Below are 51,917 nucleotides of genomic sequence, written 5' to 3' on the forward strand. Positions count from 1 at the left end.
TATCTGTAGTTCGTCAATTCTTGGATGACCTCTTTCAAATGATCGGAAATGAAAATGTTTGGCCTACCGTTGTCACTCTTCACTTTGAACAGAGTGGAGACAGCCCGTATGCCTTCTTTCAAGTGCTTCTGAGCTGCTTTAGCTGGCAAACCATTGGTCAGGTATGTCTTGATGTTGCTGGCGTTCTCTGAGTCACACCAGAATCGGCTGATTCTCCATTTCTTCATGAGCTCCTTGTCTTGAGCCACCCAGCAATCTGAACTGCCGGGAACAAGAATCTCCATCTGAGCCTTATAGATCGCATCCACGATCCACAACTCGCCATTGGCAGTCATTGCCCCGACGAGAGTAACACCGGGGTTTGTAAAGCCCCAGTCCTTGCCTGCCTCAATGTGAACAAAATGTCCGTCTTTGAACTTCTGCTCGCAAAGCGCGCGCGGTACGACATGAATCGAACGATTAAACTCTTCATAAACCTGCCCAAAAAATACATCGAACCGGGCGAAAATCTCCCGGTCCACATATCGTTTGGGCATGGTTTCAATCATGCGCTGAATATTCTTTTGCAACTCTGGTAATGGATTGTCCTTACTCGTCCAGTAAAAATTGCACCATTCAGGGTCATTACGATATTCGTCCAGTTGACCGCCTGCCTGCGTGTGCTGCCCGTTCAATACGATGTCATGATAAAACCAGTTCATTCCCTCAGGCGTAGTCGTCCAAACGCTCCAGCCGCCTTTATCAGCAAGAGCATAAGAGAGATATCCGCTCCAAGTCTGCTCCTTCATCTTGGAAGCCTCATCAAGCCATACGCCGTCCAGTCCTTTACCGACTAGCGTCTTCGGGTTGTCGGCAGATTTAAACTGAATGAGAATGTACCCTTTCAGCCACACCCGATTCTTAGATAAATCCCAACTCTCGATCATTTCCTCTGGAATGACCGCTCCCAGCTCTTCCTGCTGAATCTCTGACATGGAATATGTCGGAGACACACACCAATATTCAAGCCTTGGCTTGGGCTTCTTCATCACTTTTAGGTTTCGAGGGGGCTTGTATGGCAAACCTTTGTCTGCCTCAATATCTGATAGGACTTTATCGAAAAACTTCCGCGCTCCCACGTTCGTTTTCCCACCGCGACGACCGCAGTTCATGACTACGTTTCGGGCATCGCATTCCATGACTTCAATTTGTTTTTCATGAGGTGTCCAATCCGCGAATGGATCGAGGTCAAGTTCCAGACTTGTCACGCGACCACCTCCGGACGGTGATCTGCTTTTCAGGACCGCCGCCGTTGCTCAACAACTGTGCTTTGAGCTGTATTGCCTTCAATTTTTTGTCTTGGACTCTGGTCAGTGCTTCCTCAAGCGACAGGATATCTTCAATCGCTCGATACTCTGTCTCTTCAATTTCCGTAGTGACCAATTCGTCCCGAGTAATCACCATCATCTTTTGTTTCCCAGATTTATCGTCATGAACCTGCACTGGTTCCTTTGTGGTGACTCTTTGTTGAAGAACACGCCGCTGCTTTTCTGTTAGCCCATCCTTCAAGTCACGAATGCGGAGCATCATTTCGCGCTCACGCCATGTAAACAAACGGATTTCTTCATCCGCCTGCTGCACTGGATCGAGGTTGATCCTATCAAGCACCTCTGCTTGCTCTGGAGTCAAGGCGTCCATCCAAATCGATTGGAATTCGCCCGTCTTGACTGCATTGGTATTACGCTCTGGTGCGCCGCCTCCAGCACCGTGGAAACGGCAGACGTCCCAGCCGGGCTTAGCCCAGTTTTTGCATTGCTCGTCGCGCTGCTTACTCCTTGCTTTGCATCTTTTCTTTTCAGGATTCCTCGCCATCTACATGACCACCACCTCACCACTTCATGGGGTTGTTTTCAAAAAACAGAAAAAAAGTCTACCGGGGTCACCTCTTTATGAAGGGAGGTGATCCGTTTGATTAAATTTATCGTTATCCTCAGTGTGCTAATATTGCTTGGCTGCTACATTGAAGAACATCCGGTAGAGACTTTAATTGCATTGGGCATAATCATTTACATTTGGCTAAAAGGAGACTAAATTTCATCCTTTTGCAGCTCAATGTCTAACTCTATCAGCTTTTTCAGGTCATCTACTGTCTTGATCTCGATATGGCCTGATTGGAAATCCTTAACCCACTTTGCAATGGCTGCTTTCACAACTTTCCTGTATTGATCCTTCGATTCCATGATGCCTTCCATTACTTCGATTTGATATTGCAATAGAAGGTCAATAGATTCAGGAGAAGACTGTTCTGTAGTTGTTTTCATTGTGGCACCCTCGGCTTTCCTGTAAAATGGAAAATGAGATAGTGGCTATGAGGTTCCGTGGCCACGGGTTTCCACTATCTCAGCCGGGGTGACCTGGTTGCATGGGGGGACGTTCGCGCGTCTCCCTTTTGCTTATATTTAGAAAGGAAGTGCCTGCTATGACGCCTTACACATATGATCAATTCGTTGAAGATATAAGATCAGGTCGTGACATCGAGTTTATTTATAATAGCAACAGATACTCAATAACAAACACTCCGTTTGGTTATTCATTCACACGTTACTATGACGAGGATAGTGTCATTACTACAAAACAGCCAGATGAGTTGCTCTCTCTTGTTAAGTTAAATGGGCTGCCACTAAAAGAAGCGTGGCCCGATATCGAAATCGATATTATTTTCTAGCGCTTTGTCTCGTTAGCAACACAGGTTCAATGCCCGTCACTTCATAGTAACGTCGCTTGGTGACATCACAGAATTTCGGATCAAGCTCCATTGTTCTACAGATACGCCCCATCTGTTCACAGGTCATCAGTGTTGATCCACTGCCTCCGAAAAAGTCAGCCACCACGTCATCCTTCTTGCTGCTGTTTCCTATTGGAATGGCCAACAGTTCCAATGGCTTTTGAGTTGGATGGACGTACTTGCTTACATCCCCTCGCGATACCTCCCAGACTGTCTCCGGTTCTTCAATGAGTGAAGGTAATCCTGATTTCCAAACTGTGGTCTGCTTATAGTCTCCGTACCATGCTGGAGCCTGCCCTTTAAGATGAGCATAGAACACTGGCTCATGCTTGAACTTATATTGAGCAAATGACAAAGAAAAAGCGTTCTTAACCCAAATACACTGGGTGCGTGATACTATTCCGGCCTCGTTCATCTTGTTCTCAAATTCTCGCTGATAGCTAGAAGGATGGAAAACATAGATTGCTGCTTTCGGGTCCATGATTGATGCATAATTTGCAAACACAGCTTGAAGGAAGTCCTCAAATTGCTCCATGGGCATGTCATCATTCATGATGCTTTCTCTGCCGTCTGAAGCAAGTTCTGCTGAATCGCTCTTGAACGCAACGTTATAAGGAGGGTCCGTCACTACCAGAGCTGCCCGCTGACCATCCATCAGCCGTTTCACATCCTGCTGACTTGTGGCGTCTCCGCACATCAGAATGTGCCGCCCGAGTCTCCAGATATCCCCTAGCTTCGTCTCCGGTTCAATGATATCGTTTAATGCTTTCTCAACATCGAAATCATCTTCCTTGACTGGCTCATCTATCTCAATAGTAACGTACTCATTGATCAAGTCTGTAGCTTCCTCCAGGTCAAAACCTGTTAGCTCTACGTCCAAATCGCTCTCTTGCAGCTCCGCCAACACCTGGGCGAGCATCTCCTCATCCCAAGCACCGCTGATCTTGTTTAGAGCAATGTTGAGGGCTTTCTCTCGGATGTCATCCAAGTCCACAACAGAAACATTAACTTCCGTGGATCCCAATTCATTAACAAGTATCTTGAATCCTTGATGTCCACCGACGAGGTTCCCCGATCGCTCGTTCCAGACGAGCAGTTGCACGTATCCAAACTCTTGAATGGATCGTTTCAGCTTCTCATATTCGGGGTCTCCCGGCTGCAAATCTAATCGCGGATTATAAGGTGCCGGGTTAATTTTAGAGACTGATATTTTCCGTATGTCCATGCTGTTCAGCTCCTTCGTGGCAATAAAGTAAGAATAAAGAATATTGCCAGCTCTAAAATTGCTGTATGCTTTGATGCAGTTGGGCTGGTGCCGTGTTTTGCAGGTGTAATCAAATGACTACTATTCCAGCAGAAAAGTATATGTTTTGTTTCACCGCAAAAAATGGGGTTAAGACTTAGAGCCTCAAAGCTTGGCTGGCTATTGGCTTCTGGCGACCCCCTAGTCCAAATTAGGGTCTTCTCCTGCCTCCGTGATCTCCTGGCTAAATAGGTGCAGGAGCCACGCTTCTGCTGTCTTCCCGTTGAGAGAATACAGGGGATTGATTGCTAATGCTGACCGTCCTTCCAAGTCGGTTCGGCGCATGACGTGGAGCTCCATGAATTTCTTCACGATCTTGCGTGCTGTAGGATAGGAGCAGTTTGCAATGCGGGCAAGTTCTTTGACGGTAAGTGGCGTCCCCTTTTGTCCGCGCTCATTGTCGCCTTGCAGGAGGTTAGTTCCCTCGCTGGCATAAGGTGCGATCTTCAACAAAAAACCAGCCTCAGCGAGTGACAGCTTTCTGAGCCGTCGCTTTGCCTTTTGGCTGGCTTTGATCTTTACGAATTTTGAGCTGCGACCAACTGGACGAAATACTTTTACAATCTCGTCCGACCGGCGCAGCACTTCCTCCGTGTAGTATATTTCTCCTGTTACTGAGTCGACATACTGGCGCACTACATTTCACCCACCTCCAAAAGAAAAAGCACCACATGGGTGCTTTCGAAAATTACATAGGGAGTTTTCCATACTTCTTTAGAGCTTTGAAAATATTGCTCATCCCACTACCATTTCCACTGAAAAATACTCGGTTTCTGTTCTCATCATATTTACCACCAAATTCAACCCAAATATTAGATTGGTGTCTCCAATCAATACTACCCAGTCCAGCAATATAATCAGTTACATTTACTATGTTCTCTTTATTAAGAATGTAATAAATATACTTTCCTATTGCTTGAAAGGCCCCAGAATAACCAAGTATATATTTGCTTCTATCGTTACAATCAGTAGGAATAGCGCTGAAAACTTCATTTAAAATCTCATTGACAACTTCCTTTGTCGAATCGTAATTTTCTTCATTAAGTATTTGATCAGTATCATTAACAGCCCCACAGACAATATAACTTACTGCCTCTCTCAAAGTTGAAAGGAGTATGAATTTTTTATTTCTACCTTTTAATGTTGCCTTCTCGCTCTCTACCCCAATACTTCTTAGATGATCATTTTCTGACGCGAGTTCTCTAGCCATGCGATTGTAAAGATCAATTTTATCAAACTTTAAAGAAACTGATTTATTTGGCTTTGTACTTAGCAAATTAAGGTCGTGGAAGAGTTGTTGTTCACTTTCTATTGTCATATCAGAATAAATGACGACAGGAACTGTCATTTGTCTAAAGTAGTTCAACTTTTCTGTAAGCCGCTTCTTTTCTTCTCCAGTTGCAGCATCTACCTCTTTACTCAACAGTTTCAGAGCTAGTTTAATTCCTTCGAGTCGATGTTGCCCATCGTTCACAGATAAAGACGAATCAATATCAATAATTACTTGCTTTGATGTTTCATCATATCCTATTTCCCCTCGACAAGAAACTGTAAGTGCACTAAAGAACGAATAACTATCACCAGACAAGCCCTTTAATATATAATCTGCAATGCTCTTAACCCTTTTATGATTGATACTTCTTTGTACCTCTGGGAAAACATTGAAAAATCTATCGAGGGACCTAAACGGTACCATCGTAACATATGTTTTTCTCCCAAACTGATTTCCTTTTGCACCAGTAAAATTAAGATTAATTGCATCAGACATTTTTATTATGTTCCCTTCTTAGTTGTTAGTACGTAGCAATAGTTATATTAAAATACGAACAGTGTTATTCCAATATCAAAATTATTACCAACTCTATTCAAATTTTAACGAACTAATTCTTATTAATCTCACCAGCCCGCACAATCCGCTAGCAATGCAACTTATTATGCTGCACACCTAGCCTATCTACGCTCGTTGCAATTATGATCATTAGGATGCCTGACAGGAGCTACTTATAGCATAGTAGCTCCTCAACCCCATCACTCCATAGAAAAAGCCACCTGGTCAATTGCTCCAAGTGGCTCATTCACAATATTTTATGCTCTCATAATAACAGTGGTGAAGCCTAGTTTTGGTACAAGAAAGGTTCAGGTTTTGTACGAAAAATGCCCAATAGAAAAGACGGCTCAGATAATGGTAGCCGCCTTGAGGATGAATGTCACCCTATCAATTGCTCTGTTCTTGTGAAAGTCATAGGTGCTCTTTGGCAAGCGTAGCTCAAACTCATAGATTTGCTTATCCCGTTTTTGTTCGAAGAAGCATTTCCGAATGATCTCCCGTCCTTCTATCTGAAGTGCCCCTACTGCTCTTTCAATTGCCATGCACTTTTGCTCATAGTTGCGGATCATCAACGGACGTTCTTCCCTGAGAATGATTGTGTTGCCTACAACGTCATGTAGAGTACCACGCCCATCAATATCCCCTCTCGTGCCATTTCCCTCGATATTTGCCATATCTATATCCGTGAAGTCGTACTGCTCAGGGAAATACTTCTCAACAGTGTAAATCTCCACGGCAGCTTTCATCGATGGGTAGGCTTTTAATAGCGCACGCGCTCTCTCTTTGTCTTCAGCATTAACGAACAAATCTAATTGTGCGCTCATCTTTCCAATTCCCCCTCGTGACAGCCCATGCTATAATGTTTTTGCCGAACATATATACGGGCTCCCTACTGGGGGCTATTTTTTTGAAATATTATGTTGATTCCTAATCTTGTTCATCTGCTTCTTAGACAATGCCAGTGCGTTAGATTATTTTTCGGGAAGAGAGTTTACGTAACCGAATCGATTTCGCCAGAACCCGACTTCCCGACATTAGATATCTGTCTCCGGCGGTCCATGTGTGACTCTTTTTGTTTTTTCTACGAACCGCAATGTAATTACGAGGAGCAGAAGCGTAAATTTTATAGCCTCTTGCTCGGCTGGCTCTTATAAATCTTCCATCTTCCCCTAGTGAAACGTTAGCAAAACGTACACGTTTGAATACACGTTTTCTAAATAATATGGTTCCCCCTGCAAGCGCCCCTACGAACTTATTCTGCTGTTTAGGGAAACGTAAAATTAGTAGCTTTCTTGCTTCGAGATAAGCCATATATGCCCGCTTCCCAACAATGTCAGCTCCTGTACGATGAAGATCATTCATTTGCTGTTTTAAATAATATGGTGAGTAGTAATCGTCATCATCGAACTTTGCGATAAATTGGTATTTCGTTTTGCTGACCGCATAATTTAAGCATCTGCCCAAAGAGACCCTTTCTGGAACTTTGTAGATAGAAATGTTCTTATATCCCCGCACTTTTTTTCGGCATTTTTCCAAGCTCATGCTATCTTTATTAATCACAATTACCAACTCTTTTACCCGAAACAACTGGGTCTTATAATTAGCGATGATATTATTAAAAAAATGTGGTCGATTCGTGCAAGTAATAATGGAAACTCCGCCACGAATGCTGTTTTTATTTTTCCTCATCGCTCATCCCCCTTTTTGAAAGTTTGTATATACTTTATGCAAACTCCTATAAGAGGGAAAGGTACAACTCTACATGGAGAACATACAATTTTCTCTTTTGTTATGAACCTTATAGGAGCTCAGGGTTATCGTAGATGTTACCCATGACTTCGCACTTATTTAGGTAAATCTGGGTGAATAAAAGATATCCGTCATTACCCAATACAGTCTTTCCCTTCAACGCATACTGGCAATCGCCTGTGAACATGACATAGCCGTTCCAGACCTTCCTGTTCGTGTGTATGGAGGCGTCCACGAACTTTTTGGTAGTCATGGACGCCGTTATCCAGAGTAGCCTTATTTCTTCCCATTCCAGGGCGGCAATGCTCCGCCTATTTTCCAGTTGTTCACCTGTGGATTAACGATGGACTGCTTGATATATTCGTTTTCCTGACTTGTCGCTATAAATTTTCGTCTCCAAGGATGGTTTGGCGCTGGTTTAACGGCTGTCATATGATCCCGCCTTTCTAGGTGAGAGGAGCGGCTTTACGCTGCCCCCGGTTCCTCACCGTTTTGCTTCGCCATATGTTCAGTAACGAGTTTCTTGTATTTCGCCCAGGCCGCTTGTAGTTTGGAAGAAGAGGTGCCGATCGAAGATGCAATCTTAATCCAGGTTTCGCCATTTTGTTTTCGTGCAAGCAATGCGGGGAAGTCATACTCCGTTTCTTCAAACGCTGGGGCTTGTCCGCTCAAGATGAATGCCACCAGTTTATCCTTGTCGATTGCGGTAACAGCATCATCTTGTTTGTTTTCCTCCTGATCGCCTTCACTCGTTTTGTCATCGGTTTCTTCTTGGCTTTGCTGCTCTGGATCAGGTGTGTTATTATCCGAGTCTTCCCTTTGAATCGAGGTGTTTTCAGATCCTTCCTCGTTTTCAGAGGATTCGTCGCCTTCCTTCTCCAGGTCACCAGTATCTTTGTTGTCTTCCTCGCTGTTTCCGCTAACTTGAGTTACCACTCCATACTGATCGGTTGTGACGGATAAACCGCGAAGTTCTTCTCTTTCATTCTCGTCAAACTCCATAGCCATTTGTGGATTGCCAAGATTTACAGTCACTTTGTCCCCGATCATATCTACTAATTTCACTAGTGAAGTTGGCTCAATGTTACCGACTAGCTCCAAACTCAAAACCATTTTTTTATCATCCGTTGCCATTTTCTTTACCATTGCCGTAAATTGTGCTTGATTGCTCATTTTCCACACTCTCCCTTGGATTAGAATTCAATGGCCATCTGATTTTCTGATGGCTCGTTTTTTTGTGCTGACGTGTCTCTTAGGATCAGACCACCAACTATCGGCTCTATTTCGATACGTGGGTTACCCCGATCAATTTGAAAATCCATATACTGAATTAATGCCTGACTGTCGTTTCTGTAGAGGATGCCTTCAAAAGCATCTGCCCAAGCTTTATCAGTGTTATGGCAGTCTTTCTCTCTGGCATCATTCCAGAAAATCCATGTGCGAAGAATTACCTTTCTGGTCTCAATCATCACCCAATCGTTATCCATGGCCCATTCAAGAGCAGCCTCAGCAACAAGCTGTTTGTAAATCCCTCCCCACTTCCCGAGAGTTGGCTTATTCTTGACGATGGTGTACAAATGGTTCCAAGAAGGAACGACCCAGACATTCTCCATTTTCTTCGTCTTCTTATTGCGTCGTCTCTTCTCCATCAGCAAGGGGATAATCAGCCGTTGCACATTTATGCCCCTTTCTTGATCGTCTTTGTATTACCGGAGAAACGATGGATTAAAACTAGCTCTGTCGTGCTATCGCGCTCGACCAGCCAATTTGCTGGGTTTAAATTACGTGCTTCCAATTCTTTTTTTTGCCGCCTGTTTGGGCGTTTGCCTTGCTTCATGTCTGCTCTCCTCCCCGTTTCACTATGTAAACGAAATCCTTGTCCGACCGATCTGCTTTAAATTCCGGATACCTGTCTGTGTAAGCTTTCCACCATTGGCGCATTGCTGCTGACCGCTCTTTATCGTTTTGTATCAACTGTAGTTGCTGAGGAATTGGTACCTTTACTGGAATTTCACCTGACAGCCCTTTGGCTAGCTCCTCCATGGCTTGTCCTTGTCCTTGTCCTCTTCCTCGTCTTCAACTTCCTGGGGGACATCAGCAATGGACAACTGACGCGGGGTCAAATCAACGAACTTGTTGAACTCTTTCAAAAACGCCAGCTCCACAGTTCCAGTAGGACCGTTTCGATGTTTAGCAATATTGACTTCGACGATATTTTTTTGCTCGGACTCTTTGTTGTAATAATCATCCCGGTAAAGAAAAGCAACGATATCGGCGTCCTGTTCGATCGAACCCGATTCTCGGATGTCTGAAAGCATTGGACGCTTGTCCTGCCGCTGCTCAACGCCACGGCTAAGCTGTGACAACGCGATGACTGGCACTTTCAACTCACGGGCTAAGTTCTTCAACGCTTTTGAAATCTCAGAGACTTGTTCCTGACGATTTGCCTTTGTCTTGGAATGAATCAATTGCAAGTAATCAATCAGGATCAACCCAAGTCCTTTTTCCTTCTGTAATTTGCGGCATTTTGTACGAATGTCATGGACGGTTACTCCGGGAGTGTCGTCAATGTATATGGGGGCATTCCCTAATAGCCCAATTGCTTTCGTAAGCTTCTCCCAGTCTTCCTCTTCCAGCCCTCCGACTTTCAGTTTCTGAGCATCGATCAAACCTTCTGCGCAAAGCATTCGTTGCACCAGTTGGCTGGCCGACATTTCAAGTGAGAACACCGCCACAGTCTCACCAGCGTGCGCTACGTTCTGTCCGACATTTAATGCAAAAGCTGTCTTCCCTACGGAGGGTCGTGCTGCTAGGATGATCAAGTCAGATTTTTGGAAGCCACCTGTTAATTCGTCCAACTCCCTATATCCAGAAGGAACACCTGTTATATCTGTCTTTTGGGTACTAAGCAGATAAATCTTGTCGTAGGTTTCAACCAGGACTTCTCGAATCGGAATGAATTCATTACCTGTCCTACTACGCTCATTAATTTCTGAAAACTGCTGCTCAGCTATTGCAACAAGTTCCTGAGATGATTCAGCGTCATACCCGTCTGCCACAATACGAGTTGCAGTCTTGATGATTCTTCGTAGCTCAGCCTTTTCCCGAACAATTCGAGCATAATAATCAATGTTGGCGGCAGTTGGTACCGAACCCGCAAGATCTGTCAGGTATGTAACCCCGCCTACATCATCCAGTAATTTTTTGTCTTGTAGTTCCGCTGTCACGGTTACGAGGTCAACCGGCTCGCCTTTGTTAAAGAGACCAGCCATGGCAGCAAAAATTCGCACATGCGCGGTTTTATAAAAATCATCTGGTTGTAGGATTTCGCTTGCTGTTTCGTACGCGTCTTTGGCGAGAAAGATGGCGCCAAGCACCGACTGCTCTGCCTGTACATTTTGTGGTGGTAGTCTCTCTTCGAACAAAGTCTCACCTTCGATCTCATAAATCGCGTAATCTGTAGTTCAGCTTCCCTATCTCCCCAGCAGTCATTTCGTCTGGCGTATAGAGCGCCTTCCCTATGTTTGGCCTACTCATCTCAAATAGGCGGCTCGCTGTCGCTTCTCCAAGGGCAGGTATTAACTCGTAGTAATATTCCGATGTCCATATCGTTGGTTTGTGGTGAAAATGCCTGTACTCAATCAGTCCATACATCTCGTCGTAAACTGCCTTTGAAACTTCGGGATACCCTTTCCTTTCATCCGGTTTCCCTTTCAGAATGTCGTCTATCAAAAGCACCTCTGCCATCTGAAGACCTTCTCGAATCCGTTGAACATCTGATGATCCAGCGTCATAGCGACTGAACATCTCTTTGAAGCCATTTACGAAATTGAAATAGAGTACCTGAATGCCTTTCTTCACCATGAGATTGTTGGCAACGGCAAAGGCGGCATGTGACTTCCCAGAACCTGACGCGCCAACTAAACCAAGTGAATGACCTTCCTCTTTGTGCCGTATTTCCTCGAAGTCCTTGGCATACGTATAAGCCTTTTGATACAACTCTAGGTGACGCTGATCTCCAGACCAATCAACAAAATTTCCAAACGTTTTCCGCTGAAAATCTTCCGTGATGTTCGAGGACCGTAAAATCTTTTGAAGCCGTTTCTTGTCCCGACACTTACACTGTTCGTACATTGGTGTACCAGCTATTAGGACCAAATACCCCTCTTGGTCTTTGCACCGTTTACACTCATACACTGGCTTTTGCTTGATCTCGTTTACGGAGGAAGTCTGCTGCACTTGGTGGTGCTTGAGTTTGTCGAGCACCAACTGCCACTCTTGAAGAGCGCTGTTGATTGCCTCCATCTACCACACCTCCACTTTCTGATCCGTGAAGGGGAACAACCTTCTTCCGCTTCCTCTCACGCTCATGGATTATCACGTCTCTTACCACTTTTACACCTGCTTCTGCCCAATTGTTTAAGGTCTTCCAGAGGTAATTCTTCGGGCTATCGGTGGCCTCTTGCTTGGTGTGTTCTAAGGCAGCGAGAATGACTTCTGGAGCCATGCCATCATCGTCTTGATAACTGGACAAGCGTTCTCGATCCATTGCAGACATTCCCCGAAACATGGACTGCCATAAATCGCAAATTTGAAACCAAGTATCAGGTTCAACATTTTCTATCTCTCTATCTATCCTTCTATCTATCTTTCTATCCTTCATAAAAGAAACTCGGTTGTCAGGAAAGTTGTCAGGTAGGTTGTCAAGCAACCTGTCAGGTAGGTTGTCAGTTTCATCGACGTGGTTGCTTGACAGGTTTGCTAAGTTGTCAGGAAACCTGTCAGTTTGATCGACGTACTTGTTTGACAACTTGGGGAAGTAAGTTTCGTTTAAGGTGTATGTTCCACCCGATTTTCCCTTTTGAGATTTGTAGCTTGTGAGTATTCCGAGCTGTAAAAGGGTGTTCCGATTTTTGTTTAGCGTTTCTCTATTTTTGATCCCGGTTAGGAACATCAGCTCATCATTGGTCATATCGAAAGTCCACTGCTGATTCAGCTCAAGAAAGCGCAATTCAAGCACCTGCATCATGATGAATCCAAGCGGCCCGACTTTTTGGATTCCACCAATGGGTCGTATCCGTTCCAATACTTCCGGTCTTCTCATACCATGTCCCCCTCCTTCCTTATGAAACTTTGCGATCCCGAACCAGTTCCAGAAAAGTCACTGTTACCTCCCAGGGAGGCTGGTTTCTTTTATTGATGCACCTCAGTAGCGCCCAACGTTGACCATCGCGCCAGAAGGTTTTTGAGACCTTCCAGCGCATGAACCGAAGCTCGTATTCTTGACCTTTCATTTGGACTCACCCCACCGATCTAACCTTGGGAAAATAAGTCTGCTTGATTATCATTGTTTGTCGCTGACCCCGACTGCTGGTTATCTGCATCTTGGTGCTCTGGCACTTCCTCAACCGCGTATGCTTCCGCATCAATCCAAGCGACAGTTGACATATCTTCTGCTATCTCATGTTTCACAGTGCCTTCTTGTTCGACTACACGCGCATCATCAACACTGATAGGCAAGTACTTCCAAGCTCTACGGATAACCGTTTTCTTTGCCATTTCCTCATAGTGGTCTTTCCATGGACCTGTTGCCTGTTTTTTATTGTTGTCATACGACTTTGAGGACATCATGACCGTATCGATTTCCGCCTTGCTCATCACTTCGATGTAATGACCCCCACCAGTGAAATGAGCGATCATGTAAACCAATTTCATCTGGCCTCTTTCGCCATTTACGCATGGTTTATGAGTCAGTTTTTCTTCCAAGCCGTATTCAAATTGGAATTCATCATTTTCATAAACAATTCGAGCAGCGATTGATTGGATGTTACCGCTCCGTCTAGCCAGCTCAATCATGCCCTTGTACGAAATAATGAATGTAGCCTCGAAAGACTTTAATTTGTTTGACCAAAAAGGGACTAAGTAGCAATGTCCTAATACTCCTGGCTCAAGACCAAGCTGAGCCGACTGCATCAATGCTGACATCAGCGATGGAGCACTACATTTCATGAGCGTAGGGTTTGTTCTAATGCAGAATGTTGCGATCCGTAGGAACTTGTTTACATCCATGTTGTTCCCAGCGGCTTGAGCAAATTGGTTCTTTCTGGATTCAATCAGATCAAAAATCGTTGTCTCCTTTTTCTCAGGAGAGTTGTTGCCTGTTCGTTCGGCAAGCTTTCCAGCCATATCTTGCGGGTTCCCCATCCATTCGACCTCCTATGATGATTTTGGTAGGTAAAGCCGTGTATGTGCCTTTTTCACAAAGCTTATTTGTTTCTCAGCGATCACGGACCGCGTAACTTTCTTTTCACCGATCCAACCAATGGCGTAATCTTTCATGGCGTACATAATCTTGTTTTGTGCCTCAGCTTTCAGCAGTTCATATTCCTTGATCTTTGCTGCTGCTTTGTGATACTGGTCAAGCCACTCCATAGCCTCATTGGGAAGAATGATTTCTTGCCCGTTAGACTCTGGGTAAAGTTGCTTGATCATATCCGCTGTTGTCTCAGCCCCGTCCATCGCTGGGGGAATATCCTCTTCAACCAGTCGCCAAAAATCAGACTCGATTTTGATAAGATGGGAAATTACCTCGTCATTCCGATCAACACGCTTGTGACGGAAATCATTGCCGCCGATCAGAACAGCGATGTAGGCGAACTGTAGGCCAGTTACAGCGAGGTAATGCTGAACCTGCAAGTAATAATGGTCGGGAATCTTTTCGTCGTCCCATTCGGAAGCAAAGTATTTGTCAGCAGTCTTGCACTCTAAGACTCCTTGTTTCCCGTTCTCGTAGATCAATCTATCGAGGTTAGCCAGCATGAATGGATAATCTCGATGTTGGAGCATTTCATGAATTGGCTCGACTTTTAATCCAGTTCGTTCTGCAAATTCATCAGCGACAACTGGTTCTAGCTTTCGCCCAAACCGAGCTGCTTGTGATTCCTCTTGTGAGGGCTCAACCTTACCCGTCTTTTCGAGCCAAACGGAAATCGGAGAACGATACTTGCTAAATCCTGCGACAGAGCCAGCGTCTGATCCGCCCAAGCCTTTTTTTCTCAACTGGAGCCATTCTTGATACGGTATGTTGTCCGTGGAGACCAGTTTTAAAGCTCCCACAGAACCACTCCCTCTTGTGTTAAATCACTTGATAAGCTACGATTAACTTGATTCCCAATCGTGCTTTAAGACCGAAGACTCAGCGCTGTAACGCTGGGTCTTTTACTTTTCTTCTTGGCAATCCTCGCAAGTTCTTGGATGTCCAGGTTCCTCAAAATCGTCCATATATGCCCCGCATACTTGGCAAAGCAAACCAGATAGAATCATTTCTGCCACTTGCCCCACTCTTCACACCTCCTCTCGATTTAGTCGCGAGGCGCCGCCGTCCCAACCTCTACGGCAGCCGTTGTAGTTCCTTGCCTACGCCACGTCTTGACCTCGCTATGTATTACTTGGAGGTTCGAACCTCCGTGGAAAACTCAGCTCACGTGCGACTCTCAGATTTTGAAAGGTCAGCCGAATTTTCCACGCAGGGCCGAAGCCCGCGTTACTTTATCAAGCGTCTTGCCTGTTCCCTTATCCCCTCTACGAAATCCTCGTGATTCATCGTTGCTTTCCCCTCAACAAGAAGCTCCAATTCTTCGATAACATCCCGTACCGTCCATTCAAGCCCGCTGTCATCAACATCAAAAGCTAAGGGTTCCAATTGCCGCTGTCTGTTCGGCTCTGTCCGTTCGACGTGCTCCGGAAAATCAAGCAGTTGCTGCATGGATCACAACCTCCTCTGGCTGTTTTACTGGTTTCAAGCTATTTAGAAAGTTGCGTAGACGCTCAATCTCGTCCCAGTTTTGCAAGATAACCTCTTGCCCCTCAGTCACTTTGGAGAATTCGCTGATTTTCAAACTTCCGTTTGCCGTAAATGCGGCCCAGCGATCCCCTTTCGAATCAATGTTTTCTACTGCGATAATGCCTCTATCTAAAAGCGATTTACTCATGGGCTTGTCCTCCTCTACACAGTTGTGGTATTCTTCTGATACAGTGTTTTTCTAAGCCGTCCGTTCGTCGCGGGCGGTTTTTTCATATTTCAGGAATGCTGCAACTTCCCTTGCTTTCAAGAGAACCGCTTTCCGCTTGCCCTTCACCATTACATAAGGCGCTTTAAAAAATCGACTCTCCCGCTTTGCCTTTATCTGACGTAGTCGAGAAGCAAGCCACAAAGCTTCTGACGCCTTGCTGTCTGACAATCCCCTACCTTCTTCGACTGCTCTTTCCAATGCTTTTGCTGTTTGTTCAAGCTGTTCTTCGTCTAAATAACCAGGCTTACCGCAGTACATTTCAAACAGTGTATTTGCTGTTGAAATTATTCGTTTGCCTTGCCATTCATCACCCTCACGATCAAGCCTGACCTTTTCTTTTACCAAAGCTCCAATTACTATGAACAACTGCTCTTTATCAAAAACCATGTACTGATCACTCATGACGTCCTGCCCCTTTCATTACTTTTATAAAACCTTTGCTCAAAAGCTTTGTTTTGTGTTTCGTCCATTGAGCTATCCAGCCTAACTTCGATTCTTTTGTGATCACCGCCGCCATGTGTGTTGTGGATGTAACCACGTCCAATGTCTCTTGGATCAAGTGTTCAATCTGATGCTTTTCTGATGTACTCCATGTGGACGGCGGTTTTAAAAGGATGGGCTGGGCCCGCCTTATGGCTAGTAGCAGCTCCTCGACTTCCTCAACCGTTTTAGCTACCACTGTATGCCTATTTAATTCCACATTGTCGCCGTCCAAAAGGATTGGGCTTGTACCTGATGTCGATTCATAAGCGGCTGCTATGGCTAAGAACGGATTGTTTGTCACTTGTACAGCTTTCGACTTAACATCGGGCGGCGTCATAATTCTTCCCGTGGTGTATGAAGAAACTGCCTCTCGGCTTACATTAGCTTCAAAGCCGAAAGCTAACTGTGTCATGCCAGCCTCTTGAAGTGACTGACCTAACTGTCTACCAAAGTCGCTCATGTGTTCGCACCATCCTTACCAGCGTTATTCTTTTTTCGATGTACAATGAATCCAAGCTCACTTTCCAGACTCCCCCTCGGCAACCATATGAGCCGAGGGCTTTCTTTTGCTGATCAGTTCATGCAATTTTTCTTTGTAAGCGAGAAGCTTAGGATGCCGACGTTCTCGCTTCTCTCGTGGCCATTTTGCTGATTCCTTGACTTTCTTGGTGTACCAGCCAATTCTTTTAACCAAATGATCGAGTTTATCCAAATTGATCACCTCACTTTCATCACACAACTGCATGCAGCGTCGAGTCTTAGCAGTGACCCCACCTGACCTTGTTTCACCCTTACCCAGCGAAATGGTGGAATGTATTATGGCGCGGCTCATATCATCGCTCGCTCCCGCTCTTCGGCGCTCTATGCAGTTGTGTGGTTTTTCCCGGAGCAGTTTTACAGCTTCACCAAAAGGAACGTGTACCGTCCGTTTTTCTTCTCGACGTCGTATAGCGTCCAGCCTTCTTAAAGCAGATCGTTTGCTTCTTTGGTGCTGGTGGTTTCATACAGGGCCTTTATTTCGGAGTAGTTCACTGATTTACCACCCTCTTCACTACGTGAACCTCATCGGTCGTCATCGTTGCGATCGCAGCCTTACACGCCGCGACCAAGTATGGAAAATCTTCTGGGCGATCCCCCAGCACCCTTGTTGGATCTTTGCGACTTACAACCCTGTGGCCTACAACCCGGATTTGTGGACGTTGTTTTTTCATGAGTTAACTCCTTTCAAGCTGGAACACCGCTGTCACACGAATGTGACAGATCATCCAAAAAAAATATGTCTTCAAATGTATGATCTGGAAAAGCTGACAGTACTTTAGCGATAAAATCCTCTCCAAGGGAAAAGCGTTTATCACTTGGGGGAAGTTTTGCACGCCATAACTGACTTCTAGAAACACCTATGAATTCAGCAAATCTCTTGTCAGTAAACTTCAACTTATGCCTAAGATCATCAAGTACACCGGGTTTTAAAAGAACCTTCACTGTTGCACCCCCTTGTCTCACGCTTGTTACACAATTAATTTAACACGGTCGTAACATGCTTGCAACAACAAATTTCACGTATGATACAAAAAACGTTTCATGAATGCAACATTTTTTGTTATGATGAGGATGGTGATGTGACTATGAACCTAAAAGAGTTCGGTATTTTCTTTGCTGAACTGAGAGAAAAAAGTGGATATAGGAGTCAGCGAGAGCTTGCCGAAAAATCAGGGGTGAGTCACTCCACGATCAATCGGCTTGAGGCTGGAACAAACAAAACCAGTATTGAGACTCTAAAATCACTCGCTCCATATCTCAAAGGAATAGAGTACAATGAACTAATTAAAAAAGCTGGTTATTTAGAAGAAACTAGCACCCTCTCATCCACAGCAAAAAGGATTCCTCAAAATGAGAACGCCCCAGTCCAAGGCTTGGCTTTTATCGATGGCGGAGTGGAAGAACTAGATGAGGAAGAAATGGACTACCTCAAAGAAAGCCTAGAGCTATTTAGGAGAATGAAAGAACGGAAAGCAAAGGAACGCAAAGGAAAATAGCAACTAATCTACAAACATGCCCTAAAAAGGGCATTAATTTTAACCGATAAACCGAACAAATGTTTGTTGATTGAGGAGGTTTTAATTTTGGACTATACACACTACAAAACTTCCCCTCTCGAAGAGTGGATCAACGAGATGTACTTTACACACTCGATCTATACACCTAACGACCTTGACATACACCGTATCGCTGAGGTGTTTGGTGGGGAAATCTTGTATCTACCAACAAGATCGCATGCTTATTGGGATGACGATGACACTGGAGAATTTTTGATTAGCCTTGATAGCCGTTTAGACAAACCTGTTCAACGATCCCATTTTTTTCATGAGCTTTGCCACCCACTCCGTCATGTTGGAAATCAGAAAGTGTTACCTAAAACATTTCGTGATCTTCAGGAAACACAAGCATCTCTGTTTCAGCAGTATGCTGCGATCCCTTTCTTTATGGTGCGGGAGCTTGAGGTGCCGTTGTATGAAAAGAATATCGTTAATTATTGGGCACATGTGTTCAATGTTACGGTTTCACTTGCCTTACGGCGTTATAATCAAATCAAAAGTCGAATCATTCAAGCAAAAAATGATCTTAAACTCCTTTCCTACCATCGAAGTTTGTATCAGAAAGCCGATCCGGCTAATAGGTGTAACGAAGCAAAAGAAATGTTCAGGGTAGCCATACAACGAAAAAAGGAAAAAGAGGTCGTTTATAAGTGAGTATGCGTATAGCTGGTTACATACGTGTAAGTACCGAAGAACAAGCTGAAAAAGGATTTTCTCTTGACGAGCAGCGCGATCGTCTGAATTCTTATTGTAAAGCAATGGGATGGCCTGCTCCTACTATCTACGAAGATGACGGATACTCCGCCAAAGATTTGCGTCGTCCCGAACTTGCTCGCCTGCTAAGTGATGTAAAGACGGAAAAATACACATTGATCATTACAACTAAATTAGACAGGCTCTCGCGCCGTCTGTTCGATATACTTTCAGTGATCGATTATTTAGAAAAACACAATTGTAGTTATGTATCTGCGTCTGAAGCATTTGATACGACAACCCCTGCCGGTCGGATGACGCTTCAAATGCTCGGTATGGTGGCAGAATTTGAGCGTGAGCGTATTTCTGAACGTGTCCGAGATAACATGCGATCAATCGCGAGGAAAGGCGAAAAGATCATTTCAAGGCCCTGCTTTGGTTACGAAGTGAAGAACGGCTCTTTAGAAATAAATCTGGAAGAATCACTAGCTGTTCACCAAATGGCAAGATGGGCATTGGAAGGACGTGGGGCATGGGAAATTGCGAAACGTCTTAACGAAAGAGGCATAACAACTAAGGATGGTAACCAGTGGCAAGATAGAGTTGTGCGTGAACTGTTAAAGCGAGAAACACTTGTTGGGGATTTTGTTTACAATCGTACATACCGGAAAGGCACACGGATTTTAACCCGTCCCGAGGAAGAATGGATTCGCATAGAAAACCACCACGAACCGATCTTGGATCGTGATACCTTTGATGCTATCCAAAAAATTTTCCAATCCCGCAAACAATCTGCAAGTAGATATGTCGACGAAACAAATTACCTCTTAACAGGACTACTTGTTTGCACTCATTGCGGCGGAAAGATGGTTGGACGCAAAGATTCGAAGCATGGGAAAAATATATACTTCCGCTATGTATGCAATACTTACATGAAAAAAGGTGGCTGCTACTTCCATCACCTTCTGCGTGATGACTTGGAATTTACTGTTATAGGTGAAATCAAAAAAATTGCAATTGCCGATCCAAATGATCTGGAAATAACCGTCGCTAAAACAAATTCGGAGAAGCGAGCTGACAAAGCTTCCATTCAAGATCGCCTTCGTAAATTGGATTTGAAAGCTCAAAGACAGATTGAAGCTTATGAGGATGATTTGATTACAGCTCATGATTTGAAAAAGGCCAAGGAAAGAATTGAAAAGGATCGACAACATTTGCTTGAGCAGCTAAAGGAAATGGAAAAATCGGAGCAGGAAAACGCTGGGGTTATCGTCCAACAGAAAGTGAAACGATTACTTGATGATGTATTGTCTCTCGACCGTATGAAATCTAAAAATGCAATTCGGCAACTCATTCATCATGTAAATATTTCGAATGCATCTGAAGTGGTAATTACCTGGTATGCTGATTAACTACTCGGATTGTAGGGAGACCGACGATCCCGCAAGAAGCACCCATCTATATACACTCCCTTATCATCATCCTGATATCCTTTTAAGTATATAGATTTGGTTTTCAGATTACAATTGTCTCCTTGTGGAAGCTTTTTTTACTTGTCTCCTCCTGTGCTCATCTTAGCTCCAGGTGGTGGGACAAAAAAAGAAATGCTAGACTAGACAAACAGAATCTGTTTGCTACGGTAATAAGGAAAGATAACGAGGTGACTACAAAAATGAAGCTCTTACTTCTCGGTGCCACTGGTCGTGTAGGAAGCCATATCCTCGACTATGCATTAAAAGATGGGCATGAAATAACCGTTCTCGTTCGCTCCGCAGACAAGCTTCTTCATCTGGCTGCTGAAAATCTGCACGTTTTGACCGGAAATGTTCTCGATCAAAAGGATGTTGCATCCGCCATGCGTGGAGTTGACGCGGTCATTAGCGCACTTGGGACAGATAAAGCGACGACGTTATCTGAAGGAACTCCCTATATTATTGAAGCAATGAAGCGAGAAGGCGTTTCACGCATTATTACGGTGGGCACCGCCGGCATCTTGAAAAGCAGGGTTTCTCCTGACCTGCTCCGCTATCAGTCCAGTGAGTCCAGACAAAAATTGACGCGTGCTGCCGAGGAACATCACAAGGTATACTCGCTCTTGGAACAGTCTGGGCTCGATTGGACCATTGTATGTCCGACTTATTTGCCTGATGGCGAGTATACGGGGATTTACCGGGTCGAAGCCCACCAGCTACCTGTAGATGGGATGCAAATTTCCGTGCCCGATACGGCCGAGTTTACGTATCAGCAGCTTTCTAGTTCCGAATACATACAGTCGCGAGTCGGCATTGCCTATTGATGCATACAGGAAAAAAACAGGCTCCTATCCGTCGTGGTAGGGAGCCTGTTTTGCTTCAGTCGTGTCTTTATTTCTCGTTTACCAGCTTTTCCAGCTCATTCAATGTCTCTTCGAAAATTTCCATGGCTTGCTCGATTGGCTGAGACGTGGACATGTCCACACCTGCTGCTTTTAGCACTTCGATTGGCGGAGCAGAGTTACCCGCTTCGAGGAAGTTTTTGCGAACTCGATCCACTGCTGGCTGACCTTCATCCATGATTTGCTTCGCTAATGCTTGTGCAGCGGCAAAGCTCGTCGAGTATTGATAGACGTAGTATTTATAGTTGTAGAAATGGCTCACACGTGCCCATTCCATACCGATTTCCTCATCGGAAACCATGTCTTTTCCGTAGTACTTTTTGTTGATGTCGAGGTAGATTTTCTTGATCGCTTCCGCATTCAGAGATTCCCCTGCTTGCTCCTTCTCGTGAATCGCTCTCTCAAATTCCGCGAACTGCGTCTGACGGAACAGCGTGGAACGGAAGTTTTCCAGATAGTGATTCAAGAGATACATCTTCTCTTCTTTTGTCTTCGCCTTCGCGTACATGCTCTTGAACAGCAAAGTTTCATTCATGGTAGAAGCCACTTCTGCCGTGAAGATTGGATAGTTGGACGAGATGTAAGGCTGGTTTTTGTTCGTGTAATAGGACTGCATGGCATGTCCCATCTCATGGGCGATGGTATACACATCATCGAGCGTACCTTGGTGATTCAACAGTACATATGGATGTGTATCATAAGCACCCCATTGGTAAGCACCCGTGCGCTTGTCATCAGTGGAGTAGACATCTACCCAGCCGCCATCCAGGCCGTCAGACATTGCCTTCACATAGTCATCACCCATTACCTGTAACCCGTCAACTACAATTTTCTTTCCTTCCTCGAAGGAAATATATTTGTCATCAGATGGAACGATCGGCACGTAAATGTCGTACATGTGCAATTCCTTCACGCCGAGCATTTTCTTTTTCAAGGAAATGTAGCGATGCAGCAATGGCAAATTGTCATTCACCGTGTCAATCAGCTCATCATACACTTTCGTTGGTACGTTGTTCGGTGTCAGGCTAGCTTCTAGCGCAGAATCGTAATTGCGTACCGCTGCGTAGAAATTGTCACCCTTTACTTTGGCAGCCAACGTCGATGCAAACGAGTCTTGGAAATCGATCAGAGCACCATAGTACGCCTTGAACGCTTCTCTACGCACATTTTGATCTTTACTTTCCATATAGGAAATAAAATTGGCACGAGTCAACTGAACTTCCTTGCCTGTCTCATCTTTGATTTTAGGGAACCTCACGTCTTTGGACAGCATGCTGTAAATATTAGTCGGTGCACCGCCCAACGGAGACGATTTTGCCAAGAGCTGTTCCATATCCGCGGAGAGTGAGTACGGCTTCGTTCTCAGCATGTCTTCAATAAACAGCTTATAAGGCTCCAGTTCCTTTTCGGACAGCAAGCTCTTTATTTTGTCATCGGAAATCGCAACGATTTCAGGCTGTACCCAAGAGGTTTTTTCCGTGACAAGCGTGTACATTTTCTCAGCGCGGTCTCCCAGCTTTTGCAGATCAGGATTCGCGGAGTTTACATCGAGAGACATGTTTGCGTACACGTATGCTTTGTCATTTAAACGCATCAATTCAACATAGTCATCGAATGCCGCCTGCATCGCAGCAGAAGATGTACCCAGCTTGCCTTGGTGCTTTGTGAAAGCGTTTGCCAAAGATTCAACTTTAGCAACATCCTTTTCCCATTCCTTAACAGTCGGATAAATATGATCCAGCTTCCACTTGTACGCATCTGGGATCTCAGCGCGAGTTTGATAAGAAGGCTTTTCAGCAGCAAGAGCTACCGCCTGCGTGCTGTAAGGAATGAATGGTACGGATACTGTCGACAATGCAATGGCCAAAGCCGTAACTGATGCAAATACTTGCTTCTTCAAATCTCAATCGCCCCTTTTCTTCTATCTATTTTTGCCAAATTTATAAGTGTGTAATTATATTTTCACCTGCCAAATTCCTTCTTACTAATAAAAATTTTTCAAATATTCAATAACAACCGTCAATTTATCCAGAGAAAATCACCTTTTGTGGATAAGTCTGTGGATAAGTATTTACTAACAACTTTTTATTCCCTGCAACGTTTGCAGACACTCCTTTTCTTTGTAAAAAGTTGTCCACATTTTCTGTGGATATGCTGTGCATAACTTATTTTCTTGGAACTGGGGCATCCGCCTATACCCCGTTGTGGGTTCCTACATAGCATGAGTATTGAAACTACGGTAGGAGGTGTTAGCAAGTGGGTATCTTTAATGGCTTCGACGATTTCGCGCTGATCTTGGTTCTGTTCATCCTTCTCGTTATCGTAGGTTGCGACTGCGACTAACCTACTCCGCTGCCATCCAGCCTATCTGAAGGTAAGCTTGCATCCTCGGCATCCTTACCTTCTCCAATTCCACATAGATCATAGCCAAGGCAATGTAGCCTAGGGATAATGATCAGTCATAACCTAAGTACCATCACCGGGAGATACATTTGATCGTACAAAAGGAAAAAAAGGAAAAAAGGATGCGCCTCTATTGGCTGCATCCTTTTTTTTACCCACATGCTTCGATTATTTCGACCCGGTCTGAAAAGTTATCCACTGCGCTTGATTTACATTACCTGCTGTGTCCTTTACCAGACCCGCAATGAGACTTACCTGATATCTCATATGTGGCTGCCATTTTCCTTTTGGCTTCACAGACAACATCCGCTTGCTTTTATTCCACGTAATGGTATGCGGAACGACAGCACCTTTTTCATCTGTCACACGAACTAATGGCCCGGCCGTTTTGCTGGAGAGGACACCACCACCAACCAAAGCAATCTCTTCTGCAAACTGGAGTGTCACTTTATCCTGGAGCTTTACATTTTTGGCCCCGTGACCGGGCAATATGACTGCTTGTGGAGCGATATTATCCACAGGTTTTTTCGTTTGAAACGTGCTGGTTAGCTCTGGATTCAAATTGCCTCGCCGATCCTTCACTTTTTTGGCCAACAAGCTTACTCGGTAGGACGCCCCTGCTTCCAGATTTCCTACCGGATCAATCGTCATGCTTCGATCTGTTTGGTTCCATTTTGCCGTAAAACGAACCTTCTTTTTTTTCGCATCCGTGAGCGAAATGATCGAAAGACCAGACTTGTCAGAGAGCTCTTGCCCACTTTTTAACGAAACCGGCCCCGAAAACGTCAGTGTAATGATTTGATCCGGGTCAATTTCCGCCGATTTGTCAGCCGGGGATATTCTCACTCCCCATTCGTTTGCCGACTTTGCCCACGCTCCCTGTGATGGAAGTAGGAAAAGCGCAAGCACTACTACCCATTGAAACCACCGAACACTCATCTTTTTCATCGAACCCCTCCCGTCTAAAACGACAAAGCCGCTTCCGGAAGCATATAAACGCGTCGCTTCATCGTTTACAGGCATTGTAGAAAAAGACAGATGGGTTGATCAAAGAAATATGGTCTATGCTTGCGGTTCTTCCTCCGCGCGAATCAGTATCTTTTTCAGCTTGCGTTCAAATTCTAGTCGCCCAATCATCACACTATGATCGCACCCCGTACATTTGATTCGCACATCCATGCCCATGCGTATGACCTTCCACGCATTCGTGCCACATGGATGTGGCTTTTTCATCTGTACGACATCCCCCAGTCCAAATTGCTTACGCTCCATTTCTCTTTCTCCTCTCTACACTGTTCCCTTTCCAGACACCGCGACGATTTTTGGATACGGAATTTGTATGCCTCGGTTGGTTAATTCCGTTCTGATCTTCGCACGCAAATTACGATTGACCCCGTGATGTGTGTTCGGCTTGCACTCAGCCGTAACCCGGATGATGACTTCGGAAGGTCCCAGTGCATGTACTCCCAAAATTTGCGGCTCAGCTACGATATCCGTCAATTCTGTTTGAGCCGATGCCAACACTTCTTTGAGCACAGACTCAACATGGTTCAGATCTTCTTCATACGCTACAGATACGTCAACAACTGCTAACGTGTTTTGCAAAGAAAAGTTGGTCACTTGATTAATCGTGCCGTTTGGAAAGATGTGCACCTCACCCGTCCAGCTTCGCACCTTTGTAATGCGCAGACCAATCTCCTGCACCGTGCCCGTCAAATTGTTGATCGTTACGACGTCTCCGACAGCAAATTGGTCCTCAAAAATAATGAAGAATCCCGTAATGATATCACGCACGAGACTCTGCGCCCCGAAACCAACTGCCAGCCCCAGTACCCCTGCGCTTACCAAAACAGGGCGCAAATCAATGCCCAACAGCTGCAAGATCATGAGAATCGCCAAAAAGTAAATGCCATACTGCACGACATTGTTGACAAGAACCCGCATCGTGTCTACTCGGCGTTGATCCATTTGAATCTTGCTTCCATGGCGGTGCTGGAACACTTTATTGACACCTGATTGCACTACGGAAACGACAATTCGCGATAACAGGATAATCGCTGCGATTTTCAGTACAGCCATCCCTATATTTACCCACATATCTGCATCGGTCACATACGCATATACTTGGGCATAAATTCTCTCAAAAAAACCAGCCTGATTCATTCCTCCCGCTCCTTCTGCTCCCCGTTTTGGTCGACCTCGCTATACTGGCCAAAAAACTGACGGAAGTATCCTCGTATTACCACTTGTTGCTCCATCATGATCGCTTTTGCTCGTGAGTAATCCGACAGTGGGAACTCAATGGAAAGGGCGCAGCCTGCCGTTATTTCTTTCGGCGTTGGTCTTGTATCGATCTCAATATCTTCGTACTCCAGCAGCATTTCTGCCCGCAAGGCTTGCTGCGTGGAATCAAACGCGATCAGAACTGTCTCTCCTCCCATTTCACTCCCCCTTATCTTTTTCACACAAACTGCTATAGGCTCCTCTTATTTTACCTGTTCGCTTTCATGCATGCCAGCCTCGCTGAGTTTTCAAAACCTACGTAACTTTCCCATTAGCAGGTATAAAAATGTCATATCGGTACGATACTGTGAATACTTTTATATAACCTTTTACAGGTTGGTTTAAGCCAAGTCGGCAAGAGTGGGGGTTTCCATGAGTACATCCGATAATCGCAAGGATTATTCTTTGCCACCTTTTAAAGTGGAATACCGCAGTGAAAACGCAGACGAGCACCTCGCCGGTCACCTTGCGCAGCGCTTTCGCTTAAATCGGTTCGATGACGACCTTGTCATTGTATGTATTGGGACAGACCGTTCTACTGGTGATGCTCTAGGCCCATTAGTAGGAACCAAGCTCATCGCACAGTCACCTCGTTTTTTGCAAGTGTACGGAACGCTTGAGGACCCTGTACACGCCATGAATCTTAAGGAAAAATTAGAGCTCATCCACGCGAATCATCCGACAGCTACACTCATTGCAGTCGATGCCTGTTTAGGTCAATTTAGCCACGTCGGAAACATCAATGTAATTAATGGTCCACTAAAACCAGGGGCTGGTGTAAAAAAAGAGCTGCCTCCTGTTGGTTGCTTCCACATTACCGGAATTGTCAACGTAGGAGGATTTATGGAGTATTTTGTCCTTCAAAATACCCGCCTCTCCATCGTCATGAACATGGCAGATATCATAGCTTCCGGACTGGCAAAAGCCGTAACACTGGCTTCTACGCCTAGTCGATTCGATAGTGTCTTATATGATTGACCGTTTTTCCCTGCAAAAGGTTCCATCCCTCTTTGGAAAACTTACTTTTCGATCTGTTCTCTCCCTTAACGGATGACAGGTCTATTTTTTTTATACAAAAATCGTCAAGCGCTTTTCGAGCACTTGGGCGCTGATCGGCGTTGGTGCTACGCTTTCTCCATCTGCATGGACAGGCAGTTGCCCTGCTGCTTGTATCGTTACCTGCTTGCCCCTATAAAAACGGACACCCGGATGATGACGGTGAGCTCCTGTGAATATTTTCGGAAAAGCAGCTAACAATCCGAGTCGACTCATACCACCTACTACGCAAATGTCCGCAATGCCGTCGTCCGGTTTAGCATCGGGACAAATCAGCATTCCTCCTCCGTAATTCGGAATATTGGCAGCAACAACTAGCCAAACAGCCTCTAAACGAGCCTCATGACCATCAACGTTCAGGACGATGTCACGTGGCTGATACGTACGTACGACGCGAATCACCGATATAATGTAGGCGAGCGCTCCTAGCTTGTACCGATTCAGCCAAGCTTTGTACACAGCTTGATCCGTTATCTTTGCTACCTGTGCATCGAATCCGGCTCCGATTGAATTCACAGCTACTTTTCCATTCAATAAAATCAGATCGATTCGCTTTTCCCCTTTTTCCGACAGAATTCGCTCTAATGCCTGTAACGGTTTCATCGGAATTCCATGCCCGCGAGCGAAATCATTCCCGGAACCAGCCGGCACCAATCCAAATCTGCATGCTTGATTCGATTCGTATATTCCGTTTATCACGCCTCGGACCGTTCCATCCCCTCCGACAGCAATGATTTTTTTTACTCCCTCTTTTTGAATCAGCTCTTTTGATAATTTTTCGGCGTCCCCCTCTCCTGATGTCAACCTGACATGAAAAGACGCTCCTAGACGTCGTAGCGTCGGCTCAATTTGCCTCCATACTTTCACCCCTGTTCCATTGCCCGATACAGGATTGACGATTATACCAAACATCATCTTTCTCTCCCCAACATGCTGTCGTACTTGTACTGTCCCGTCCCACTTACCCATACCTGCTTGCAAATCAAGTTTTTGTATCATATTATCGCATGCTATTTTTGTCGATGATAGTTGATTTTTCATAAAAAAAGACTCCTCCCGAAGGAAGAGCCTCTGTGCTACCTATGAAAACAGCTTTGAAATCCAATCGATAAAGGGAACTCCGACTGCTGCGATCACTAATGCTGGCATCATGTTGGCTACCCTTATCTGTTTGATCTCCAAAACGTTTAATCCAATGGCAATAATCATCAAGCCACCTACCGCCGTTACTTCTACCAGGATCGCATTCAGCATCGTTTCGCTCACTACACTGTAAATGCTCGTAGATAATAACGCAATCATGCCTTGATATAAAAACACGGGCACTGCCGAAAAGATGACACCGATTCCTAGCGTTGATGCGAAAATAATCGCAGAGAATCCGTCTAGCATTGCTTTCATAAACAGTACTTCGTGATTGTTACGCAAACCACTGTCCAATGAACCTAGTACAGCCATGGCTCCAATACAGTACACCAGCGTCCCCGTGATAAAACCAGTGGCGATACTGCCTTGGCTCCCCCCAACTTTCCTCTCCAGCCAGTGCCCCAGATTGTTTAGACCTTTTTCAATCCCAATCCATTCACCTAGTACTGTTCCTAGCACAATACTGATAATCACGAGTAAAAAATTATCCGAACCCAGGCACATTTTAATACCCAATACGAATACAGCCAGAGCAATTCCTTGCATGACGGTTTGTCGCATCGACTCCGGAATTCGCTTCAACATTCTGCCTAACAATGCCCCTAAGATGATTGCTCCGGCGTTGACCAATGTTCCCAGCAAGATCACTTGCGCTGTCCCCCTACAGATGCCTTGCCCTTACACAAACGCTGCTGCTATTTCCCGAACAGCGTTATGAAGCGCTTCTACATCTTTCTCTGAGTTGAAAATTCCAAAGCTGGCTCGAACCGCTCCACGTTGTTCGGTACCCACAGTCTGATGACCCAGTGGCGTGCAATGAAAACCCGATCTGGTCGCAATCCCGTATTGTTGATCCAGGATAAACGACACCTCTGCTGCATCTACCTCTCCGATATTAAAAGCAACCACGCCTACACGTTCGGTCTCAAGCCCCGGTCCGTAGACATGTACTCCCTCGATTTGCTGCAACCCAATGATCGCTTGCTTCACCAATTCCCATTCGTGCTGACGAATGTTGTCCACACCTTTTTCCATGACAAAATCAACGCCTGCTTGCAGCCCTGCCAAACCAACCGTATTGAGTGTCCCGCTTTCGTATCGGTCTGGACGAGTTGTTGGTTGATCGATCGCTTCAGACTGACTGCCTGTCCCCCCATGAATCAAGGGCTCGAGATCAATATGACTGCTCACGTACAAACCACCTGTACCTTGTGGACCATACAGCCCTTTGTGCCCAGGAAAAGCAAGCATATCAATATTCATTGCCTCTACATCGATAGGCAAAACACCCGCAGACTGAGAAGCATCCACCAAAAACGTAATTCCATGCTCTTTTGCCAGCTTTCCCAGTTCGGCTACAGGCAGGATGACACCTGTCAGATTGGAAGCATGACTCACAGCGATTAACCGTGTCGCGGGCGTAATTGCCTTGGCAAAATCCTCTACATAGAATTGATGGTCTTCTCTCGGCTCTATAAAAGTAGCTTCTACTTGGTTGTTTTTGCGCATGTACTCAATGGGACGTCTTACCGAATTATGCTCAACAGACGAAGAAATAACATGATCGCCTGCTTGTAAGAATCCTTTTATCGCCTGATTAAGCGCTTGAGTGGCATTGAGATAAAAAAAGAGGTTATTCGGGTTTTGAATCCCAAACAACCGCGACACTTGCACCCGTGTCCGAAACACAGCTTTACTCGCTTTCATCGCCAGTGCATGTCCACCTCGGCCAGGATTTGCAGCAAAATCCTCGATGACCTCTGCCATCATTTCTTTGACTGCTGGTGGCTTCGGCCATGTAGAAGCTGCGTTATCTAAATAGATGATCGCCATGACTACCTCCTGGACTTACTTCTCTATATTCAACATCTCGATGATTCGCTCCAAGTCTTCCTGTGAATAGAAGTCAATTTCGATCTTGCCGCGCTTTGTTCCTTTTTTAATCTTGACCGCTGTTCCAAAACGACTGCGTAGCCGTTCCTCCATCTCGATCAAAACTGGCTCGTTTTTCGTTGGCTTTTTCTTTTTTGTTTCACGTGAAACATTGAGCTGCTTCACAAGCTCTTCCAATTGACGAACACTCAAGCCTTTTTCCACCACGTCATTTGCAAGCTGTTGTTGTACTTTCTTATCCGTTACCCCAAGCAAAGCTCGCGAATGTCCCATAGATAGTTCCGCTGCCGAAACCATTTTTCGGATCTTCTCTGGAAGTTGCAGCAAACGCAGCATGTTGGCTACATGCGGTCGACTCTTCCCTATCTTTTGTGCTAGTTGTTCTTGCGTATAATCATGGTGGGAAATCAGCTTGTCGTAAGCCTCGGCCTCTTCGAGAGGATTCAGATTTTCCCGTTGCAGATTCTCAATCAGGGCAATCTCCATTAATTGCTGATCGGTGTACGCCTTTACTACTACCGGAACCTCTTTTAACCCCGCTACCTTTGCAGCGCGCAATCGTCTTTCCCCAGCTACCAGCTCGTAACCTTTGATGCTTTTCCGAACAATTAACGGTTGGATGATCCCATGCTCTTTGATCGACTGTGCTAGTTCCTCGATAGCTGATTGCTCGAATTCTTTCCGGGGCTGATAAGGGTTAGGACGAATCTCATTGATGGAAACCTCTTTTACCTGTTCCCCTTCTTCGATGAGATTGGAAGTAATAAGCGCATTCAGCCCTTTTCCCAAGCCTCTACTCATACCCCTACCACTTCCTTCGCCAAATCAGTATAGACTTCCGCTCCTCGTGAGCGTGGATCGTACGTAATGATGGCTTGTCCGTGTGACGGTGCTTCGCTCAAGCGAACATTTCGAGGAATAATTGTCTTGTATACTTTATCCTGAAAATACTTTTTCACTTCTTCAATCACTTGCAATCCGAGATTCGTACGTGCATCGAGCATCGTCAGCACGACACCTTCGATGGCAAGCTGTGAATTCAAGTGTTTTTGGACCAAACGAATGGTGTTCAACAGTTGGCTTAATCCCTCTAGCGCATAGTACTCACACTGGATTGGGATTAAGACGGAATCAGATGCTGTCAAAGAATTAACAGTCAAAATCCCTAAGGATGGCGGGCAATCAATGATGACATAATCGTACTTGTCCTTGACTACTTCCAGCGCCTTTTTCAGACGAACCTCACGAGAAATCGTAGGAACCAACTCGATTTCCGCACCTGCCAATTGGATGGTGGCAGGAATAATCATTAATCCTTCAATTTCAGTTGGCAAAGTCGCATCGACAGGGTTGATATCATTGATCAGGACATCATAAATGCAGTACTTAACATCTGCCTTATTTACCCCGATTCCACTGGTTGCATTTCCTTGCGGATCAATATCAACCAGCAGCACCTTTTTCCCCAATGCGGCCAAACAAGCGCTTAGATTGACGGACGTAGTCGTTTTTCCGACGCCGCCTTTCTGGTTCGCAACCGCAATGATTTTTCCCAACTTCTCCACCTCTTTTTTGTCGTGTAGGAAAGCTTGTGGCTTGACCAGTACACTCTCCAGTACGTCTTTCAAAGTCATCTTCTGTATCCTCATCTAGTTAGTCATTCGAGTCTATTTACGGTTTGCTCGTATTCTTGTAAAACGATGATCTTTTATACGATTTCCTTCATTCGCTGCCATTTAGCAACCTTTACATGGCCTGTACATGATAAGACGAAAAAGTCTCTACAAAGTTATCCTCATTTATTATCGAGTAAACCTGCAAGTATGCACAAGTTGGTACTCTCCATGTTATCAGATTTGCAGCTTGGTCGTACGCTGTTTTTTTTAGACAGTGGGACAAAAAAGCCTTATTTTTGTCCCAAAAATGCAGATTATCCCAGATTGTTATGAAAAATGATTATTTCTGGAAATTAAACGCTACCGAAAGCCTCATTTTCCTATAAATAATCAACATTTGCCCAAAAAGAAAGGCGACCTTGTCGCCCTTTTTGTTACCATCTTTTATTTCCCTGTATCCTTGTTTTTCGGAATACGAATGGTGAATTGATAGAATTCATCAAGGTCTTCTTCCGCTGTCTCTACAGGTAAGCCCGTCTGGATCACCATATCGATCGATTGTCGAACGGTATTAATCGCAATCCGCGTATCTCTTGAAAATGCTTTCCAACGAGGCTTCGCATCTTTTTCCGATTTCGGGTTCTCAGCCAATTCTAGAAGCTGCTTCACGCGCACTTCCGTCTGTTTCACATTCCATTCCCGCTCCAAAATCTCCAGCAGGACTTTATTTTGTAATTCTGGATCTTTTAACGGAATCAAAGCCCTTGCATGACGCTCTGTTACTTGTCTGGACAATAATGCATCTTGAATTTCTTGTGGTAAATGGAGCAAGCGCAGTTTGTTTGCGATTGTCGATTGTCCTTTGCCTAAACGTTGAGCAAGACTCTCTTGCGTCAAATTATGCAAATCAATCAGCTTTTGATATGCGACTGCCTCTTCAATGGCTGTCAAACCTTCTCGTTGCAAATTCTCAATCAATGCGATAGAGGCTGTTTGCGAGTCATTAAACTCTTTGACAATCGCAGGAATCCTCTCCATGCCCAATTTTCTAGTTGCGCGCAAACGTCGCTCCCCAGCAATCAATTCATAACGACCATCGCGAACCCGCACGACAATCGGTTGAATGAGCCCATGAGTTCGTATCGTTTGACACAACTCATCAATTTTCTCGTCATCAAATACAGTACGAGGCTGATATGGATTCGGTACAATCTCCTCAACTGGTATTTGTTTGATTTCTTCATTATCTGTCTTGTCCGTCAAGCCAAAAATCCGAGAAAATGAATCTTTAACTGCCATAGAAAAATCCCCCACTTCTACCCGTTCCATCCGTGCTATTTTAAAGTCTTTGAAGAGGTGTTCAAAAAGTCATTTTTGATCACGAAGTATTCCTGAAAGATTGCACAACAACGAAAGTGTTCACCTTGGAAATCCCGGTGCTCATGTAGCTCCTCTACATTCCGCTCCTCCTTTTTCAGCTTCTTGCCGCCTTCTTGGTGCTGAAAAGACAACTTTTTGAATACGTCCTAGAAACTGAAAAAGGTCCTGTCCAATCAACGACAGAATCTCCCTCGAAACATTTTGTATCCCTCGCCCATCCATTGTCCGGATATGACAGATTGAATATGTTCTTTGATTGTTGCTGCTAAGGAAAAATGGCATATTAGCGTCGTAAGTGAGTCTAGTCCTACTCTTTTTACATAGGTCCTCCTCTTACATCGTTAAAGACAGCATGCATCTACTTTTAAAAAAGCTTCACAAGCCCTATAGTACATACTGCTTAACAGACTCTTCTTGCCCATCCGGTCGGTTTGTAAAATTGCCTTTGACCTAATCTTCTTTTCCTACACGCTTTCTTCAGGTTCATTTATATATATGTAATTCTGCAAGATTCGTCCAATTCCTGCTAACGAAAAACGTTTCACGTGAAACATCAATTATGATCTTCGACATAAAAATCGTGATCGTCACGGTGCTTTGGCCTCTCATCACTTCCGATACTCTCATCAGTAGGATGTGAAATCTTGGTGACAGAAAACAATCGAGGAAAAAGTCTATGAAAGTCTAATGTCAGGTACGAAAAAATCGCGGCAACGATCGCAGCGACATACATCCCTGCACTGAACATTAGACCAATCGCTGAAGCAACCCACATCCCTGCTGCTGTCGTCAAGCCTTTCACCGTATCATTGAATTTGATAATAGCTCCGGCTCCCAAAAATCCCATGCCCGTTACGACTTGTGCAGCTACCCTCCCTGGATCATGATTTACGCCACTCGAAGAAAAACCATATAAAAACTCCTATCGAAGTCTATTCATGGAGGAGCGACCGCGTTTTTGTGGAAAGTTTTACCGAGGTTATGCCAGATGCGGACGCTGAGGTACCTTGTTATGCGCTCCAAAAAGTTTAAACTTTCTTTCACGTTAAATGGAAGCTAGTCCAAAAAGACATGAACCAAAGCAAACGAGACTATACGTTCGAAAACCAGCACCTCTTTGCCTACTCACGTCCTTTATAAATCTCTCTCGCTCCCATCCCATGATGGCACCTGCTAGAAAAGCATGAAAAAGCCGAAGCAATATGGTCGGGAGCTCTGGCGGAAAAAAGGAGGAAAGTACTGCTGCTTGCATAGTCTAATAACCTCTCATACGATGTCATTCTTTCGAAGGAGCTAGTACTATGTATATGCCAAGTTGTAGACTCCATGATCCAAGAAGCTAACCTGAGAGACTACTTTCAATTCAAAAAAAGGCCGCAGCACGTGGCTACGACCCTCTCTTATGACTGACTCCTACACTAACGGCTTTTTCGCAGGAACTCCTGCCTTGCGCGGATAGCTTTTCGGAGTCGCTTCTATTTTTTCCATGATGACGATGTTACGCTCTCCCGCTTCCTCTAGAAGCTGGAATGTCTCGACCTTTCTCGTCTTTCCACCAAGCGTCTTGATTGCCTTTTTCGCTTCAGCAAGCTCTGGAGTAATCTCCGCTCCCTTGAGAGCGACGAAGTGTCCTCCGACTTTGGCAAAAGGAAGGCAGAACTCCGATAACAGATTGAGTCTCGCAACAGCACGTGCCACTACGAGATCAAATTTTTCCCGATAAACCGCTTCTTGCCCACGATCCTCAGCACGCCCATGTACGGGATTCACGTTCTCCAGACCCAGCTCCTGTGCTACATGCTGCAAAAAGCTCATACGCTTGTTCAGGGAATCAATGATCGTCATTTTCAGATGTGGGAAGCAAATTTTCAAAGGAATGCTCGGAAAGCCTGCGCCCCCACCGATATCTACAACTGATTGCACCTGGTCAAATGGGAAGTAAAAAGCTGGCGTAATCGAATCATAAAAATGCTTGTTGTACACTTGCCCCTCTTCGGTAATTCCCGTTAGATTCATTTTCTCATTCCATTCGACTAGCAGGCGGAAAAAATGATCAAACTGATCCTTTTGACGATCCGTCAAAGAAATCCCCTGGGCTGCAAGTACCTCGGCAAACTGTTCTTTCGTCATAGCTTTTCTCCTTACTCGGCTACTCCCACGCGTTTGTACTCCAGATATACCATCAACACGGAAATGTCTGCTGGAGTAACTCCTGCGATACGAGCCGCCTGCCCGATATTCAACGGACGAATTTTGGTCATATTGTCGCGGGATTCCTTGGACAAACCGGAGATTTGGTGGTAGTCAATATCCGTTGGGATGCGGCGCTCCTCCATTTTTTTCATCCGCTCTACTTGTTGCAATGACTTTTTGATGTAGCCATCGTATTTAATCTGGATTTCAACCTGTTCGGTCACATCCTCGGGCAGTGCTTCTGGTGCAGGGACCATTTGAGCAATGTGGCTGTAGTTGATTTCCGGACGACGCAGCAGTTGAGCCAGCTCGATGACATCTGTCAGTTCAGGAGAGCCTGCGTTGCGCAAAACCTCTTGGACATGTGCCATTTCAGGACGTACGCGTGTGTTTGCCACACGTTCTTTTTCTTGCTCGATCAGCTCGCGTTTTTGATTAAATCTCTTGTAGCGCTCTTCGCTAATCAGACCAATTTCATGGCCGATATCCGTCAGGCGCAAGTCCGCATTGTCATGACGCAGCAGCAACCGGTATTCTGCACGAGAAGTAAGCAAACGATAAGGCTCATGCGTTCCTTTCGTAACAAGGTCGTCAATCAAGACACCGATGTACGCCTCTTCTCGTCCCAAAATAACGGGTGGTTTCCCTTGTACGCGGCGAGCTGCGTTAATTCCTGCCATGAGACCTTGACCCGCTGCTTCCTCATAACCAGAGGTACCATTGATTTGTCCTGCTGTGAACAAGCCAGGCAAGGTTTTGGTTTCCAAAGAAGGCCAGAGCTGCGTCGGCACGATCGAATCATACTCAATCGCATAACCAGGGCGCATCATTTTGACTTCTTCCATTCCAGCCATGGAGCGCAGCATGGAAAGCTGAACATCCTCCGGCAAGCTGGTTGACAAGCCCTGCACATACATTTCTTCGGTATTGCGTCCTTCTGGCTCCAAGAAAATTTGGTGACGCGGCTTATCGTTAAAACGAACTACCTTATCTTCAATCGAAGGGCAATAACGCGGGCCTGTTCCTTCGATCATTCCCGAATACATCGGTGCACGATGCAGATTGCTATTGATAAGTCCATGCGTTTCTTCATTTGTATAGGTCAGCCAGCAAGGAAGCTGATCCATAATAAATTCCGTTGTTTCATAAGAAAAAGCACGCGGTACCGGATCACCAGGCTGAATCTCCATTTTGGAGAAATCCACGCTGCTGCTATGAACACGTGGAGGCGTCCCTGTCTTGAAGCGTGTCATTTCAAAACCGAGTTCCTTCAAATGATGTGCCAGACGAATGGACGGACGCATGTTGTTCGGTCCACTTTCGTATTGGAGATCTCCGAGGATGATCTTTCCGCGCAAATAGGTTCCAGTCGTCAATACAACGGATTTAGCCATGTATCGCGCACCAGTTTGCGTAATAACCCCTTCACAGACTCCATCGTTCACGATCAGCTCTTCCACCATCGCTTGACGCAGGATCAAATTCGGAGTATTTTCAATCGTTTTCTTCATTTCATGCTGATACGCAAATTTGTCTGCTTGCGCGCGCAAAGCATGCACAGCAGGTCCTTTACCTGTATTCAGCATCCGCATCTGGATATGAGTTTTATCGGTATTGCGTCCCATTTCTCCACCAAGCGCGTCCAATTCGCGTACGACGTGGCCTTTTGCCGGACCACCTACGGAAGGATTACATGGCATGTACGCCACAGCATCCAGGTTGATCGTCAACAGTAATGTACTGCAGCCCATACGTGCAGCCGCCAAAGCCGCTTCCGCACCGGCATGACCCGCACCAATGACAATGACGTCAAACGAGCCAGCTTCATATGCAGGTACAACGTTCATTTTTTGTCCTCCTCTATCACTTACCCAGACAGAACTGGGAGAAAATCTGGTCAATCAAATCTTCGCCGACGCTTTCTCCGATGACTTCTCCAAGCAGCTCCCACGACTTTTTAATGTCGATCTGAATCATGTCTACTGGCATGAAATCATCGATTCCACCAAGCGCTTCATCTATGGCTCGTTCTGCCTGACGAAGCAGTTGAATATGTCTCGCGTTACTCACGTAGGTCAGGTCATCCTGCTGCACACGGCCACTGAAGAAAATCTCCCCAATAGCCTGCTCCAGAAGATCGATCCCCGTTTCCTCACGCGCAGACGTCATAATCAACGGCTGCTGAGGGAAATGACGCTTGATCTCTTCCAAATCCACTTTTTGCGGCAGGTCAAATTTATTAACAATCACAATCACATGAAACCCTTTTGCTGCTTCAAAAATCGCATAATCATCAGCGGAGAGAGGCTCATTGTAATTGATCACGAGCAACACGAGGTCAGCCTTTTGCAGCAGTTGTCTGGACTTCTCTACCCCGATTTTCTCCACGATGTCCTCTGTATCGCGGATTCCTGCAGTATCGATGAGTCGCAAAGGAACCCCGCGCACATTGACATACTCTTCGATGACATCGCGTGTCGTTCCCGCAACGTCAGTCACAATCGCCTTTTCCTCTTGGACCAGACTATTTAATAGAGAGGATTTCCCTACATTCGGACGTCCAATAATCGCGGTCGACAAGCCTTCACGCAAAATTTTCCCTTGCTGTGCGGTCTGCAACAGTCGTTGGATTTCACCTTTAACCTCCAGGCACTTTCCTCGCAAGAAATTTTGTGTAAACTCCTCAACGTCATGCTCTGGATAGTCCAGTGTTACTTCTATATGGGCCATCGCTTCAATCAAGTTTTGGCGTAGCTGCCGAATGAGCCTGGACAGCTTCCCTTCTACTTGATTCAATGCGACCTTCATCGCTCTGTCTGTTTTCGCCCGGATCAAATCAATGACGGCCTCGGCCTGAGACAAATCGACACGTCCGTTTAAGAACGCACGCTTTGTGAACTCACCTGGCTCCGCCAATCTTGCTCCATTATCCAAGATTAACTCCAGAACTTTCTCAACGGAAACGATTCCTCCGTGACAGTTTACCTCAACTACATCCTCCCTCGTAAATGTACGAGGAGCCTTCATTACGGAAACCAGTACCTCTTCCACTCGTTCACCTGTGTTTGGCTCATACAAGTGCCCATAATGGATCGTATGGCTATCCACAGTGGACAACCGCTGCTTTCCTTTATATATCTTATCCACAACTTCGATCGCTTCCGTACCGCTTACTCGGATCACGGCAATACCGCCTTCACCCATCGGTGTAGCGACCGCCGCTATTGTATCGAATTTCATGCTGTTCACCTCAAGCTTTCCACTCTTACAAGTCAGCCACTAACTTACTAGCATAACAGATCGTCTAGAAAAATTCCAAAAGAAAGTGCAGCCAATCCGTCTGACTAAACACCTAATAGGAAAAAGCAACCCTATCTCCAAGGCTGCTGTCCATTTTGGTTATCCACAGTATAATCATTTTCGCAAATCCTCAACCATTTGGTCAATTATCCACAGTGGACAACTTTTTGAAGAGATTGTTCAAAATGTCGTCGCTTGCTCACTTGAATTCAGGCAAAAAAAAGAAGCCTAGCGAGAGGCTTCTTTCGGTGCAATCACGATATAACGATTTGGCTCGTCTCCTTCACTGAAGGTAACCACATCCGCTCTCTTTTGCAAAAAGGCGTGGATTACTTTCCGTTCCGCAGCAGACATTGGTTCTAGACGTACATCCCGTTTGGTCGATAACGCTTTTTTCGCCACACGATCTGCGAGCTGCTCCAATGTTTCCTTGCGACGTAGCCTGTAATTCTCGGCATCCAGAGTGATACGTACATGTTTGTCCGCATGACGGTTCGCTACGACGTTTACGAGATACTGTAATGAATCAAGAGTTTGTCCCCTGCGGCCAATAATGATTCCCAGATTGGTTCCCTGGATGTCAAACAGCATGCCCTCTTCATTTGTACGCGTCTCCACTTTGGCATTCACCTTCATGTTCGACAAAACGTCTTGAAGAAAGTCACGTCCCTGTGCAACCGGATCAAAGTGAAATTCTACTTGCACTTTAGCGTCCTTTGCCCCAATCAGTCCAAACAATCCTCTGCTTGGTTCCTCTAGAATTTGGATCGTTGCCCGCTCACGCGGCACTCCCAATTCCAGCAAAGCTTTTTGCACAGCATCGTCGATCGTTTTTGCCGTAGCTACCACCTTTTTCACTTGGAGGCTCCCCCCTTAGGAGTAGGCATATTACCTTTATCACGATACAGGAAGTAAGTTTGTACAATGGTAAACAGGTTACCGTATACCCAGTACAGAGACAGCGCTGATGGCAATGTAACGGCAATCGCCAAAATCATCAGCGGCATCATGATGATCATCATTTGCATTTGTGGATTTCCTTGTGTTGCCTGACCCATCATCTTGGATTGCAGGTACGTCGTAATCGCAGCAATGATTGGCAAGATGTAGTACGGGTCCTTTTGTCCCAACGTCAGCCACAAGAACGTTTGCGAGTTAATCTCGGTTGTACGAATGATCGCATGGTAGAACGCGATCAAAATCGGCATTTGTACCAACATTGGCAAGCATCCAGCCAACGGATTGACACCGCTCTTCTGGAACATAGCCATTGTTTCCGCTTGCGCCTTTTGTGGATCATTTTTGTACTTTTCACGGATCTTTTGCATCTCCGGTTGAATCTCTTGCATTTTCTTGGAGCTCTTGATTTGCTTGACCATCAATGGAAGCACAATGATTCGAATGATGATCGTTGCAACCAGGATACCCAGACCGTAGTTGTTTCCGAGTATCAATGCGCTCTCTTTAATTAGCCAGGACAGTGGATAGACAAAATACTTGTCCCAAATGCCGGTTGCGTCAGGGCCAATTGGTGCAGCAGCTTGGGGGTTACAGCCCGACAAAACTAGAACCAGCATAGTCAGCATAAGAATGCTGAGTGTACGTCTACTCAAGGGTGATCCTCCTTTTCCCCGCTTCAATTGAGGTAATCTTATTTGTGCTGATCCGGGACTGGATCATACCCGCCCGGGTGGAACGGATGGCATTTCAAGATGCGGCGAAGGGCCAACCATCCTCCCCTCCACGCTCCAAATCGACGAATCGACTCGATTGCATAGTGAGAACAGGTGGGCGCGAATCTGCATGAAGGTGGTTTATACGGAGAAATCATCAGTTGGTATCCCCGAATCAACCAAACCATGATCTTCACCATCATCGTTTCACCCTCTTTTTCCATCTCTTTTTCCATTATGTACGGGTGCCTGTTTGATCACTTTGGCTCGCTTCATCACATGTAACAGAGATTGCTCAATGGCTTCAAGCGTCATCGCTTCCACACCCGGACGGGCGATGATGACGAGATCGAGACCGACTGGAATATCAGACTCCATTCGAGCTACTGCTTCGCGTATAAGCCGCTTGACTCTATTGCGGACAACAGCATTGCCAATTTTTTTACTGACGGAAATTCCAGCGCGAAAAGCTGCTTGTCCCTCTTGCTTTGCTGAATACAAGACAAACTGCTTATTAGCAGCAGAACTTCCTCGTTGAAACACAGCTTGGAATTGCTCATTTTTTTTGAGCCGGTGTGAACGATGCAAGGTAAACAACCCCTAACATCACAATTATAGTAGAAAACGTACACAGCATCTACCAGTATATCCTTGTTTCGTCCACTTTTTTCCCCTAAGTATACTCGGTTTAGAACAAAATCAAAAATTCAGTGGAAAAATGCATGCGATTAGCCAAGCTCTGCTATGATTTCTGCACTGGCATAGCGCAAGTCAGAGAGCATTTGCTCATCTGCTTGGAAAAAGCCCAATTTGGGAAGGGACAAGGAAAGCTTGACAGGCAGCTTTGCCCAATGATTCTCCAGCCATTCATCAGAATCCACGCTATGATATAGCCAGATCGCCTCTGAAAATAATAAAAACCCGGCCATATCAAGCTGACTTCTCTCCTGCAATCTCTGAACCTTCCTCTTTACTAACCAATCATTTTCAGTCGCCAGAGCAAACTCGATCCCCTCATTTATTGACCGTAGGTGAGCCCGATAGTCCGTCAATAGCATGAGCGCATCCTGTACATCTTGATTACTCATGTATGTCTCCTGAAAAAAGCAACCGATACCATCTGAACATCTTGCTTTCTGAACCACCTGATACAACTGTGCATCACTCAATGAATGCCCCTGGAAGACAGCACTCATTTGCAGCGCCCCGATCCATCCTGCCCAAGCAGCCAAATAAGCGGAGTAAGGAAAGCCTTCCATTAAGGCAGCCTGCGCCTCTTCGTGGAACGAATCTACCTCCGCTTTTGCCTGTGCAAACATTTTCGCTTTTCCAGCCGGGGAATCCATATAGGCGCACATGTCGTTCATCCAGGAAGTGAAACGATCCCCTGGGTCCAGTACAACCTTCGCTTCCTTTAAGAAACGCCATGCCCACGGATTCTCGTATACTTCTTCATCTGTAGGAGCAGATTGAACCTGCAACTGTATCACATGCCCTTTAAACAGACGATTTTCGCAGGAAGGATCACCTTCTCCCTCCACAAAGATGTGTAAATCGAGGTCGCTATATGCGTCCGCTTCTCCCCTCCCGACAGATCCACCAGCATAGGCACATACCAGGCTGGCGAGAGGCCATTCATCCAGAAACTCGCGCGCCAACGATACAAAAAAGTCGGTGAAGTCCTTGCTTTGCTCCATCGGCCCCCTCCTGTCTCTTCAATAAAATAGTAGGATTTTCGGTAGCTAGGTAACGATTACCCCTCAAAAGGTTCCCACATCGGAGAAAGCCTTCCTCTTTTTATAAGAACAAAGAATTTTCAGACATACGTAGACAAACAAAAAGGCCACTGAAAGTGTGGCCTAAGCGGAAAGAACTTTTCTACCTCTTTGACGACGAGCAGCCAAAATTTTACGGCCATTTTTTGTGCTCATGCGCTTACGGAATCCATGATCCTTTTTGCGCTTGCGGTTGTTAGGGTTGAAAGATGGTTTCATTACGTATACACCTCCGTCTTGCAAGACATTCTTTTGCATTATAAGAACATATGCCTAAAAAGTCAAGTGACAGTGGAAATTCATTACCAAGGCAAATATCCCCATAAAACTATTTCCCAGACCTGTGGATATCATTTTATCCACAAAAACAGGTTTCGACAAGTTTATCTACAGCTTGTACACAAAATATAGGGATGTGAATATGTGGCAAGTACCAGAAGTTGTGTTTGTGGATAAGTATGAAAAAACCATTGATACCATGCCTTATATCTGTTATTATGTTTTTGTTTTGAAGCGTGAATAACTCCGATACGTAAATCGGTTTTTCCACAGGGTGTGGATAAGTTTGTGGACAGATTCTTTCCTATGTGTATGTCGTTACTCACAGGATTGAGGATAACCGTCTGCTTTTTTTCACTTCTACGAGCGGAATCCCTATATTTCGACTTTTTTTATCCACAGTCGCTCCAAACGGCTGTGTTGACAATTAAGTCACAACATAGCAGGTTTTTGCACTTTTTCTCGATCATTATGGATCGGTGTTTCATCAATTTTTCGGATGGTCCAGAGGGAGGGATTCTGGTTGGATGCAGCGATTAGCGAACTATGGCGCAAAGTACTCGCCAAGATAGAAAAATCGCTAAGCAAACCCAGTTTTGATACCTGGCTGAAGGCGACAAAGGCAACTACATTAGAAGAGGATGCACTGATTGTCGTCGCACCAAACGACTTTGCTCGTGATTGGCTAGAAACCAGGTACGCACAACTGATTACCGATACACTATATGAAGTGACGGGTATCAATATGAAAGTAAAGTTCGTCGCGATGCAAAATCCTGATGCGGCTTTTGCCGACGAACAACCTGCCCCACGGGTGAAAATGAGCGAACCGCCAACAGTCGCGGATGACCAGCCACCCAGTATCTTAAATCCCAAATATACCTTTGACACGTTTGTCATCGGCTCAGGGAATCGATTCGCTCACGCCGCATCGCTTGCGGTTGCTGAAGCTCCTGCGAAAGCTTACAATCCCCTCTTCATTTACGGAGGAGTCGGACTTGGCAAAACCCACTTAATGCATGCAATTGGCCATTATGTCATTCAACACAACCCATCGGCGAAAGTGGTCTATTTGTCGTCTGAGAAATTCACCAATGAATTCATCAACTCTATTCGTGACAACAAAGCCGTCGAATTCCGCAATAAATACCGGAGTGTTGACGTTCTTTTAATTGATGACATTCAGTTTTTGGCAGGCAAGGAATCGACACAAGAAGAGTTTTTCCATACGTTCAATGCCTTGCATGAAGAAAGCAAACAAATCATCATCTCCTCTGATCGACCTCCTAAGGAGATCCCGACACTGGAGGATCGCCTCCGCTCACGCTTCGAATGGGGACTGATTACTGATATTCAGCCGCCAGATCTCGAAACGCGGATTGCGATTTTGCGCAAAAAGGCGAAAGCAGAAAATCTCGATATCCCTAATGAGGTAATGGCGTACATCGCCAACCAGATCGACAGCAACATCCGCGAGCTGGAAGGCGCACTGATTCGTGTCGTTGCTTACTCCTCCTTGATTAATCGCGATATCGACACGCAACTGGCAGCGGAAGCACTGAAAGACATCATTCCTTCCTCTCGCCCACGCGTGATTACCATTATGGACATCCAACGAACGGTCGGAGAAGCGTTCAGCCTGAAACTAGAGGATTTCAAGGCGAAAAAACGGACAAAAACCGTCGCTTTCCCACGTCAGATTGCGATGTATCTCTCCAGAGAGCTGACGGATGCCTCCTTGCCGAAGATCGGTGATGAATTTGGCGGCCGTGACCATACGACAGTCATCCATGCCCATGAGAAAATCTCTCGTGCGCTGGCAAATGACCCTCATATGCAAACAACTATTCAGTCGCTCATTGAAAAGTTAAAAGCAAACCATTAAACCTGTGCATAACGCAAAAAGCCTATACACAACTTACCCACATGTGTATAGGCTCTCTTTTACGTAATGGACCCACATATCCACAAATCCACAGGCCCTATTACTACTTCTGTTAAAAAGATTTATCCTAATAAGTTATGATAAAGGCGCAGCCATTATGCAGATTCCAACCAAAAATAATGGCGCCGGAGAGGGAGGCTCACGTCGATGCATATTACCGTTCAGCGTGAAAAGCTGTCGAACGCCGTATCGCATGTTAGCAAAGCAGTTTCTAGCAGAACTACGATTCCAATTTTGACTGGGATTAAAATCAAAACCGATGATGAAGGTTTGACACTGACAGCAAGCGATTCTGATGTGTCTATTGAAGTTCAAATCCCGCTAGAAGAAGCCGGAGAATGGGGAGTAACCGTACATCAACCTGGTAGCATTGTATTAACGGCACGTATTTTCAGCGAAATCGTACGCAAGCTGCCAAGCAATGAAATTGACATTCAAGTTGATGATCGTCTCGTAACCAAAATTCGTTCCGGACAAGCTGAGTTCACCATTAACGGAATGGATGCCAACGAATATCCACAACTGCCGCATCTGGAAGAAGATAAAGTCTTCAGTGTTCCCTGTGATTTACTGAAGGCAATGATTCGCCAGACTGTTTTTGGTGTTTCCACTTCCGAAATGCGTCCGATCTTGACCGGTTTGATGTGGTCGCTTGATCAAGGCAAATTGCGTTTTGTAGCAACCGACAGCCATCGCTTGGCTAGCCGTACTGCAATGGTCGAATGCCCAGAGGATCTTTCTTTCCATAACGTGGTTGTTCCGGGTAAAAGCTGCAATGAATTGGTAAAAATATTAGATGACGACCAAAACCTCGCGGATATCGTTGTTGCGGACAATCAAATTTTGGTGAAGTCTAAGCATATCCTGTTCTATTCCCGTCTCTTGGAAGGAACCTATCCGGACACGACCAGAATTATTCCACAAGGAAGCAAAACGGAGATCACCGTTAGCACCAAGGAGTTTTTGCAATCCATCGAGCGTGCTTCCCTGCTCAGCCGCGAAGGCAAATCGAACGTAGTCAAGCTCGTTACGATGCCTGATGGAACCGTCGAAATTACGTCCAATGCACCTGAAATCGGGAAAGTAACGGACATTTTGATGCCAAAAGCAATGAATGGCGAAGAATTGAAAATCTCTTTCAACGCCAAATACATGATCGATGCGCTGCGAGCAATCGATAGCGCGGAAATCAAAGCGAGCTTTAGCGGCCCGATGAGTCCATTTGTGATTCGTCCGACCGATCATGACTGGATGCTCCATTTGATTTTACCGGTTCGTACGTACTAATTTGTTTTTACGTAAAAGAAAGGAGCCAAGCCATGCGTGAGGTTTCCATTAGCACAGACTATATTGCTCTCGGCCAATTTTTGAAGCTGGCTGAAATTATTGACACGGGGGGAATGGCCAAAGCTTTTTTGGCTGAGGTTCCGATCCAGATCAATGGAGAGCTGGACAACAGACGTGGACGCAAGCTATATCCTGGCGATGAAGTGGCGATTGAAGGCTATGGTCGCTATCAAGTGGTACGCCCCTGAGAGGAGAGCGTGATTCTTGTTTCTCAAGAACCTGTCGCTAACCAATTATCGCAACTACGAAACGATGTCCCTGTCGTTTGACGGTCCCATCCAGTTGTTTATTGGCAACAACGCTCAAGGGAAAACGAATGCTCTCGAATCGATCTATGTTTTGGCACTCGCCAAATCCCACCGAACGCCCCGCGACAAGGAGCTTATTTCCTGGGATGCCGATTATGCCACGATCCGTAGCGATGTTCTTCGTCGCTACGGTTCTGTTCGTTTAGAGCTGCAGTTGACAACCAAGGGAAAGCGGGCCAAAATCAACGGAATGGAACAGCAAAAGCTGAGCGCCTATGTGGGGGCATTGAATGTCGTCATGTTTGCACCCGAGGATCTTTCCATTGTCAAAGGCGCACCTGCCCAGCGCAGACGCTTCATCGATATGGAAATCGGTCAGGTTTCACCTACGTATCTTTATTATTTGAGCAATTACAACAAAGTGCTGGCCCAGCGAAATCAGCTTTTAAAGGATTTGGCCATGAAAAAAAGTAACTCGCTGGAAATGCTGGCAATTTGGAATACCCAATTAGCCGATTTAGCGGTAAAATTGTTACGGAAGCGTTTTGAGTTCATTCGGAAGCTGGAGACGTGGGCACAGGAAATCCACACCGGCATTACCGATGGCAGGGAAAGACTTTCTTTGCATTACGTTAACTCATCTCCCGTTACAGAAGAGATGACGATAGATCAGGCTGTAGATAAAATGCTTGCTGCCTACGAAGAGGTTCGCGACCGGGAAATCATGCGGGGGAGCACCCTAATTGGGCCACACCGTGATGATTTTTCACTTAAAGTGAACAACATGGATGTGCAAACGTATGGTTCCCAGGGACAGCAACGCACCAGTGCGCTGTCCATTAAATTAGCCGAAATTGAGCTGATTAAAGAAGAAGTGGGAGAATACCCCGTTTTGTTGTTGGATGATGTCTTGTCAGAGTTGGATGAACATCGGCAAACATTGCTGCTCGAAACCATTCAGGATCGAGTACAGACGTTTGTAAGTACCACAGGTGTGGAAGGCTTAAAGCATCAGGTTCTCCAGCAAGCCTCTCGTTTTTACGTGAGGGAAGGGAAAATCTCCGGAGAAAGGTAGGGGGTACAGGGATGTTTATTCACATTGGTGGAGATACTGTGGTGAGCACGAAGGAAGTCATTTCCATTCTCGATCATCAGACTGTGAAATCCTCAAAAATCAATAAAGCGTTCTTGCTTGAAAAAAGTAAGACAGTTGTTGATCATAGCGAGGAAGAAACGAAGTCTTATGTAATCACCCAGAACGCCATTTACTGTTCACCTATTTCTTCTCTGACGCTGAAGCGACGCGCTCAGTTCGTGGACAGCTTGGATCAGTTTCCCTTTGTACAAGCTGAAGTGGAGGAGTTGACAGAGTAGTGGATCAAGTGACGACGAAAGATACAAACTACGATGCGAGTCAGATTCAGGTACTGGAAGGGTTAGAGGCAGTTCGGAAACGTCCCGGCATGTACATCGGGTCGACCAGCAGCCGGGGTTTGCATCACCTGGTATGGGAGATTGTCGACAATGCCATTGACGAGGCGCTGGCCGGTTATTGCGACGAGATCTTGGTGGTCATTCATCCAGACAACTCCGTATCTGTAACCGATAACGGTCGAGGAATCCCGACTGGCATTCATGAAAAGACCGGGAAATCCACAGTTGAAACCGTTTTGACTGTATTGCACGCCGGTGGTAAATTCGGCGGCGGCGGATACAAAGTGTCCGGCGGTCTTCACGGGGTAGGTAGCTCGGTAGTGAACGCGCTATCCGAATGGATGGAAGTCGAGGTTAAACAAAATAATCAGGTATACTACATGCGCTTTACTGTAGGTGCACCGAATGCCGATCTTGCTGTCGTAGGCGAGACCGATGAAACGGGAACAAAAGTAACCTTCAAGCCCGACCCGACTATTTTTACCGAAACAACCGTTTTTGAGTACGATATTTTGCAAAAACGTATTCGCGAGCTGGCGTTCCTGAACAAAGGATTGCGTATCACGCTGAAAGATACACGTCCAGATCAGCAGAAGGAAGAGTCCTTCTGCTACGAGGGCGGTATCATCCAGTTCGTAGAACACTTGAATAAAAACCGGGAAGCTCTGCATGATGATGTGATTTATTGCGAAGGGGAAAAAGAAGGTCTTGTCGTGGAGGTTGCCCTTCAGTACAACGACAGCTATGTGAGCAACATTTACTCTTTTGCCAATAACATCAACACGCATGAGGGCGGTACTCACGAAACCGGATTTAAAACGGCTCTTACACGTGTTATCAACGACTACAGCCGCAAGTTTAACTTCCTGAAGGAAAAGGATCCGAATCTTTCCGGGGACGATGTGCGTGAAGGCATTACCGCGATTATCTCCGTAAAAATCCAAGAGCCTCAGTTTGAAGGACAAACAAAAACGAAGCTGGGTAACTCGGAAGCGCGTAGCATTACCGAGTCTGTCTTCGGTGACCGTTTTAACACCTTCATGGAAGAAAACCCGGGTGTAGCCAAAAAGGTTGTGGAAAAAGCGCTCATGGCATCTCGTGCCCGTGAGGCAGCTCGTAAAGCGCGTGAAATGACTCGTCGCAAGAGTGCGCTGGAAGTAAGTGCTTTGCCGGGTAAACTGGCGGACTGCTCTTCCAAGGACGCATCCGAATCTGAACTGTTCATTGTAGAGGGTGACTCTGCGGGCGGTTCTGCGAAGATGGGACGCGATCGTCATTTCCAAGCTATTCTTCCGCTTCGCGGGAAGGTATTGAACGTAGAAAAAGCACGTCTGGACAAAATTCTCGGCAACAACGAGATCCGTGCCATTATTACGGCTTTGGGAACGGGTGTTGGTGAAGACTTTGATATTTCAAAGGCACGTTACCACAAAGTCGTCATTATGACGGACGCCGACGTCGATGGATCACATATTCGTACGCTTCTGCTGACGTTCTTCTTCCGTTACATGAAACAGTTGATTGAAGCGGGGTATATTTATATTGCGCAGCCGCCTCTTTACAGCATCAAGCAAGGGAAGACGTTGCATTATGCTTATACCGACAAGCAGCGTGATGAGGTACTCGCTACCTTGAAGGCTCAACCGAAGCCTAACGTCCAACGCTATAAAGGACTAGGTGAGATGAACGCGGATCAATTGTGGGAGACTACGATGGACCCAGAAGTCCGTACGTTGCTTCAGGTAGATCTCGAGGATGCTATGGATGCCAATATGGTGTTTGAGACACTGATGGGTGACGAGGTAGAGCCTCGCAGGGAGTTTATTGAACAATACGCGGCAAACGTACGCGATCTTGATATTTAAATTTGGAACGAAGAAAAAGCTTGTCCTCTACCGGGCAAGCTTTTTCTTAATGAAATTCTGAAAACACATTTGAAATATACGATGAACATGACTTATAATAGAATGTGCTTTTGTTAAACCAGAATTTCACAAAAAAGTTCACCCACGCAATAAAAAAAATCAAATTTTCTATTGCAATGAATTTAAAAGTGTGATAGATTTAAGTTCCGGAAGTAATCACGGGCCTATAGCTCAGTTGGTTAGAGCGCACGCCTGATAAGCGTGAGGTCGGCTGTTCGAGTCAGCCTAGGCCCACCACTTACATAGCTGATGTGACAACCGAGTCATGAAAGCGCTAGAATGGGGCTGTAGCTCAGTTGGGAGAGCGCCTGCCTTGCAAGCAGGAGGTCATCGGTTCGATCCCGTTCAGCTCCACCATTCTAAAATATGATTATTCCTCGGTAGCTCAGTTGGTAGAGCAATCGGCTGTTAACCGATCGGTCGGCGGTTCGAGTCCGTCCCGAGGAGCCATTGAAACGGCCCGTTGGTGAAGCGGTTTAACACAGCAGCCTTTCACGCTGTCATACAGGGGTTCGAATCCCCTACGGGTCACCTAGTAAAACGCCCTGCAATCGCAGGGGTCCTGGAGGCTTAGCTCAGCTGGGAGAGCATCTGCCTTACAAGCAGAGGGTCGGCGGTTCGATCCCGTCAGCCTCCACCACTTTTAACAACTGAACGTTTTACATGGAGCTGTGGTGAAGTTGGAGTTCACGCCGGTCTGTCACACCGGAGGTCGCGGGTTCGAGTCCCGTCAGCTCCGCCATTTTTCTCAAGCGATGGCGAAATAATTACGCTTGAGGCTCGGTAGCTCAGTCGGTAGAGCAGAGGACTGAAAATCCTCGTGTCGGCGGTTCGATTCCGTCCCGAGCCACCATTTATACAATACACGCCGGTATAGCTCAATTGGTAGAGCACCTGACTTGTAATCAGGGGGTTGTGGGTTCAAGTCCTATTGCCGGCACCACTTTTTCTTTGAAAGTTGAATAAGGTTTGCTTTTGAAGGACAAGCTTGGGGAGATAGTGAAGTGGCTAAACACGGCAGACTGTAAATCTGCTCCCTCCGGGTTCGGCGGTTCGAATCCGTCTCTCCCCACCATCTTTACTTCATGGCTATTGGGGTATAGCCAAGCGGTAAGGCAACGGACTTTGACTCCGTCATTCCTAGGTTCAAATCCTAGTACCCCAGCCATTTTTCGAGAGCCATTAGCTCAGTTGGTAGAGCATCTGACTTTTAATCAGAGGGTCGAAGGTTCGAGTCCTTCATGGCTCACCAGTTTTTAAAAACGAGAGATTGAATTTTATATGCGGTCGTGGCGGAATTGGCAGACGCGCTAGATTCAGGTTCTAGTGGTGGCAACACCGTGGAGGTTCAAGTCCTCTCGACCGCACCAAAAAACATGCGGACGTAGCTCAATTGGTAGAGCGTCGCCTTGCCAAGGCGAAGGTCGAGGGTTCGAGACCCTTCGTCCGCTCCATAATATGTGCCCTTAGCTCAGCTGGATAGAGCGTTTGACTACGAATCAAAAGGTCGGGAGTTCGAATCTCTCAGGGCACGCATCTTCATCTTAAAAAGTGAAGAACTATAATCGGGAAGTAGCTCAGCTTGGTAGAGTACTTGGCTTGGGACCAAGGGGTCGCAGGTTCGAATCCTGTCTTCCCGACCATGTTTCAAATGAATATGCCGGTGTGGCGGAATGGCAGACGCGCGCGACTCAAAATCGTGAGGGAAACCGTGGGGGTTCAAGTCCCTTCACCGGCACCATATTCAAGCGGGTGTAGTTCAATGGTAGAACTCCAGCCTTCCAAGCTGGTCGCGTGGGTTCGATTCCCATCACCCGCTCCATATTTTGCGGAGGGATACCGAAGTGGTCATAACGGGGCGGTCTTGAAAACCGTTAGAGTGCAAGCTCACGGGGGTTCGAATCCCTCTCCCTCCGCCACTTCTTTTTATTACGAATAATTATGGCGGCGTAGCTCAGATGGCTAGAGCGTTCGGTTCATACCCGAAAGGTCGGGGGTTCGATCCCCTCCACCGCTACCATAGGGGCATAGTTTAACGGTAGAACGAAGGTCTCCAAAACCTTTGGTGTGGGTTCGATTCCTACTGCCCCTGCCAAGGAACATTTTTAAAACGTATACATTATGGCGGTCGTGGCGAAGGGGTTAACGCACCGGATTGTGGCTCCGGCACTCGTGGGTTCAAGTCCCATCGATCGCCCCATTTTTTTATAACTACAATATGTCTCAGTAGCTCAGCTGGATAGAGCATCCGCCTTCTAAGCGGACGGTCGGGAGTTCGAACCTCTCCTGAGACGTTTTACATGCGGTCGTGGTGGAATTGGCAGACACACCATCTTGAGGGGGTGGCGGGGCGACCCGTGCGAGTTCGAGTCTCGCCGACCGCACCATTAATTTTAATGAGGTTGAAAAAACCTCTTGATTAATGAAAGCTAATGTGTTATATTAAGAATCTACTCACGAAACACACAAGTTTAACTGAGTAGAACAAATCACATAAAACTAAAAAAGTTGTTGACTTTGAAGGTTGAGTGTGATAAATTAAAGACCTGCACTGAATATAGTGCGAAAATGCTCTTTGAAAACTGAACAGCGAAAGCGTTAATGAGTCTATCATTAAATGATTTGCCAGCTTTGAACCAGTAACAAACTTTATTGGAGG

60 protein-coding genes and 23 tRNA genes are annotated in these 51,917 nt (G+C 45.7%); 36 read left to right on the forward strand and 47 right to left on the reverse strand.

Translation table 11 applies throughout. The features are described from left to right. From ASG16_RS00470 to ASG16_RS00480, 3 genes are all read right to left on the reverse strand, one after another. Positions 1 to 1,247: terminase large subunit domain-containing protein (locus ASG16_RS00470; protein WP_111914332.1), on the reverse strand; the 1,247-nt coding region annotated here is incomplete at its 3' end. Beyond that, positions 1,228 to 1,851 carry a putative phage terminase small subunit gene (locus tag ASG16_RS00475; protein ID WP_056495846.1) on the reverse strand — a complete coding sequence of 208 codons (624 nt, stop codon included), beginning with the start codon at positions 1,849 to 1,851 and terminating at the stop codon, positions 1,228 to 1,230. The genes ASG16_RS00470 and ASG16_RS00475, both read right to left, overlap by 20 nt. 215 nt (positions 1,852 to 2,066) lie before the next feature. Next, positions 2,067 to 2,300, reverse strand: coding sequence for a hypothetical protein (locus ASG16_RS00480; protein ID WP_056495843.1), 234 nt, complete (start codon positions 2,298 to 2,300; stop codon positions 2,067 to 2,069). 101 nt (positions 2,301 to 2,401) lie between these two features. Here ASG16_RS00480 and ASG16_RS00485 point away from each other — a divergent pair, with 101 nt between their 5' ends. Further along, entirely contained in the window at positions 2,402 to 2,704 is a 303-nt protein-coding gene (locus ASG16_RS00485) for a hypothetical protein (protein ID WP_133257441.1), read from the forward strand. Here the strand turns inward: ASG16_RS00485 and ASG16_RS00490 are convergent. The 22 genes from ASG16_RS00490 to ASG16_RS00590 all read right to left on the reverse strand — a co-directional run bounded on the left by ASG16_RS00490 (position 2,694) and on the right by ASG16_RS00590 (position 17,681). Further along, the gene (locus ASG16_RS00490) at positions 2,694 to 3,989 is read right to left on the reverse strand and encodes a site-specific DNA-methyltransferase (RefSeq protein ID WP_111914334.1); all 1,296 of its coding nucleotides are present in this window, start codon (positions 3,987 to 3,989) and stop codon (positions 2,694 to 2,696) included. The two genes, ASG16_RS00485 and ASG16_RS00490, sit on opposite strands and share 11 nt — an antisense overlap. 219 nt (positions 3,990 to 4,208) lie before the next feature. Continuing rightward, positions 4,209 to 4,703 (reverse strand): hypothetical protein, encoded by a 495-nt coding sequence (locus ASG16_RS00495; RefSeq protein WP_056495835.1) that lies wholly within the window; start codon positions 4,701 to 4,703, stop codon positions 4,209 to 4,211. A gap of 52 nt (positions 4,704 to 4,755) precedes the next feature. Then, on the reverse strand, positions 4,756 to 5,835 hold the full coding sequence (locus ASG16_RS00500) for a DNA sulfur modification protein DndB (protein WP_056495824.1): 1,080 nt from the start codon (positions 5,833 to 5,835) through the stop codon (positions 4,756 to 4,758). 407 nt (positions 5,836 to 6,242) lie between these two features. Next, positions 6,243 to 6,719, reverse strand: coding sequence for an ArpU family phage packaging/lysis transcriptional regulator (locus ASG16_RS00505; RefSeq protein ID WP_056495821.1), 477 nt, complete (start codon positions 6,717 to 6,719; stop codon positions 6,243 to 6,245). 142 nt (positions 6,720 to 6,861) lie between these two features. Beyond that, complete coding sequence (locus ASG16_RS00510) at positions 6,862 to 7,584, reverse strand: glycosyltransferase (RefSeq protein ID WP_056495818.1); 723 nt, start codon at positions 7,582 to 7,584, stop codon at positions 6,862 to 6,864. A 109-nt stretch (positions 7,585 to 7,693) separates the two neighbouring features. Next, positions 7,694 to 7,897, reverse strand: a complete 204-nt coding sequence (locus ASG16_RS00515) for a YopX family protein (RefSeq protein WP_056495815.1) — start codon at positions 7,895 to 7,897, stop codon at positions 7,694 to 7,696. 212 nt (positions 7,898 to 8,109) lie between these two features. After that, positions 8,110 to 8,817 carry a hypothetical protein gene (locus tag ASG16_RS00520; protein ID WP_056495812.1) on the reverse strand — a complete coding sequence of 236 codons (708 nt, stop codon included), beginning with the start codon at positions 8,815 to 8,817 and terminating at the stop codon, positions 8,110 to 8,112. Positions 8,818 to 8,837: 20 nt separating this feature from the next. Then, positions 8,838 to 9,320: a RusA family crossover junction endodeoxyribonuclease gene (locus ASG16_RS00525; RefSeq protein WP_056495809.1), complete on the reverse strand. Its 483-nt coding sequence runs from the start codon at positions 9,318 to 9,320 to the stop codon at positions 8,838 to 8,840. A 2-nt stretch (positions 9,321 to 9,322) separates the two neighbouring features. After that, complete coding sequence (locus tag ASG16_RS30790) at positions 9,323 to 9,481, reverse strand: DUF6906 family protein (RefSeq protein ID WP_167385124.1); 159 nt, start codon at positions 9,479 to 9,481, stop codon at positions 9,323 to 9,325. A gap of 193 nt (positions 9,482 to 9,674) precedes the next feature. Next, positions 9,675 to 11,069 carry a replicative DNA helicase gene (gene dnaB, locus ASG16_RS00535; protein ID WP_056495804.1) on the reverse strand — a complete coding sequence of 465 codons (1,395 nt, stop codon included), beginning with the start codon at positions 11,067 to 11,069 and terminating at the stop codon, positions 9,675 to 9,677. A 16-nt stretch (positions 11,070 to 11,085) separates the two neighbouring features. Beyond that, positions 11,086 to 11,949 (reverse strand): ATP-binding protein, encoded by an 864-nt coding sequence (locus ASG16_RS00540; RefSeq protein WP_082517316.1) that lies wholly within the window; start codon positions 11,947 to 11,949, stop codon positions 11,086 to 11,088. Next, complete coding sequence (locus tag ASG16_RS00545) at positions 11,834 to 12,748, reverse strand: DnaD domain-containing protein (RefSeq protein ID WP_056495799.1); 915 nt, start codon at positions 12,746 to 12,748, stop codon at positions 11,834 to 11,836. The genes ASG16_RS00540 and ASG16_RS00545 overlap by 116 nt, the downstream gene beginning before the upstream one ends. Positions 12,749 to 12,957: 209 nt before the next feature. Then, positions 12,958 to 13,848, reverse strand: a complete 891-nt coding sequence (recT, locus tag ASG16_RS00550) for a recombination protein RecT (protein ID WP_056495796.1) — start codon at positions 13,846 to 13,848, stop codon at positions 12,958 to 12,960. Positions 13,849 to 13,860: 12 nt separating this feature from the next. After that, positions 13,861 to 14,760, reverse strand: coding sequence for a YqaJ viral recombinase family nuclease (locus tag ASG16_RS00555; RefSeq protein ID WP_056495793.1), 900 nt, complete (start codon positions 14,758 to 14,760; stop codon positions 13,861 to 13,863). Positions 14,761 to 14,862: 102 nt separating this feature from the next. Then, complete coding sequence (locus ASG16_RS31465) at positions 14,863 to 14,985, reverse strand: hypothetical protein (RefSeq protein ID WP_255344490.1); 123 nt, start codon at positions 14,983 to 14,985, stop codon at positions 14,863 to 14,865. Between the two features lie 202 nt (positions 14,986 to 15,187). Then, positions 15,188 to 15,409 carry a hypothetical protein gene (locus ASG16_RS00560; RefSeq protein WP_056495790.1) on the reverse strand — a complete coding sequence of 74 codons (222 nt, stop codon included), beginning with the start codon at positions 15,407 to 15,409 and terminating at the stop codon, positions 15,188 to 15,190. Further along, positions 15,393 to 15,635, reverse strand: coding sequence for a hypothetical protein (locus tag ASG16_RS00565; RefSeq protein ID WP_056495786.1), 243 nt, complete (start codon positions 15,633 to 15,635; stop codon positions 15,393 to 15,395). Before ASG16_RS00565 ends, ASG16_RS00560 begins: the two co-directional genes overlap by 17 nt. Before the next feature lie 51 nt (positions 15,636 to 15,686). Next, positions 15,687 to 16,118: a hypothetical protein gene (locus ASG16_RS00570; RefSeq protein ID WP_056495783.1), complete on the reverse strand. Its 432-nt coding sequence runs from the start codon at positions 16,116 to 16,118 to the stop codon at positions 15,687 to 15,689. Further along, on the reverse strand, positions 16,111 to 16,659 hold the full coding sequence (locus ASG16_RS00575) for a hypothetical protein (RefSeq protein WP_056495780.1): 549 nt from the start codon (positions 16,657 to 16,659) through the stop codon (positions 16,111 to 16,113). Before ASG16_RS00575 ends, ASG16_RS00570 begins: the two co-directional genes overlap by 8 nt. A 57-nt stretch (positions 16,660 to 16,716) precedes the next feature. Next, positions 16,717 to 17,031, reverse strand: a complete 315-nt coding sequence (locus ASG16_RS00580) for a hypothetical protein (RefSeq protein WP_241970661.1) — start codon at positions 17,029 to 17,031, stop codon at positions 16,717 to 16,719. Positions 17,032 to 17,227: 196 nt separating this feature from the next. After that, positions 17,228 to 17,410: a hypothetical protein gene (locus tag ASG16_RS00585; protein WP_056495774.1), complete on the reverse strand. Its 183-nt coding sequence runs from the start codon at positions 17,408 to 17,410 to the stop codon at positions 17,228 to 17,230. Between the two features lie 13 nt (positions 17,411 to 17,423). Next, positions 17,424 to 17,681 carry a hypothetical protein gene (locus tag ASG16_RS00590; RefSeq protein WP_056495772.1) on the reverse strand — a complete coding sequence of 86 codons (258 nt, stop codon included), beginning with the start codon at positions 17,679 to 17,681 and terminating at the stop codon, positions 17,424 to 17,426. A 59-nt stretch (positions 17,682 to 17,740) separates the two neighbouring features. Between ASG16_RS00590 and relB the strand changes: the two genes are divergently transcribed. The 4 genes from relB to ASG16_RS00610 all read left to right on the forward strand — a co-directional run bounded on the left by relB (position 17,741) and on the right by ASG16_RS00610 (position 21,284). After that, positions 17,741 to 18,235 (forward strand): type II toxin-antitoxin system RelB family anti-toxin, encoded by a 495-nt coding sequence (gene relB / locus ASG16_RS00595; RefSeq protein ID WP_126435511.1) that lies wholly within the window; start codon positions 17,741 to 17,743, stop codon positions 18,233 to 18,235. A gap of 87 nt (positions 18,236 to 18,322) precedes the next feature. Continuing rightward, the gene (locus ASG16_RS00600; RefSeq protein WP_056495766.1) at positions 18,323 to 18,949 is read left to right on the forward strand and encodes an ImmA/IrrE family metallo-endopeptidase; all 627 of its coding nucleotides are present in this window, start codon (positions 18,323 to 18,325) and stop codon (positions 18,947 to 18,949) included. Positions 18,950 to 18,951: 2 nt separating this feature from the next. Beyond that, positions 18,952 to 20,400 carry a recombinase family protein gene (locus ASG16_RS00605; RefSeq protein WP_241970665.1) on the forward strand — a complete coding sequence of 483 codons (1,449 nt, stop codon included), beginning with the start codon at positions 18,952 to 18,954 and terminating at the stop codon, positions 20,398 to 20,400. Positions 20,401 to 20,660: 260 nt separating this feature from the next. After that, the gene (locus ASG16_RS00610; RefSeq protein ID WP_056495760.1) at positions 20,661 to 21,284 is read left to right on the forward strand and encodes an NAD(P)-dependent oxidoreductase; all 624 of its coding nucleotides are present in this window, start codon (positions 20,661 to 20,663) and stop codon (positions 21,282 to 21,284) included. Between the two features lie 67 nt (positions 21,285 to 21,351). Here ASG16_RS00610 and pepF read toward each other — a convergent pair whose 3' ends face one another. Further along, positions 21,352 to 23,262 (reverse strand): oligoendopeptidase F, encoded by a 1,911-nt coding sequence (gene pepF / locus ASG16_RS00615; protein ID WP_056495757.1) that lies wholly within the window; start codon positions 23,260 to 23,262, stop codon positions 21,352 to 21,354. A 356-nt stretch (positions 23,263 to 23,618) separates the two neighbouring features. Between pepF and ASG16_RS00620 the strand changes: the two genes are divergently transcribed. Next, entirely contained in the window at positions 23,619 to 23,705 is an 87-nt protein-coding gene (locus ASG16_RS00620) for a YjcZ family sporulation protein (protein WP_017246824.1), read from the forward strand. A 228-nt stretch (positions 23,706 to 23,933) separates the two neighbouring features. Here ASG16_RS00620 and ASG16_RS00625 read toward each other — a convergent pair whose 3' ends face one another. From ASG16_RS00625 to ASG16_RS00640, 4 genes are all read right to left on the reverse strand, one after another. After that, positions 23,934 to 24,713: an Ig-like domain-containing domain gene (locus ASG16_RS00625; RefSeq protein WP_056495754.1), complete on the reverse strand. Its 780-nt coding sequence runs from the start codon at positions 24,711 to 24,713 to the stop codon at positions 23,934 to 23,936. Positions 24,714 to 24,827: 114 nt separating this feature from the next. Next, positions 24,828 to 25,037, reverse strand: a complete 210-nt coding sequence (locus ASG16_RS00630) for a DUF951 domain-containing protein (protein ID WP_007720174.1) — start codon at positions 25,035 to 25,037, stop codon at positions 24,828 to 24,830. Between the two features lie 15 nt (positions 25,038 to 25,052). After that, complete coding sequence (locus ASG16_RS00635) at positions 25,053 to 25,928, reverse strand: mechanosensitive ion channel family protein (protein ID WP_056495751.1); 876 nt, start codon at positions 25,926 to 25,928, stop codon at positions 25,053 to 25,055. Continuing rightward, positions 25,925 to 26,206 carry a putative Se/S carrier protein gene (locus ASG16_RS00640; protein WP_056495748.1) on the reverse strand — a complete coding sequence of 94 codons (282 nt, stop codon included), beginning with the start codon at positions 26,204 to 26,206 and terminating at the stop codon, positions 25,925 to 25,927. The genes ASG16_RS00635 and ASG16_RS00640 overlap by 4 nt, the downstream gene beginning before the upstream one ends. 214 nt (positions 26,207 to 26,420) lie before the next feature. On the opposite strand from ASG16_RS00640, the gene yyaC reads away from it, so the two are divergent. After that, positions 26,421 to 27,026, forward strand: coding sequence for a spore protease YyaC (gene yyaC, locus ASG16_RS00645; RefSeq protein WP_048035477.1), 606 nt, complete (start codon positions 26,421 to 26,423; stop codon positions 27,024 to 27,026). A gap of 90 nt (positions 27,027 to 27,116) precedes the next feature. Here yyaC and ASG16_RS00650 read toward each other — a convergent pair whose 3' ends face one another. The 17 genes from ASG16_RS00650 to rpmH all read right to left on the reverse strand — a co-directional run bounded on the left by ASG16_RS00650 (position 27,117) and on the right by rpmH (position 42,299). Next, positions 27,117 to 28,016 (reverse strand): diacylglycerol/lipid kinase family protein, encoded by a 900-nt coding sequence (locus ASG16_RS00650; protein ID WP_056495880.1) that lies wholly within the window; start codon positions 28,014 to 28,016, stop codon positions 27,117 to 27,119. Positions 28,017 to 28,184: 168 nt separating this feature from the next. Next, positions 28,185 to 28,898: a DUF554 domain-containing protein gene (locus tag ASG16_RS00655; protein ID WP_056495745.1), complete on the reverse strand. Its 714-nt coding sequence runs from the start codon at positions 28,896 to 28,898 to the stop codon at positions 28,185 to 28,187. 30 nt (positions 28,899 to 28,928) lie between these two features. Continuing rightward, positions 28,929 to 30,083 (reverse strand): aminotransferase class V-fold PLP-dependent enzyme, encoded by a 1,155-nt coding sequence (locus ASG16_RS00660; RefSeq protein ID WP_056495742.1) that lies wholly within the window; start codon positions 30,081 to 30,083, stop codon positions 28,929 to 28,931. A 15-nt stretch (positions 30,084 to 30,098) separates the two neighbouring features. Then, entirely contained in the window at positions 30,099 to 30,944 is an 846-nt protein-coding gene (locus ASG16_RS00665) for a ParB/RepB/Spo0J family partition protein (RefSeq protein ID WP_056495739.1), read from the reverse strand. After that, entirely contained in the window at positions 30,941 to 31,699 is a 759-nt protein-coding gene (locus ASG16_RS00670; protein ID WP_015894094.1) for a ParA family protein, read from the reverse strand. The genes ASG16_RS00665 and ASG16_RS00670 overlap by 4 nt, the downstream gene beginning before the upstream one ends. Before the next feature lie 504 nt (positions 31,700 to 32,203). Further along, positions 32,204 to 33,058 (reverse strand): nucleoid occlusion protein, encoded by an 855-nt coding sequence (gene noc, locus ASG16_RS00675; RefSeq protein WP_048035481.1) that lies wholly within the window; start codon positions 33,056 to 33,058, stop codon positions 32,204 to 32,206. Positions 33,059 to 33,692: 634 nt separating this feature from the next. Further along, the gene (locus ASG16_RS00685) at positions 33,693 to 33,986 is read right to left on the reverse strand and encodes an MgtC/SapB family protein (RefSeq protein WP_241970663.1); all 294 of its coding nucleotides are present in this window, start codon (positions 33,984 to 33,986) and stop codon (positions 33,693 to 33,695) included. A gap of 198 nt (positions 33,987 to 34,184) precedes the next feature. Further along, positions 34,185 to 34,391 carry an MgtC/SapB family protein gene (locus tag ASG16_RS31470; RefSeq protein ID WP_255412968.1) on the reverse strand — a complete coding sequence of 69 codons (207 nt, stop codon included), beginning with the start codon at positions 34,389 to 34,391 and terminating at the stop codon, positions 34,185 to 34,187. A 161-nt stretch (positions 34,392 to 34,552) separates the two neighbouring features. Then, the gene (gene rsmG / locus ASG16_RS00695) at positions 34,553 to 35,269 is read right to left on the reverse strand and encodes a 16S rRNA (guanine(527)-N(7))-methyltransferase RsmG (protein ID WP_048035483.1); all 717 of its coding nucleotides are present in this window, start codon (positions 35,267 to 35,269) and stop codon (positions 34,553 to 34,555) included. Positions 35,270 to 35,280: 11 nt separating this feature from the next. Then, on the reverse strand, positions 35,281 to 37,179 hold the full coding sequence (gene mnmG, locus ASG16_RS00700) for a tRNA uridine-5-carboxymethylaminomethyl(34) synthesis enzyme MnmG (protein ID WP_056495732.1): 1,899 nt from the start codon (positions 37,177 to 37,179) through the stop codon (positions 35,281 to 35,283). A gap of 16 nt (positions 37,180 to 37,195) precedes the next feature. After that, a complete protein-coding gene (gene mnmE / locus ASG16_RS00705; protein WP_056495729.1) occupies positions 37,196 to 38,572 on the reverse strand; it encodes a tRNA uridine-5-carboxymethylaminomethyl(34) synthesis GTPase MnmE in 1,377 nt (458 codons plus the stop codon). A gap of 288 nt (positions 38,573 to 38,860) precedes the next feature. Then, positions 38,861 to 39,490, reverse strand: coding sequence for an RNA-binding cell elongation regulator Jag/EloR (jag, locus tag ASG16_RS00710; protein ID WP_056495726.1), 630 nt, complete (start codon positions 39,488 to 39,490; stop codon positions 38,861 to 38,863). Continuing rightward, positions 39,487 to 40,245 carry a membrane protein insertase YidC gene (gene yidC, locus ASG16_RS00715; protein WP_056495723.1) on the reverse strand — a complete coding sequence of 253 codons (759 nt, stop codon included), beginning with the start codon at positions 40,243 to 40,245 and terminating at the stop codon, positions 39,487 to 39,489. The genes jag and yidC overlap by 4 nt, the downstream gene beginning before the upstream one ends. Positions 40,246 to 40,283: 38 nt before the next feature. Continuing rightward, complete coding sequence (yidD, locus tag ASG16_RS00720) at positions 40,284 to 40,508, reverse strand: membrane protein insertion efficiency factor YidD (protein WP_205669431.1); 225 nt, start codon at positions 40,506 to 40,508, stop codon at positions 40,284 to 40,286. A 4-nt stretch (positions 40,509 to 40,512) separates the two neighbouring features. Further along, positions 40,513 to 40,893, reverse strand: a complete 381-nt coding sequence (gene rnpA / locus ASG16_RS00725; protein WP_015894104.1) for a ribonuclease P protein component — start codon at positions 40,891 to 40,893, stop codon at positions 40,513 to 40,515. A 140-nt stretch (positions 40,894 to 41,033) separates the two neighbouring features. Beyond that, a complete protein-coding gene (locus ASG16_RS00730; RefSeq protein WP_056495718.1) occupies positions 41,034 to 42,002 on the reverse strand; it encodes a nucleotidyltransferase family protein in 969 nt (322 codons plus the stop codon). A gap of 162 nt (positions 42,003 to 42,164) precedes the next feature. Next, entirely contained in the window at positions 42,165 to 42,299 is a 135-nt protein-coding gene (gene rpmH / locus ASG16_RS00735; RefSeq protein ID WP_007720125.1) for a 50S ribosomal protein L34, read from the reverse strand. Positions 42,300 to 42,858: 559 nt separating this feature from the next. On the opposite strand from rpmH, the gene dnaA reads away from it, so the two are divergent. From dnaA to ASG16_RS00880, 29 genes are all read left to right on the forward strand, one after another. Next, the gene (gene dnaA, locus ASG16_RS00740; RefSeq protein ID WP_085965027.1) at positions 42,859 to 44,244 is read left to right on the forward strand and encodes a chromosomal replication initiator protein DnaA; all 1,386 of its coding nucleotides are present in this window, start codon (positions 42,859 to 42,861) and stop codon (positions 44,242 to 44,244) included. Positions 44,245 to 44,451: 207 nt separating this feature from the next. Next, a complete protein-coding gene (gene dnaN, locus ASG16_RS00745; RefSeq protein WP_048035487.1) occupies positions 44,452 to 45,591 on the forward strand; it encodes a DNA polymerase III subunit beta in 1,140 nt (379 codons plus the stop codon). A gap of 32 nt (positions 45,592 to 45,623) precedes the next feature. Beyond that, positions 45,624 to 45,839, forward strand: a complete 216-nt coding sequence (gene yaaA, locus ASG16_RS00750; protein WP_012683786.1) for a S4 domain-containing protein YaaA — start codon at positions 45,624 to 45,626, stop codon at positions 45,837 to 45,839. A 16-nt stretch (positions 45,840 to 45,855) separates the two neighbouring features. After that, a complete protein-coding gene (gene recF / locus ASG16_RS00755; RefSeq protein ID WP_012683787.1) occupies positions 45,856 to 46,974 on the forward strand; it encodes a DNA replication/repair protein RecF in 1,119 nt (372 codons plus the stop codon). An 11-nt stretch (positions 46,975 to 46,985) separates the two neighbouring features. Beyond that, positions 46,986 to 47,273, forward strand: a complete 288-nt coding sequence (gene remB / locus ASG16_RS00760) for an extracellular matrix regulator RemB (RefSeq protein WP_007720118.1) — start codon at positions 46,986 to 46,988, stop codon at positions 47,271 to 47,273. Next, positions 47,273 to 49,198 (forward strand): DNA topoisomerase (ATP-hydrolyzing) subunit B, encoded by a 1,926-nt coding sequence (gene gyrB, locus ASG16_RS00765; protein WP_056495708.1) that lies wholly within the window; start codon positions 47,273 to 47,275, stop codon positions 49,196 to 49,198. Before remB ends, gyrB begins: the two co-directional genes overlap by 1 nt. Before the next feature lie 220 nt (positions 49,199 to 49,418). Then, a tRNA-Ile gene (locus ASG16_RS00770) sits at positions 49,419 to 49,495 on the forward strand. Positions 49,496 to 49,539: 44 nt separating this feature from the next. Further along, positions 49,540 to 49,615, forward strand: a tRNA-Ala gene (locus ASG16_RS00775). Between the two features lie 17 nt (positions 49,616 to 49,632). Further along, positions 49,633 to 49,708, forward strand: a tRNA-Asn gene (locus ASG16_RS00780). A gap of 7 nt (positions 49,709 to 49,715) precedes the next feature. After that, a tRNA-Glu gene (locus tag ASG16_RS00785) sits at positions 49,716 to 49,789 on the forward strand. Positions 49,790 to 49,822: 33 nt separating this feature from the next. Continuing rightward, positions 49,823 to 49,898: transfer RNA gene (locus ASG16_RS00790), tRNA-Val, on the forward strand. A gap of 25 nt (positions 49,899 to 49,923) precedes the next feature. Beyond that, positions 49,924 to 50,000: transfer RNA gene (locus ASG16_RS00795), tRNA-Asp, on the forward strand. 35 nt (positions 50,001 to 50,035) lie between these two features. Then, positions 50,036 to 50,111 (forward strand) — tRNA-Phe (locus ASG16_RS00800). 14 nt (positions 50,112 to 50,125) lie between these two features. After that, a tRNA-Thr gene (locus ASG16_RS00805) sits at positions 50,126 to 50,201 on the forward strand. Between the two features lie 47 nt (positions 50,202 to 50,248). Further along, positions 50,249 to 50,333, forward strand: a tRNA-Tyr gene (locus ASG16_RS00810). An 18-nt stretch (positions 50,334 to 50,351) separates the two neighbouring features. Next, positions 50,352 to 50,426 (forward strand) — tRNA-Gln (locus ASG16_RS00815). An 8-nt stretch (positions 50,427 to 50,434) separates the two neighbouring features. Then, positions 50,435 to 50,510 (forward strand) — tRNA-Lys (locus tag ASG16_RS00820). Between the two features lie 31 nt (positions 50,511 to 50,541). Then, a tRNA-Leu gene (locus ASG16_RS00825) sits at positions 50,542 to 50,628 on the forward strand. 8 nt (positions 50,629 to 50,636) lie between these two features. Beyond that, positions 50,637 to 50,712: transfer RNA gene (locus tag ASG16_RS00830), tRNA-Gly, on the forward strand. 6 nt (positions 50,713 to 50,718) lie between these two features. Next, a tRNA-Arg gene (locus ASG16_RS00835) sits at positions 50,719 to 50,792 on the forward strand. Positions 50,793 to 50,824: 32 nt separating this feature from the next. Further along, positions 50,825 to 50,901 (forward strand) — tRNA-Pro (locus ASG16_RS00840). 16 nt (positions 50,902 to 50,917) lie between these two features. Further along, positions 50,918 to 50,999: transfer RNA gene (locus ASG16_RS00845), tRNA-Leu, on the forward strand. A gap of 7 nt (positions 51,000 to 51,006) precedes the next feature. Further along, positions 51,007 to 51,080 (forward strand) — tRNA-Gly (locus tag ASG16_RS00850). A gap of 8 nt (positions 51,081 to 51,088) precedes the next feature. Beyond that, positions 51,089 to 51,177, forward strand: a tRNA-Ser gene (locus ASG16_RS00855). Between the two features lie 24 nt (positions 51,178 to 51,201). Next, positions 51,202 to 51,278 (forward strand) — tRNA-Met (locus ASG16_RS00860). Position 51,279: 1 nt separating this feature from the next. After that, a tRNA-Trp gene (locus ASG16_RS00865) sits at positions 51,280 to 51,353 on the forward strand. A gap of 29 nt (positions 51,354 to 51,382) precedes the next feature. Further along, positions 51,383 to 51,458 (forward strand) — tRNA-His (locus ASG16_RS00870). Positions 51,459 to 51,478: 20 nt separating this feature from the next. After that, positions 51,479 to 51,552 (forward strand) — tRNA-Arg (locus ASG16_RS00875). An 8-nt stretch (positions 51,553 to 51,560) separates the two neighbouring features. Further along, a tRNA-Leu gene (locus ASG16_RS00880) sits at positions 51,561 to 51,645 on the forward strand. Positions 51,646 to 51,917: the final 272 nt, after the last annotated feature.

This window comes from Brevibacillus sp. Leaf182 (assembly GCF_001423865.2).
GTDB lineage: Bacteria > Bacillota > Bacilli > Brevibacillales > Brevibacillaceae > Brevibacillus > Brevibacillus brevis_C.

Coding starts and splice junctions, on each gene's coding strand:
- ASG16_RS00475 (WP_056495846.1), bottom strand. CDS start 1,851: ATGGCGAGGAATCCTGAAAAGAAAAGATGCAAAGCAAGGAGTAAGCAG.
- ASG16_RS00480 (WP_056495843.1), bottom strand. CDS start 2,300: ATGAAAACAACTACAGAACAGTCTTCTCCTGAATCTATTGACCTTCTA.
- ASG16_RS00485 (WP_133257441.1), top strand. CDS start 2,402: ATGGGGGGACGTTCGCGCGTCTCCCTTTTGCTTATATTTAGAAAGGAA.
- ASG16_RS00490 (WP_111914334.1), bottom strand. CDS start 3,989: ATGGACATACGGAAAATATCAGTCTCTAAAATTAACCCGGCACCTTAT.
- ASG16_RS00500 (WP_056495824.1), bottom strand. CDS start 5,835: ATGTCTGATGCAATTAATCTTAATTTTACTGGTGCAAAAGGAAATCAG.
- ASG16_RS00505 (WP_056495821.1), bottom strand. CDS start 6,719: ATGAGCGCACAATTAGATTTGTTCGTTAATGCTGAAGACAAAGAGAGA.
- ASG16_RS00510 (WP_056495818.1), bottom strand. CDS start 7,584: ATGAGGAAAAATAAAAACAGCATTCGTGGCGGAGTTTCCATTATTACT.
- ASG16_RS00515 (WP_056495815.1), bottom strand. CDS start 7,897: ATGACTACCAAAAAGTTCGTGGACGCCTCCATACACACGAACAGGAAG.
- ASG16_RS00520 (WP_056495812.1), bottom strand. CDS start 8,817: ATGAGCAATCAAGCACAATTTACGGCAATGGTAAAGAAAATGGCAACG.
- ASG16_RS30790 (WP_167385124.1), bottom strand. CDS start 9,481: ATGAAGCAAGGCAAACGCCCAAACAGGCGGCAAAAAAAAGAATTGGAA.
- ASG16_RS00540 (WP_082517316.1), bottom strand. CDS start 11,949: ATGGAGGCAATCAACAGCGCTCTTCAAGAGTGGCAGTTGGTGCTCGAC.
- ASG16_RS00545 (WP_056495799.1), bottom strand. CDS start 12,748: ATGAGAAGACCGGAAGTATTGGAACGGATACGACCCATTGGTGGAATC.
- recT (WP_056495796.1), bottom strand. CDS start 13,848: ATGGGGAACCCGCAAGATATGGCTGGAAAGCTTGCCGAACGAACAGGC.
- ASG16_RS00560 (WP_056495790.1), bottom strand. CDS start 15,409: ATGCAGCAACTGCTTGATTTTCCGGAGCACGTCGAACGGACAGAGCCG.
- ASG16_RS00565 (WP_056495786.1), bottom strand. CDS start 15,635: ATGAGTAAATCGCTTTTAGATAGAGGCATTATCGCAGTAGAAAACATT.
- ASG16_RS00570 (WP_056495783.1), bottom strand. CDS start 16,118: ATGAGTGATCAGTACATGGTTTTTGATAAAGAGCAGTTGTTCATAGTA.
- ASG16_RS00575 (WP_056495780.1), bottom strand. CDS start 16,659: ATGAGCGACTTTGGTAGACAGTTAGGTCAGTCACTTCAAGAGGCTGGC.
- ASG16_RS00580 (WP_241970661.1), bottom strand. CDS start 17,031: ATGAGCCGCGCCATAATACATTCCACCATTTCGCTGGGTAAGGGTGAA.
- ASG16_RS00585 (WP_056495774.1), bottom strand. CDS start 17,410: ATGAAAAAACAACGTCCACAAATCCGGGTTGTAGGCCACAGGGTTGTA.
- ASG16_RS00605 (WP_241970665.1), top strand. CDS start 18,952: ATGCGTATAGCTGGTTACATACGTGTAAGTACCGAAGAACAAGCTGAA.
- ASG16_RS00610 (WP_056495760.1), top strand. CDS start 20,661: ATGAAGCTCTTACTTCTCGGTGCCACTGGTCGTGTAGGAAGCCATATC.
- ASG16_RS00625 (WP_056495754.1), bottom strand. CDS start 24,713: ATGAAAAAGATGAGTGTTCGGTGGTTTCAATGGGTAGTAGTGCTTGCG.
- ASG16_RS00630 (WP_007720174.1), bottom strand. CDS start 25,037: ATGGAGCGTAAGCAATTTGGACTGGGGGATGTCGTACAGATGAAAAAG.
- ASG16_RS00635 (WP_056495751.1), bottom strand. CDS start 25,928: ATGAATCAGGCTGGTTTTTTTGAGAGAATTTATGCCCAAGTATATGCG.
- ASG16_RS00640 (WP_056495748.1), bottom strand. CDS start 26,206: ATGGGAGGAGAGACAGTTCTGATCGCGTTTGATTCCACGCAGCAAGCC.
- yyaC (WP_048035477.1), top strand. CDS start 26,421: ATGAGTACATCCGATAATCGCAAGGATTATTCTTTGCCACCTTTTAAA.
- ASG16_RS00650 (WP_056495880.1), bottom strand. CDS start 28,016: ATGTTTGGTATAATCGTCAATCCTGTATCGGGCAATGGAACAGGGGTG.
- ASG16_RS00660 (WP_056495742.1), bottom strand. CDS start 30,083: ATGGCGATCATCTATTTAGATAACGCAGCTTCTACATGGCCGAAGCCA.
- ASG16_RS00665 (WP_056495739.1), bottom strand. CDS start 30,944: ATGAGTAGAGGCTTGGGAAAAGGGCTGAATGCGCTTATTACTTCCAAT.
- noc (WP_048035481.1), bottom strand. CDS start 33,058: ATGGCAGTTAAAGATTCATTTTCTCGGATTTTTGGCTTGACGGACAAG.
- ASG16_RS00685 (WP_241970663.1), bottom strand. CDS start 33,986: ATGGGATTTTTGGGAGCCGGAGCTATTATCAAATTCAATGATACGGTG.
- ASG16_RS31470 (WP_255412968.1), bottom strand. CDS start 34,391: ATGCAAGCAGCAGTACTTTCCTCCTTTTTTCCGCCAGAGCTCCCGACC.
- rsmG (WP_048035483.1), bottom strand. CDS start 35,269: ATGACGAAAGAACAGTTTGCCGAGGTACTTGCAGCCCAGGGGATTTCT.
- mnmG (WP_056495732.1), bottom strand. CDS start 37,179: ATGAACGTTGTACCTGCATATGAAGCTGGCTCGTTTGACGTCATTGTC.
- mnmE (WP_056495729.1), bottom strand. CDS start 38,572: ATGAAATTCGATACAATAGCGGCGGTCGCTACACCGATGGGTGAAGGC.
- yidD (WP_205669431.1), bottom strand. CDS start 40,508: ATGATGGTGAAGATCATGGTTTGGTTGATTCGGGGATACCAACTGATG.
- ASG16_RS00730 (WP_056495718.1), bottom strand. CDS start 42,002: ATGGAGCAAAGCAAGGACTTCACCGACTTTTTTGTATCGTTGGCGCGC.
- rpmH (WP_007720125.1), bottom strand. CDS start 42,299: ATGAAACCATCTTTCAACCCTAACAACCGCAAGCGCAAAAAGGATCAT.
- dnaA (WP_085965027.1), top strand. CDS start 42,859: ATGGTCCAGAGGGAGGGATTCTGGTTGGATGCAGCGATTAGCGAACTA.
- dnaN (WP_048035487.1), top strand. CDS start 44,452: ATGCATATTACCGTTCAGCGTGAAAAGCTGTCGAACGCCGTATCGCAT.
- yaaA (WP_012683786.1), top strand. CDS start 45,624: ATGCGTGAGGTTTCCATTAGCACAGACTATATTGCTCTCGGCCAATTT.
- remB (WP_007720118.1), top strand. CDS start 46,986: ATGTTTATTCACATTGGTGGAGATACTGTGGTGAGCACGAAGGAAGTC.